Raw genomic sequence first — 55,130 nt, forward strand, 5'->3', positions numbered from 1 at the left:
AAGATGCGGAAGTCGCTTCGGCGGGTGGCGAGCCAGAGCCAGGGACGCAGCCGCATCTTGTAGAAGGACTGTCGCGCGTCTTGCTGCGAAAGGCCGAAGCGCGTGACGATGCCGGCAAGGTGGCGCAGGGCGCCGCTCTCGGTTTCCATCGCGACGGTGGCGGCCTTGCCCAGCAGGGTCTTGGGATCGATGGCGTTGCTGCTGCCCAGCAGATCGATTTCAAAAACGTAAGCCTGGCTGAGTGTCTCTCGACCGACGAGGCGGTGGAATTGCAGTGCCTCGCCCAAGGGCGTCTGGATCGTGACGCGGCGCTTCATGGCTGCCGCAGGCGTGCGAGCACGCCTTCGAAGTTGGACATGGGACTCCCTGAATGCGCCTGCCGCTACGGATGAGGGCTGGCTTTTTCCGGGGATTATGTAAGCCCTTGTACTGGCGCCGTAAGTACACGAAAGTAACAGCGCCCGGAACTAGTGCGCAGTTGATGCTTGGCGCTAAGGGCTTGAAACAAGCGTGATCTCCGCGGCATCGCCAGTTCTACGGCGCGGGTGCGCACCTGCGTCTCGCGGGCGAGTCTGGCAGCTTCTTCAGCCCGCGAACAGCGCCGCCGGCACCCCCGGGCTGCCGATGCGCACCCTGAACAGCCCGCCCGCCAGCGGCTCGGCCGCCTGCTGTTCGGCCGTGAGTCCGTTGCGCGCGGTCGTGATGTAGAGCGTGCACAGGTCGGCGTCGCCGAAGGCGCAGTCGGTGACGTGGCTCGCGGGCAGCGGGATGCGGCACAGCTCGGCCGCGCTCACCGGGTCATGGCAGGTCACGCAGGCGCCGCCCCAGTGCGCGATCCAGAGACGGCCGGCCGCGTCGGTGGTCATGCCGTCGGGCAGGCCATCGGGCTTCGGGAAGCGGTGCCACAGGCGCCGGTTCGACACCGTGCCCGCCTCCACGTCGAAGTCGTAGGCGTAGAGGTTGTTGCGCGCCGTGTTGTTGAAGTACATCGTGCGCCCGTCGGCCGACCATGTCGGGCCGTTGGTCACCTCGAAGCCGTCGTCGTGCCTGGTGCAGCGGCCGTCGGCGTCGTAGCGGTAGAGCGCGCCGGTCGGTGCCTGGCAGTCGAAGTCCATGCTGCCGCCCCAGAAGCGGCCTCGGCTGTCGCACTTGCCGTCGTTGAAGCGGTTGCCGGTGCGCTCGGGCTCGGGCTGGTGCAGGTAGCGCGGCTTCGCGTCGTCGCCGGGCGCGGTGGTGTCGAACAGCGCGAAGCCGCGGCGCAGCGTGACGATGAGGCCCGGCGCCGAGGCGCGCTCGGCGATGGCGGTGATCTCCTCGTCGAAGGTCCAGGTTCGCTGCGCGCCGCTGGCGGGGTCGTAGCGGAACAGGCGCGGCGTGAGGATGTCGATCCAGTAGAGCGCCTGCTCGCGCTGCGACCACATCGTGCCCTCGCCAAGGTTGGCGCCGGCGGCCCAGATGCATGCGAGCTCGCCTGCGGCCGACGGCACGGATGCAGATGCGGATGAAGGGGGGAGGACGCCTGTCTCTTGCTTGTTCATTTGTTTTTTCCTCGTCATGTCTTCTTGACTCGGCGGATCGTATCAAGGCATATTGATAACGGAAATTTAAAATTTAGGCATTGATGAATATGCTTTTTGCAATGTCAGTTGCCGAGCACCCTGGAGACTTTTCTTGAATTCCCCCCCACATTCCATTTATCCCAGCCTGAAAGACCGTGCCGTTTTCGTCACCGGTGGCGGCAGCGGCATTGGCGCTGCCATCGTCGCAGCGTTCGCAGCCCAGGGCACGCGCGTCGCCTTCATCGATATTGCCGAGGGTTCCAGCGCGGCGCTCGCACGGCAGATCGAGGAGGCCGGCCACGCGGCGCCGTGGTGGCGCGCCTGCGACGTGCGCGACATCGCCGCGCTGCAGAAGGCCATTTCCGACGCGGCCACCGAACTCGGCGACTTCGCGGTGCTGGTCAACAACGTGGCAAGCGATGACCGCCACACGCTCGAATCGGTCACGCCCGACTACTACGACAACCGCATGGCCATCAACGAGCGGCCGGCGCTGTTCGCGATCCAGTCGGTGGTGCCGGGCATGAAGCGCCTGGGCTTCGGCTCGGTGGTCAACCTGGGCTCCACGGGCTGGCAGACGAAGGGCTCGGGCTACCCCTGCTACGCGATCGCCAAGTCGTCGGTGAACGGCCTCACGCGCGGGCTCGCGGTGGACCTGGGCCGCGACCGCATCCGCATCAACACTGTGTCGCCCGGCTGGGTGATGACGGAGCGCCAGGTGAAGCTGTGGCTCGACGACGAAGGCGAACAGTCGCTCAAGCGCAACCAGTGCCTGCCCGACAAGCTGATGCCGGAAGACATCGCGCGCATGGTGCTGTTCCTGGCATCGGACGACGCGAAGATGTGCACGGCCCAGGAGTTCACCGTGGACGCCGGCTGGACCTGAACGGAATTGCTGTGCGCGGAATGCCGCGGAACCGGCTTTGCCGGGCCGCTGGCGTTGCCCCCTGCAAGGGGGTTGGCGAAGCGACACGAAGTGCGCGAAGACTGGGGGTTAGTCCAGTTCCAGCTTCCGCCCGTACACGCTCACAGCCGCCGTCTTCAGCGCCTTCATCATCACCTTCGCCGCCGGCGACGGCAGCCGGTCGGTGCGCGTGATGATGCCGAAGGCGTCCATGTGGCAGGGCATGTCCAGCGGCAGCAGCGACACGATGCCGTGCGCGGCGTAGTAGCGCGCCACGTCGGTCGCCAGCACCGCCACCATGTCGCTCTGCTGCAGCATGCGCGTGATGAAGAGCAGCGCCGGGCTCTCGATGGTGTTGGTCGGCGGCGCCAGGCCTTCTTCCTGGAACATCAGCTCGAAGCGATGCCGCAGCACGCTGCCCGCGGGCGGCACGATCCAGCCTGCGCTCACCACGTCGCGCAGCGTGAGCCCGCTCACGCCCAGCAGTGGATGGCCCGGCCGCACCAGCGCGCACACCGGCTCTTCGCTCAGTGCTTCGTAGCGCAGCTGCGACTTGTCGTGCTCGGCGAAGAGGCGCGCCACCAGGATGTCGAGCTTGCCCTGCTCGAGCCGCTCGATGAGCACCGGGCTGGTCTCGATCTCCAGCGACACGCGCAGGTCGGGCTGCTCGCGCTTGACCATGGCCACGGCCGGTGGCAGCAGCGTGAGCCCGGGCGCGGTGATGGCGCCCACGCTCACCTGGCCGAAGCGCCCGGCCTTGAGCGCGGTGAGCTCGTCGTGCGCCTGGTTCAGGCTCGCGAGCGCCACACGGGCGTGGCGGATCATGGTCTCGCCGTACCAGGTGGGGCGCATGCCGCGCGGCAGGCGGTCGAACAGCGGCACCTCCAGCACGTCTTCCAGGTCCTTCAGCAGCTTGGAGGCGGCGGGCTGCGTCATGTTGAGCACCTGCGCCGCGCGGTGGATGTTGCCTTCCTCGGCCAGGGCCACGAGCAGCAAGAGCTGCCGGGTCTTGAGGCGGGCGCGGATGAACCAGTGGTTGTAGTTGGTCATGTCTCTTTGACTTGAAACGAAGGACTGATCGGGTTTTCCAGAATCCAATGATCGATATCCATTTTGCTTAAAAAACAATTGGATTGATATCATTTTTGTTTCTAGACTCGCCGCACATCCAGAACTACAGAGACAAGGCCCCCGCCCGGTGATTCACGGCGAGCTCCATCAGAACGTGCGGCAGTACATCAATGGCCGCTGGGAAACCAGCGCGACCACGGGTGTGAGCGCCAATCCCTCGGACACCAGCGAAGTGGTGGCCGAGTACGCACGCGCCGATCGCCGCCAGGCCGAGGCCGCCATCCGCGCGGCCACCGAGGCCTTTCCCCATTGGAGCCACAGCACGCCGCAGCGGCGCGCCGACGTGCTCGACCGCATCGGCGCAGAACTGCTCGCACGCAAGGACGACCTGGGCCTGCTGCTGGCGCGCGAGGTGGGCAAGACCCTGCCCGAGGCGGTGGCCGAAGTGGCGCGGGCGGGCCAGATCTTCAAGTTCTTCGCGGGCGAGGCCCTGCGTGGCGGCGGCGGCGAGAACGTCGCCTCGGTACGCGCGGGCGTGCAGGTCGACGTCACGCGCGAGCCGGTCGGCGTGGTCGGGCTCATCACGCCGTGGAACTCGCCGTTCGTCATCCCGGCATGGAAGATCGCGCCCGCGCTGGCCCACGGCAACAGCGTGGTGTTCAAGCCGGCCGAACTGGTGCCGGCCTGCGGCTGGGCGCTGGCCGAGATCATCAGCCGCGCCGCCTTGCCGGCCGGCGCCTTCAACCTCGTGATGGGCAGCGGCCGCGAAGTGGGGCAGGCGCTGGTCGACAGCGCGCTGGTCGATGCGCTGAGCTTCACAGGCTCGATGGCCAACGGCGAGCGCATCCTGCAGGCGGCAGCTTCGCGCCGAGCCAAGGTGCAGCTCGAGACCGGCGGCAAGAACGCGCTGGTGGTGCTGGCCGATGCCGACCTCGACCGCGCCGTCGACTGCGCGGTGCAGGGCGCCTATTTTTCCGCCGGCCAGCGCTGCACCGCGTCGAGCCGGCTCATCGTCGAGGCAGCGGTGCACGACGCCTTCGTGGCCAGGCTGCGCCAGCGGCTCAAGACGCTGAAGATCGGCCATGCGCTGGAGCGCGGCGTCGACATCGGCCCGGTGGCCGACGAGGAGCGCCTCGCGCAGAACCTCGCCTGGGTCGAGGTGGCGCGCGAAGAGGGCGCCGAGCACGTGTGGGGTGGCGAAGCGCTCGAACGCGCCACCGCCGGCCACTACATGAGCCCCGCGCTGTTCCTGGCCAAGCCGGCGCACCGCATCGCGCGCGAGGAAATCTTCGGCCCGCTGGCCTGCGTGCTGCGCGCCGACAACTACGATGAAGCACTCGCGCTGTGCAACGACACGCCCTTCGGCCTGTGCGCGGGCATCTGCACCAATTCGCTGAAGCACGCGATGCATTTCAGGCGCCATGCCGTGGTCGGCATGACGATGGTCAATCTGCCGACCGCAGGGGTGGATTTCCACGTGCCCTTCGGCGGCCGCAAGGGGTCGGGCTACGGGCCGCGCGAACAAGGGCGCCACGCCGCGGAGTTCTACACGACGGTGAAGACCGGCTACATGCTGGCCTGAGCCACAAAAAACCGTTCTCAACAAGCAAGTCAACAGAAGGAGACATCCCATGACGATGAATCGCCGCACGCTCAACACTGCACTGGCCGCCGCCGCCCTCGGCGGGCTGCTGCCCGTTTCTGCGCTCGCGCAGAAAAAACTCGTGCTCGGCTTCGCGCAGGTGGGCGCCGAGAGCGAATGGCGCACTGCCAACACCGAGTCGATCAAGTCGTCCGCGAAGGACGCCGGCATCGAGCTCAAGTTCTCCGATGCGCAGCAGAAGCAGGAAAATCAGATCAAGGCCATCCGCTCGTACATCGCGCAGAAGGTCGACGTGATCGCGTTCTCGCCCGTGGTCGAGTCGGGCTGGGAAACCGTGCTGCGCGAAGCCAAGGCCGCCAAGATCCCGGTGGTGCTGACCGACCGCTCCGTCAACACCAAGGACGACTCGCTCTACGTGACCTTCATGGGCTCGGACTTCACCGAAGAAGGCCGCAAGGCCGGCCGCTGGCTGGTCGAGAAGATGAAGGACCAGAAGGGCGACGTGAACATCGTCGAGCTGCAGGGCACCGTGGGTTCGGCGCCGGCCATCGACCGCAAGAAGGGCTTCGAGGAAATCATCAAGGCCGACCCGAAGTTCAAGATCATCCGCTCGCAGACCGGCGACTTCACGCGCGCCAAGGGCAAGGAGGTGATGGAAGCTTTCCTGAAGGCCGAGGGCAAGAAGATCAACGTGCTCTTCGCGCACAACGACGACATGGCCATCGGTGCGATCCAGGCCATCGAAGAGGCCGGCCTGAAGCCCGCGAAGGACATCACCATCATCTCCATCGACGGCGTGAAGGGGGCGTTCGAAGCGATGATCGCGGGCAAGCTCAATGTGTCGGTCGAATGCAGCCCGCTGCTCGGCCCGCAACTGATGAGCGCCGTGAAAGACATCAAGGCAGGCAAGACGCTGCCCAAGCGCATCGTGACCGAAGAAAGCATCTTCCCGATGGAAGTCGCTGCCAAAGAGTTTCCCAATCGCAAGTACTGAGAGCCCACAGCCATGAAACGCAAATTCCTCAAAGCATCGCTCGCGGGCATCGCATTCGCCATCGTCGGCTTCACGCCGCTGGCCAATGCGCAGGACAAGGGCCTGATCGCGATCTCGATGCCCACCAAGTCGTCGGCCCGCTGGATCGCCGATGGCGCCAACATGGTCAAGTACTTCAAGGACAAGGGCTACAAGACCGACCTGCAGTACGCCGACGACGACATCCCCAACCAGCTCGCGCAGATCGAGAACATGGTGACCAAGGGCTCGAAGGTGCTGGTCATCGCGGCCATCGACGGCACCACGCTGTCCGACGTGCTGCAAAAGGCGGCCGACAAGGGCGTGAAGGTCATCGCGTACGACCGGCTCATCAAGGGCTCGAAGAACGTCGACTATTACGCCACCTTCGACAACTTCCAGGTTGGCGTGCTGCAGGCGCAGTCGATCGAGAAGGCGCTCGACCTGAAAAGCGGCAAGGGCCCGTTCAACATCGAGCTGTTCGGCGGCTCGCCGGACGATAACAACGCCTTCTTCTTCTACAACGGCGCGATGTCGGTGCTCGACCCGTACATCAAGAGCGGCAAGCTCGTGGTGCGCAGCAAGCAGATGGGCATGGACAAGGTCGGCACGCTGCGCTGGGACGGCGCGGTGGCGCAGGCGCGCATGGACAACCTGCTGTCGGCCTTCTACACCAAGGACCGCGTCGACGCGGTGCTGTCGCCGTACGACGGCCTGTCCATCGGCATCCTCTCGTCGCTCAAGGGCGTGGGCTACGGCTCGGGCTCGCAGCCGATGCCGGTGGTGTCGGGGCAGGACGCCGAGGTGCCTTCGATCAAGTCGATCCTGCGCAAGGAGCAGACCTCGACCGTGTTCAAGGACACGCGCGAGCTGGCCAAGGTGACGGTGGCCATGGCGGACGCCATGCTCTCTGGCAAGCAGCCCGAGGTGAACGACACCAAGACCTACAACAACGGCATCAAGGTCGTGCCCTCGTACCTGCTGAAGCCGGTGAGCGTGGACGCGTCGAACTGGAAGCAGGTGCTGGTCGACAGCGGCTACTACAAGGAAAGCCAAGTCAAGTGAGTCAAGGCGAACGCACGATCCTCGAAATGCGCGGGATCACCAAGACGTTTCCGGGGGTGAAAGCCCTCAGCAACGTCAACCTCGCCGTGCGCGCGGGGGAGATCCACGCGGTGGTCGGCGAGAACGGCGCGGGCAAGTCGACGCTCATGAAAGTGCTGAGCGGCGTCTACCCGTGCGACTCGTACACCGGCGAGATCCATTTCGAGGGCGAGCTTCGCCGCTTCAAGGGCATCGCCGACAGCGAGAAGCTCGGGATCATCATCATCCACCAGGAGCTCGCGCTGGTGCCGCTGCTCTCGATTGCCGAGAACATCTTCCTCGGCAACGAGATTGCGAACGGCGGCGTGATCGACTGGTTCGCCGCCTATGCGAAGACGCGAGAGCTGCTTGCCAAGGTGGGCCTCAAGGAGTTGCCCACCACGCTCGTGACCGACCTCGGTGTCGGCAAGCAGCAGCTGGTGGAAATCGCCAAGGCGCTGGCCAAGGAGGTCAAGCTCCTGATCCTCGACGAGCCGACCGCGAGCCTGAACGAGAACGACAGCGATGCGTTGCTGATGCTGCTGCTGGAGCTCAAGCGCCAGGGCATCGCGTCGATCCTCATCTCGCACAAGCTCAACGAGATTTCCAAGGTGGCCGATTCGGTCACCGTGCTGCGCGACGGCGCGACGGTCGAGACCATGGACTGCCGCGGCCAGCCGATCAGCGAGGACCGCATCATCCGCGGCATGGTGGGGCGCGACATGGCGCACCGCTATCCGCAGCGCCATCCGAAGATCGGCGAGACCGTGTTCGAGGTGCGCGACTGGCGCGTGCACCATGCGCTGCACGCCGACCGCGAACAGATCAAGGGCGTGAACCTGAACGTGCGCAAGGGCGAGATCGTCGGCATCGCGGGCCTCATGGGCGCGGGGCGCACCGAGCTCGCCATGAGCGTCTTCGGCAAGTCCTACGGCCAGCGCATCAGCGGCTCCGTGCTCATGCACGGCAAGCCCGTGGACGTGGGCACGGTGCGCAAGGCCATCGACCACGGCATCGCCTACGTCACCGAGGACCGCAAGGGCCTGGGGCTGGTGCTGGAGGAAGACATCCGCAAGAACATCAGCCTGGCCAACCTCGATGCGATCGCCGATTCGTCGGTCATCGACAACGGGCGCGAATTCAAGGTGGCCAACGAATACCGCAAGGCACTCAACATCCGCTGCTCGGGCATCGAGCAGCTGGTGGTCAATCTGTCGGGAGGCAACCAGCAGAAGGTGGTGTTGAGCAAGTGGCTCTTCACCAAGCCGGAACTGCTGATCCTCGACGAGCCCACGCGCGGTATCGACGTGGGCGCCAAGTACGAGATCTACACCATCATCGACCAGCTTGCGAGCGAGGGCAAAGGCATTCTCATGATTTCTTCGGAACTGCCGGAACTGCTCGGCATGTGCGACCGCATCTACGTAATGAACGAGGGGCGCTTCGTCGCCGAATTTCCAGTGGCCGAGGCCTCGCAGGAACGCATCATGCATGCCATCGTGAGCTCGGGGAGTTCGATCCATGTCGCAGCCTGAAGTCAACGCGGTGAAGGCCGCCGTTCCCGCCTCCGAGGCGCCGAAGCTGCATGTCGGCTTCCTGAAGAACAACCTGCGCGAATACGGCATGCTGATCTCGCTGGTCGCGATCATGGTGCTGTTCCAGGTGCTGACCGACGGCACGCTGCTGCGGCCGCTGAACCTCACCAACCTGCTGCTGCAGAACAGCTACGTGGTCATCATGGCGCTGGGCATGCTGCTGGTGATCGTGGCGGGGCACATCGACCTGTCGGTGGGCTCGGTCTGCGGCTTCATCGGGGCGCTTGCAGCGGTGCTGATGGTCGAGTACGAATGGCACTTCGTGCCGACGGCGATCGTGAGCATCCTCGCGGGCGCCGTCATCGGCGCCGCGCAGGGCTGGTTCGTCGCGTTCCGCAAGATCCCGTCGTTCATCGTCACGCTCGCGGGCATGCTGGTGTTCAAGGGGCTCACGCTGGCGCTGCTGGCGGGGCAATCGGTGGGCCCGTTCCCGGTGGAATTCCAGCGGCTCAGCTCGGGCTTCATTCCCGATCCGCTGGGCGGCGACGCATTGCGCACCACCTCGCTGGTCGTGGGCGCGCTGGCCGCCGCGGCGCTGGTGTTCTTCAAGCTGCGCGGGCGCGCCAAGCTGGCGGCGCACGGCATGGAGCAGGAGCCCTACGCCTTCTTCCTCGTGAAGAACCTGTTCTTCGCGGCCATCATCCTGTTCTTCAGCTACCTGCTGTCGACCTACAAGGGCCTGCCCAACGTGCTGATCGTGATGGCGGTGCTGATCGTGGTGTACGACTTCGTCACCAACCGCACCACCGTCGGCCGGCGAATCTATGCGCTGGGCGGCAACGAGAAGGCGGCGCGGCTGTCGGGCGTGAAGACGCAGCGGCTCGCCTTCCTCACCTTCGTGAACATGGGCGCGCTGGCGGCGCTGGCCGGGCTGGTGTTCGCGGCGCGGCTCAATACCGCGACGCCGAAGGCCGGCCTGGGCTTCGAGCTCGACGTGATCGCGGCCTGCTTCATCGGCGGCGCCTCTGCCTCGGGCGGCGTGGGCCGCGTGATGGGCGCGGTGATCGGCGCCTTCATCATGGGCGTGATGAACAACGGCATGTCGATCCTGGGCATCGGCATCGACTACCAGCAGGTCATCAAGGGCCTGGTGCTGCTGGCCGCGGTGTTCATCGACGTCTACAACAAGAACAAGTAGCCGCGCATGACAGACGGCAGCCTCAGCCCCGTGCTCGAGCTTCGGGGCATCCACAAGCAGTTCGGCAGCATCCAGGTACTGCGCGACGTACGGCTCAACCTGTACTCGGGCGAGATCCATGCGCTGATGGGTCAGAACGGCGCGGGCAAGTCGACGCTGATCAAGGTGCTGACGGGCGTGCTGCCGTCGAGCGGCGGCGAGATGTTCCTCGACGGCCAGCCGATCCAGCCGCACTCGCCGCTCGACGCGCAGAAGCTGGGCATCAGCACGGTCTACCAGGAGGTGAACCTGTGCCCGAACCTGTCGGTGGCGGAGAACGTGTTCGCGGGGCGCTATCCGCGTTGCGGCGCGGCGCAGGGCTTTCGCATCGACTGGGCCGCGGTGAACCGCCGCGCCGAAGAGCTGCTGGGGCGCATCGGGCTCGACATCGACGTGACGCGGCTGCTGTCGGGCTACTCGGTTGCGGTGCAGCAGATGGTGGCGATTGCGCGTGCGCTGGGCGTGTCGTCGAAGGTGCTGATCCTCGACGAGCCGACGTCGAGCCTGGACGACGACGAGGTGGAAAAGCTGTTCGAGGTGCTGCGGCGCCTGCGCGGCGAAGGGCTGGCCATCGTCTTCGTGACGCACTTTTTCAACCAGATGTATGCGGTGTCGGACCGCATCACGGTGCTGCGCAACGGCAGCTGGATCGGCGAGTGGCGTGCCGCAGACCTGGGGCCGCAGGCGTTGATCGCAGCGATGCTCGGGCGTGAGCTGGCGGCGCAGTCGGCGCGTCCCGCTGCCTTGCCTTCGTTCGATGAGGCCGCACCCGCATTGCTGCAAGCCGAAGGATTGGGGCAGGCGGGCCAGCTGCAGGCGACGGATTTGCGTGTGCGTGCCGGCGAAGTCGTCGGCATCGCGGGCCTGCTGGGCGCGGGCCGCACGGAACTCGCACGGCTGCTGTTCGGGCTGGAGTTGCCGGACCGCGGCGTGCTCAAGGTCGATGGCCGCACCATGAGCTTCTCGAACCCGGCCGATGCCATTCGCGAAGGTCTTGCGCTGTGTCCCGAAGAACGCAAGACCGATGGCATCGTTGCCGAGCTGTCGGTGCGCGAGAACATCGCGCTGGCGCTGCAGGCGCGCCTGGGCACTCGGCGCTTCCTGTCGCATGCCGAGCAGACCGAGATGGCCGAGCGCTTCGTGAAGTCGCTCGGCATCAAGGCCGCGAGCGTCGAAACGCCCATCGGGCTGCTGTCGGGCGGCAACCAGCAGAAGGCCATGATCGCGCGCTGGCTCGCGACCGAGCCGCGCCTGCTGATCCTCGACGAGCCCACGCGCGGCATCGACGTGGCGGCCAAGCAGGAGATCATGGAAGAGATCCTGCGGCTCGCGAAGGCGGGCATGGCGGTGATCTTCATCTCCTCGGAAATGAGCGAGGTGGTGCGCGTGGCGCACCGCATCGTGGTGCTGCGGGATCGGCAGAAGGTGGGCGAGCTGCCCGGTGGCTCGAGCGAGGACGAAGTCTACGAAATGATTGCAGCGACAACATGACTCTCCCCCAGTCTTCGCGCACTTCGTGTCGCTTCGCCAACCCCCTTCCGGGGGCGACACCAGCGGCCCGGCAAAGCCGGTTCCGCGGTATCTCCCGCATCAAAGAAGCGCTTTGACATGAACCGCCTTTCATCCTTCATGAGCCACCGCCTCGCCTGGCCTCTCGTCACATTGTTCCTGCTGCTCGCGGTGAACATCGCCTTCAACACCAGCTTCCTGCATCTCGAATGGCGCGAAGGCCATCTCTACGGCAGCCTGATCGACATCCTGAACCGCGCGGCGCCTCTGGTGCTCGTGTCGCTGGGCATGACGCTCGTGATCGCGACGCGCGGCATCGACATCTCGGTGGGCGCGGTGGTGGCCATCGCGGCGGCGCTCGCGGCCTGGATGATCGGTGGCTCGGTGGCCAATGACGTGAGCCGCTTCCCGATGCCGCTCGCCATCCTCGCGGCCATCGGCATCGCATTGCTGTGCGGGCTGTGGAACGGGCTGCTGGTCGCCAAGGTCGGCATGCAGCCGATCATCGCGACGCTGATCCTCATGGTGGCGGGGCGAGGCATCGCGCAGCTCATTGCCGACGGGCAGATCATCACGATCTACTACAAGCCCTTCTTCTTCCTCGGCAGCGGCTACCTTCTCGGGCTGCCGTTCTCGCTGTTCATCGTGGCGGCGGTGTTCGTGCTGCTGTACCTGGCGATCACGCGCACGGCGCTGGGCCTGTTCATCCAGGCAGTGGGGATCAACCCGACGGCGGCGCGCGTGGCGGGCGTGCAGGCGCGGCGGCTGATCGTCGGTGCGTATGCGTTCTGCGGTGCCTGCGCGGGTGTGGCGGGCTTGCTCATCAGCTCCAACGTGAAGAGCGCGGACGGCAACAACGCGGGGCAGCTCATCGAGCTCGACGCGATCCTGGCGGTGACGCTGGGTGGCACGGCGCTGACCGGCGGGCGCTTCAGCCTCGTGGGCAGCGTGATCGGAGCGCTGATCATCCAGACGCTGACCTATGCGATCTATTCGCTGGGGGTGCCGCCGGAGATCAACCTTGTCGTGAAGGCGGGCGTGGTGTTTGCCGTGATGCTGCTGCAGTCGCCGGAGTTCAGGTCGCAAGTGCGGGCGCTGGCGCAGCGGCCGGTGCATGAAGAGGGGCGGGCATGAGCGCGGTGATCGATACGGGACCCTCACCCCAGCCCTCTCCCGCAAGCGGGAGAGGCGGCAAGAGGGGAGGGCTCAATCCAAAGTACCTGCCGTTGGCGGCGACGATTTCGCTGTTCGTGCTGGTGGCTACGCTGGGTTCTGTTTTCTACGATGGCTTCTTCTCGGCGCAGGTGTTCCTCAACCTGCTGATCGACAACGCCTTCCTGATCGTCGTGGCCGTGGGCATGACCTTCGTGATCCTTTCGGGCGGCATCGATCTGTCGGTGGGCTCGGTGATCGCGCTGACCACCATGGTCTCGGCCTCGCTGGTCGAGAAGCACGGCTGGAGCCCCGGCATCGTGATTCCGCTGGTATTGGCGATGGGCACGGCTTTCGGTGCGTTCATGGGGCTGCTCATCGAGCGCTTCCGGCTGCAGCCTTTCATCGTCACGCTGGCCGGCATGTTCCTGGCGCGGGGGCTGTGCTACCTGATCAGCATCGACTCGATCAGCATCACCAACGAGTTCTACTCGGAGGTCTCGCAGATCCGCATTCCGATCTGGGGCGAGGCTTCGGTGTCGATCAGCGCGGTGATCGCCGTCGTGGTGCTGCTGGCGGCGATCTTCATCGCGCATTGCACGCCCTTCGGCCGCGCGGTGTACGCCATCGGCGGCAGCGAGAACTCGGCGATGCTGATGGGCCTGCCGGTACGCCGCACGCTGGTCGGCGTGTACACGCTCTCGGGCTTCTGCTCGGCACTGGCGGGCGTGATCTTCACCTTCTACATGCTCTCGGGCTACGGGCTGCATGCCATCGGGCTGGAGCTGGACGCCATCGCGGCGGTGGTGATCGGCGGCACGCTGCTCACGGGCGGCGTGGGCTATGTGGCGGGCACGCTGTTCGGCGTGCTGATGCTCGGGATCATCCAGACCCTCATTTCATTCGACGGCACGCTGAGCTCGTGGTGGACCCGCATCGTGGTCGGCGCGCTGCTGTTCGTTTTCTGTTTGTTGCAACGCTTTTTCACCTCGCGCACTCCGCGCCGCTGACTCAATGACAAAAAAACTGCGCTCGACCGAATGGTTCGGCTCCGCCGACAAGAACGGCTTCATGTACCGCAGCTGGATGAAGAACCAAGGCATCCCGGACCATGAGTTCGATGGCCGCCCGATCATCGGCATCTGCAACACCTGGTCGGAACTCACGCCGTGCAACGCGCACTTCCGCAAGATCGCCGAGCACGTGAAGCGCGGCATCTCGGAGGCGGGCGGCTTTCCGGTGGAATTCCCTGTTTTCTCCAACGGCGAGTCGAACCTGCGGCCCACCGCGATGCTCACGCGCAACCTCGCGAGCATGGACGTCGAAGAAGCCATCCGTGGCAACCCCGTCGACGCGGTGGTGCTGCTCACGGGCTGCGACAAGACCACGCCCGCGCTGCTGATGGGTGCGGCGAGCTGCGACATCCCTGCCATCGTGGTCACGGGCGGGCCGATGCTCAACGGCAAGCTCGAGGGCAAGAACATCGGTTCGGGCACGGCCGTGTGGCAGCTGCACGAGTCGCTGAAGGCGGGCGAGATCAACCTGCACCAGTTCCTCTCGGCCGAGGGCGGCATGTCGCGCTCGGCGGGCACCTGCAACACGATGGGCACGGCCTCGACGATGGCCTGCATGGCCGAGGCGCTCGGTACCTCGCTGCCGCACAACGCGGCGATTCCGGCGGTCGATGCGCGGCGCTACGTGCTCGCGCAGATGTCGGGCATGCGCGCGGTGGAGATGGCGAAGGAGGGGCTCACGCTGTCGAAGATCCTCACGCGCGAGGCCTTCGAGAACGCCATTCGCGTGAACGCGGCCATCGGCGGATCGACCAATGCAGTGATCCACCTGAAGGCGATCGCGGGGCGCATCGGCGTCGAGCTGGAGCTGGAGGACTGGACGCGCATCGGCAGCAATACGCCGACCATCGTCGACCTGATGCCTTCGGGGCGCTTCCTGATGGAAGAGTTCTACTACGCCGGCGGCCTGCCCGCCGTGCTGCGCCGGCTCGGCGAGAACGGTCTGTTGCCGCACCCCGCTGCGCTCACCGTCAACGGCCAGTCGATCTGGGACAACGTGCGCGATGCGCCCAGCCTCGACGACGAGGTGATCCGCCCGCTCGACAAGCCGCTGATCGCCGATGGCGGCATCCGCATCCTGCGCGGCAACCTGTCGCCGCGCGGCGCGGTGCTCAAGCCCTCTGCCGCATCGCCGGAGCTGCTGAAGCACCGTGGGCGCGCGGTGGTGTTCGAGAACCTGGAGCACTACAAGGCACGCATCGTCGATGAAGACCTCGACATCGACGCAAGCTGCGTGATGGTGCTGAAGAACTGCGGTCCCAAGGGCTACCCCGGCATGGCCGAGGTCGGCAACATGGGGTTGCCGCCCAAGCTGCTGCGCCAGGGCGTGAAGGACATGGTGCGCATCTCCGATGCGCGCATGAGCGGCACGGCCTACGGCACGGTGGTGCTGCACGTCGCGCCCGAGGCGGCCGACGGCGGGCCGCTGGCGGCGGTGCGCGACGGCGACTGGATCGAGCTCGACTGCGATGCGGGGCGATTGCACCTCGACATCAGCGATGAGGAACTGGCGGCGCGCCTCGCTTCGCTGTCTTCTTCGGATGCACAACCGATGAGCACGCGCGGCGGCGGCTACCAGAAGCTCTACGTCAACCACGTGCTGCAGGCCGACGAAGGCTGCGACTTCGACTTTCTCGTCGGCTGCCGCGGCTCGGCCGTGCCGCGCCATTCGCATTGAACCCACGCAAGCAACGAAACATCATGACCCCCAGATACCGCGGCATCTTCCCGGTGGTGCCTACCACCTTCACCGAACAGGGCGAACTCGACCTGGAGAGCCAGAAGCGCTGCGTCGATTTCATGATCGACGCGGGCTCGGACGGCCTGTGCATCCTTGCCAATTTCTCGGAGCAGTTCGTGCTGTCCGACGAGGAGCGCGAGGTGCTCACGCGCACCATGCTCGAACACGTGAAGGGCCGCGTGCCGGTCATCGTGACCACCACGCACTACAGCACCAAGGTGTGCGCCGAGCGCAGCCGCCGCGCGCAGGACATGGGCGCGGCCATGCTGATGGTGATGCCGCCCTACCACGGCGCGACCTTCCGCGTGCCCGAGCCGCAGATCTTCGAGTTCTACGCACGCCTGTCCGATGCGGTGGACATCCCGATCATGATCCAGGATGCGCCGGCCAGCGGCACAGTGCTGTCGGCGCCGTTCCTCGCGCGCATGGCGAAGGAGATCGAGCAGGTCGCGTATTTCAAGATCGAGACGGCCGGTGCGGCCGCCAAGCTGCGCGAGCTGATCCGCCTGGGCGGCGAGGCCATCGAAGGCCCGTGGGACGGCGAAGAGGCCATCACGCTGATGCCCGACCTCGATGCCGGCGCGACCGGCTCCATGACCGGCGGCGGCTATCCGGACGGCATTCGCCCGATCATCGAGGCGCACCGTTCGGGCGACCGCGACAAGGCCTTCGCGCTGTACCAGCAGTGGCTGCCGCTCATCAACTACGAGAACCGGCAGGCGGGCCTCCTGGCCTGCAAGTCGCTCATGAAGGAGGGCGGCGTGATCGCTTGCGAGGCGCCGCGGCATCCGCTGCCCGCGATGCACCCCGCGACGCGCGCCGGCCTGATCGAGACGGCGAAGCGGCTCGATCCGCTGGTGCTGCGCTGGGGGAGATAGCCGGTTCGCCGTCCCGGGCGAAGTAGGGCGCGAGGATCTCGGTCATCGCGCGGGCGGTGAACGCCGGCATCACCTGCACGAGCGAGCCGGCCGCAAAGCACGGCAGGAGGCCGCCGATCGGCGCCTGGATCAGCCCGAGGCCCGCGACCGCCGCGGCGTTGTAGGCGTCGGTGCCGTTCACCGTGACGATGGAGCGCATCGGCTGCATCCGGTAGCGGCCCTGGTCGGCGTCGAAGTCTTCCCGACCCGCGTCGTTCGGCGAGAGGGTCTGTGCGAAGTGCACGATGCGGTGCTGCGCGCGTAGGCTTGCACACGAACTTCGACGCGATGGTCGCGGGCTTGCTCGGGGAGGGGAGTCGCTGGGTGAATGCCCAGCGCATCGAGGTGTCGGGCGGGATGCTGGTCTGAACATGCGGGGGTGCCCCCGCGGACTTCAGCTTTTCTCGAGTTCGGTGACTTGCAGCGACAGGTCGAACAGCTTGGACTTGCTGGCGTAGTAGCGGTCGAGCCGCCATTCCTTCAGGATGTCCATCGCGAGCTCGAAGCTCTTGTAGTCGAGGTTGTAGAGCGTGACCAACTCGAAGCTGCGTTCGGACTCGAGAGCCAACACGAGCTGGGCCAGGATCTTGGCCGATTCGTTGGCCGGGTCCGTTTCGATGAATCGGCGAGCGACCTTGATGGCATTCATGGGAAAGGATTCCTCGGTAGGCAGGGACCGAGAACTATAGCTAGCAGGCCTGCGCCTTTTATGACAGTACTGTGACAGTAAGGGCATCGCCAGCCGCCGGCAGCGCCTGGCGATGCTTCTTCAGCGAAGACGCTCAGCGCAGGGGCGCGGGCATCGGCCGGGGCATGGGCATCGGCTCGGGCATCGGGGCCGGCATCGGCGTCGGTTCCGGCGCCATCGCCGGTGCGGGCATCACGATGGTGGTGACCGATTCGCGGATCACGCCCCCACCCATCACGCTGCCGTCGACGCTGGCCGTGCTGTTGCCGCTGCTGCCGAGCACGCGGGCCTCGCAGGCGGCGCGGTCGTCTGGCTGCTGCTGCAGGCCGCAGCGGGCGAGCGCATTGGCGCGGTAGTCGGGTGCGCTGGTCAGGCCCCCGCGCGCGGCTTCCAGGCGCGCTGCGCCGGCTTCGCGGATGCAGGCGGCGCGGTCCTGCTCGTTGTGGCCGCAGACAGCCAGTTCCTGCTGGTAGGTGCCCGAGGCTGCTGCGCCGCGCGGCGACGCTGCCGAGGCGATGCTGCCGGCTGCAAGCCCGCCGGCGGCGAGCATGGTGAAGATGATTGAGCGAGTGGTGCTTTTCATGGATGGCTCCTTGAAGCGAGCTTGAAAACCTGGGAAATATTGGAAGCGCCCGAGGAGGGCGGGTTCCTTCAGCGTGCCGGCATGGTCTGTGGCGCCAGCGGCGTCACGGTTTCGCGGATCACGCCGCCGCCCATCACGCTGCCGTCGGTGGTGGTGCGTGCGCCGCCCTCGATGCGGGCTTCGCAGTCGGGCCGCTCGGCGGCCGGCAGTTCGCCGCAGCGGGCGAGGGCGTTGACCTGCTCCCGGGCCGGGCTCGGACTGGTGAGGCCGCCGCGGCTCGCTTCCTGGCGGGCCGCGCCGGCTTCGCGCAGGCAGGCGGCGCGGTCCTGCTGTACACCGTCGCAGGTGGCGCGTTCCTTCTGCATGCGGGCGTCAGACCCCGGCGCCTGCGCGCCGGCGGTCTGTGCGCCGAAGGCCATGAAGCCGCTGGCGGCGAGGCATGCCGCTGCGGACAGGATGGAACGAACTGTTGTTGTCATGCGGGCTCCTTGGTGAAAGCACGCCCTCCCTGTAATGAGGTGCGTGACAGGAGCCTTAGTCTGGCGTGGCCGGGGGCTGCGGGTCTGTGGGACAGCCGCGCCCGCCGACCGGGCCGGACGCGCCCCTGCATGTGGGACGTGTCCGGCAAGCGGGGCTTCAGCCCGCTGCGATGCGCTGTGCCAGGTGAGCGAGCGCTTCCTCGACCTGGTCCACGAGGATCAGGGACAGGTCGCCCGGCTGCAGGCGGGCCAGCGCGGCGTCGATCGCGACGAACTCGCCGCGGATCTCGTCGATCTGGCGGGTGCGGGCCGCACCCTGCAGGCCCTGGCGCAGCAGTGCCATCACTTCGCCGTCGGCGCGGCCGCGCTGTGCAGCATCCTGATAAAGGATCACGTCGTCGAAGGCTTCGCCGAGGATGGCCGTCTGGTCGCGGATGTCCGAGTCGCGCCGGTCGCCCGCGCCGCTGATCACCACCGAGCGCTTCTTCGCCGGCATCGTGTCCACCGCCGACACCAGTGCGCGCATGGCGTCGGTGTTGTGGCCGTAGTCGGCGATCACGGTGGCGCCGCGGTAGTCCATGACGTTGAAGCGCCCCGGCACGCCGGCCGCGTCGTTCATGAAGCTCGCGAGGCCGCTGCGGATGGTGTCCCAGTCGAGGCCCACGGCCCAGGCCGCGGCCACGGCGGCCATCACGTTGTCGACCTGGAAGCCGATGGTGCCGCCGCGCGTGATGGGCACGTCGCGCAGCGCAATGCGCTCGCGCCACGAGCCTTCGGCCGCGACCAGCGTGTCCTGGTCGACGTACACGGTGCGCTTGCCCTGCGCGCGGTGCGTGGCCATCACCGGGTGCATGCGGTCGGCGGTGAAGAAGATCACGTGGCCGGGGCAGCCGGCCGCCATGGCGGCGACGTTCACGTCGGCCGCGTTGAGCACCGCGTAGCCGTCGGCGGCCACATTGCGCACGATCACGCGCTTCAACACCGCGAGGTCTTCGACGGTGGTGATGTAGTTCAGGCCCAGATGGTCGCCGCTGCCGATGTTGGTGACCACTGCCACCTGGCAGCGGTCGAAGCCGAGGCCTTCGCGCAGCACGCCGCCGCGCGCCACTTCGAACACGGCCGCGTCGACATCGGGGTGCATCAGCACGTTGCGCGCGCTCTTCGGGCCGCTGCAGTCGCCACTGTCGGTCTGGCGGCCGTCGACGTACACGCCGTCGGTGTTGGTCATGCCGGTGCGCAGGCCGCTCGATGCGAGCAGGTGGTTGATGAGGCGCGCCGTGGTGGTCTTGCCGTTGGTGCCGGTGACGGCGACCACGGGAATGCGGCCGTCGTCGCCGTGGGCGTACAGGGTGTCCATCACCGCTTCGCCGACCGCGCGGCCGCGGCCGAACGAGGGCGAGATGTGCATGCGCAGGCCGGGCGCGGCATTCACCTCGACCACGCCGCCGTGCTGTTCCTCGAGCGGGCGCAGCACGTTCTCGCAGACCATGTCGACGCCGCAGATGTGCAGGCCGACCATCTGCGCCGCATCGACGGCGCGCGCCGCGACTTCGGGGTGCACCGTGTCGGTCACGTCGGTGGCGGTGCCGCCGGTCGACAGGTTCGCGTTGTTGCGCAGCACCACGCGCTGGCCGCGCGCGGGCACGCTGTCGGGCGTGAGGCCCTGGGCCTCGAGCCGGCCGATGGCGATGTCGTCGAGGCGAATCTTCGTGAGCGAAGTGGCGTGGCCCTCGCCGCGGCGCGGGTCGAGGTTCACGGTGTCGACCAGCTGGCGCACCGTGGCGCTGCCGTCGCCGATCACCTGTGGCGGATCGCGCCGCGCGGCGGCCACGAGGCGGTCGCCCACCACCAGCAGGCGGAAGTCGAAGCCGGGCAGGAATTTCTCGACCATCACCTCGCCGTAGACGGCGGCCGAGTCGTAGGCCGCGAACAGTTCTTCGCGCGAGTTGATGTTGACGGTGACGCCCTTGCCCTGGTTGCCGTCCTGCGGCTTCACCACGACCGGCAGGCCGATCTCGTTGGCAGCAGCCCAGCCGTCTTCGGCGCTGGCCACGGGGCGGCCCAGCGGCACCGGCACGCCGGCGGCGTTGAGCAGCTGCTTGGTCAGTTCCTTGTCCTGCGCGATCGATTCGGCCACGCCGCTGGTGCTGTCGACTTCAGCGGCTTGAATGCGGCGCTGCTTGGAGCCCCAGCCGAACTGCACCAGGCTGCCGCTGGTCAGCCGGCGATACGGAATGCCGCGCGCCACGGCGGCATCGACGATGGAGCCGGTGCTCGGGCCCAGGCGCTCGGATTCGTCGAGGTCGCGCAGCTCGGTGATGGCGGCGTTGGCGTCGAAGGCAGTGTCGGCCAGGGCGGCCTCGATCAGCTGCTCGGCCAACTCGATCGCACGGCGGCCGACGGCTTCTTCGCTGTACTGGAACACGACCTGGTAGACGCCTTCTTCCACGGTGGGCGAGGTGTGGCCGAAGTTGACGGCGCAGCCGGCCTGCGCCTGCAGCGCCACGGCGGCGTTCTCAAGCACATGGGCCAGCGCCAGCGGTTGACCCAGCACCATCGGGTGCAGTTCGCCGATGGTCGGGAAGCGCGCGCGCAGGCGGGCTTCGAAGCCGGCCAGCTTGCTGATGGCGTTCTCGTCGCCTTGGCAGGCAACCACCGCTTCGATGGCAGTGTGGCGGCTCCAGAGATTGGGGCCGCGAAGGGCTCGGATGCGGGTGACTCTCATGCGAATTGCTGTTGGGGGTGTTGCGACGAGAGCGGCTGGGTCTGCGACAGCTGCAGCGAGGCGAGCGCCGCCTGCAGGTCGGCCTCGAAGGCCTCCACGCCGGCGCCGATCAGGTTCAGCGGAATGCCCATTGCCCAGGCGGCGGCCACGGCGGCCAGCAGGCTTTCGAGGCTCACGCCGGCATGGGTGGCGCGCCACACGGTCAGCCGGCCGAGGCCGGGCAGGAACGATTCGCTGTTGCCGTTGGCCAGCACCACACGGTCCTGCCGCACCAGCACGGCCTTGCCGCCGGCGCGCTGATGCGCCGTGAGTTCGGCGGCCTGCGGGTCGGCCGAATAGAGGATGACGGCGCCGTCGCACAGCGGCGCGAGGCCGGCCACGCGCGGGTCGCCCGCATTCAGCACGGCCGTGCCTTCGGACAGCACCACGTCGACCTGCGTGCGCAGCACCTTCACCATCTGGTCGCTCTCGGTGATGTCGTAGTCGGCCAGGGCTTCGAAGCCGTCGAGATCGGTGACGATGCCGACTTCGCAGCGGTCGTAGGGGAGACCGTCGCGCAGGATGGTTTCGGCGCCGTTCTCGATCACCACGGCCTGCACGGCGCGGTTCACGAGCAGGCGGTGGCCGGCGTCCCAGTTTGCGCTGTCGCGCGCATCGACGCGGCGGCGTTCGAGGAACAGGCCGTCGCGGCAGGCGAGGCCGGTCTGGCGCCCGCCCAGGCCGATCAGCCAGGCCACGAGGCGCGCCAGCACGGCGGTGTCGCGCGAGCCGGCCACGCCGACCACGGGAATGCGCCCGGGCGCGTCGTTGGGGAACAGGTGGTCGCAGATGGCGCGGCCCACCGGGCGCGGCGAACCGACGGCCGGCTTCAGGTGCATCAGCAGGCCGGGTCCGGCATTGACTTCGACGATCGCACCGCGTTGCGGGCCCAGCGGCTTGGAAATGTCCTGCGCCACGAGATCGATGCCCGCGATGTCAAGGCCCACCACGCGCGCGGCGAGCACGGCGGCGTGCGCGACTTCGGGGTGGACCTGGTCGGTGCAGTCGTTGGCCATGTTGCCGTTGCGCTGGATCGTGACCACGCGGCCGGCGGCCGGCACGGCGTTGGCGTCCAGCTCCTGGCGCTTGAGTTCGAGCTGCAGCTTGGCGTCGCTGTCGATCACGATCACGTCGAGCGGAAACTCTTCCTCGGCGCCGCGGCGCGGGTCGCTGTTGAGCTGCTTGTCGATCAGGTCGCGCACGCTGCTCTGGCCGTCGCCGGTCACGGTGATGATCTCGCCGCGCGCGGCCGCCACCACTTCGCCGCCCACCACCAGCAGACGGTGCTCGTGGCCGCGGATGAAGCGTTCGACCATCACGTCGCTGCCCTCGGGCTCGGCGACCGCAAAGGCGGCCATGACTTCTTCACGCGTTGTCAGTTCGAGCGACACGCCGCGGCCGTGGTTGGCGTCGGAAGGTTTCACGGCCACCGGCAGGCCGATGTCCTCGGCGGCTTCCCAGGCTTCTTCGGCGTTGGCGACCACCTGGCCTTCGGGCACCGGCACGCCGCAGCTCGCGAGCAGGGACTTGGTCAGCTCCTTGTCGCTGGCGATCGATTCGCCGATGGCGCTGGTGTAGTCGGTCTCGGCGGTCCAGATGCGCTGCTGGTTGGCGCCGTAGCCCAGCTGCACGAGGTTGCCGCTGTTCAGGCGCATGTGCGGAATGCCGCGGTCGGTGGCGGCGGCCACGATGGCCGCGGTGCTCGGACCGAGGTAGCAGTCTTCCACCTTGGCCTTGACCGCGTCGACGGCCTTCTGTACGTCGGCGGCGCTGAACGGGTCGTTGTTGATGGCCGCCATCAGCAGGCGGTGGCCCTCGGCCAGCGCCACGCGGGCGACCTGCTCGTCACGGGCGCGGAACACCATGCGGTAGACGCCGTGCTCGGAGGTGCTGCGGGTCTGGCCGAAACCGGTCGGCATGCCGGCGAGGTTCAGCAGTTCGATGACCACGTGCTCCAGCACGTGGCCGGACCACGTGCCCTCGGTCAGGCGCTGGATGAAGCCGCCGCGCTCGCCGACGCCGCAGTGGTGCTCGATGAGCGCCGGCAGCAGGCCGGTCAGGCGGTCGGTGAAGCCGTCGATCTTGTTGGAGGGGAAGTCTTCCAGCTGGCCCAGGTCGAGCCAGACTTCGAGTACCGGACGGTAGGTCCAGAGGTTCGGACCGCGCAAATAGTTGATGCGCAGCAGGCGGATGTCGTCGAAACGGGTCATGCAAACGTTCGAAGTGCTTTGGCCGAGCACCACGGCGCCTTCAGGCGCGCCCATGGCAATCGGTCAGAATCGGCGCCCGACCAAGGGCGCCATGACGCGGTCCATGCGGCCCGCGACGGGCAAGAGTCAGAGAAACACAATGCAACATCACGATCCAGTCGGCACCCGGGAGGGCGAAACAGAGGCGGCTTCAGACGCGCTGAAAAACCGGCTCGCAGTCGCGGAAAACGTTCTGGTAATACTGTCGGTTGACCTCGACGACCAACTTCGCTTCGCTTGCGGCCTAGTCGCGCTGACTGACCAGAGGCTGATCGCGCTCGAACCGGGCGGCGAATGGCGTGAGTGGCCGCTAACCGATGCAGCCCTGGAACTGCGCCTGTCCGACCACTCGGGGGTGGGAACCCTCGATTTGACGGGGCCTTCGGGCCGTTTGGCCCGCTGGCGCTACACCCTGGCCGGACAGGTCGCGGCGCTGCGCCTGCTCAAGTTGTTCGGCCAGCGAACGGTCGGTGTCGCCAAGGAGACAGCGGGGGCCGTCGAGGTTGCCGACGGCGAAGAGGGCACCCCCGACGCCGAACTCCAGACCCCGCCATCGACCTGGGTGCTGCTGCGCCTGGGCCGTTTCGCCGGCCCGTACCGCAAGCAGCTGATCCTGGGATTCGTACTCACCCTGATCTCCACCGCCGCCACGCTGGTGCCGCCGTACCTGACCATCCCGCTGATGGACGACATCCTGATCCCGTTCCAGAACGGGCAGAAGATCGACACCATGCGCGTGGGCCTGTACCTCGGCGGCCTGCTGATCGCGGCGCTGGTCGGCTGGGCGCTGGGCTGGGCGCGCACCTACCTGCTGGCGCTGGTGTCCGAGCGCATCGGCGCCGACCTGCGCACCACCACCTACGAGCACCTGCTGACCCTGCCGCTCGACTATTTCGGCGGCAAGCGCACCGGCGACCTGATGGCGCGCATCGGCTCCGAAACCGACCGCATCAACGTCTTCCTGTCGCTGCACGCGCTCGATTTCGCCAACGACGTGCTGATGATCGTCATGACGGCGGCCATCCTGATCTCCATCAATCCGCTGCTGGCCGTGGTCACGCTGGTGCCGCTGCCCTTCATCGCCTGGATGATCCACGTCGTGCGCGACCGCCTGCGCACTGGCTTCGAGAAGATCGACCGCGTCTGGTCCGAGGTGACCAACGTGCTGGCCGACACCATTCCCGGCATCCGCGTGGTCAAGGCCTTCGCGCAGGAGCGCCGCGAGGCCGAGCGCTTCCGCGTCGCCAACACCTACAACCTGCAGGTCAACGACAAGCTCAACCGCACGTGGTCGCTGTTCACGCCGACCGTGTCGCTGCTCACCGAAATCGGCCTGCTCGTGGTGTGGGCCTTCGGCATCTGGCAGGTGGCGCGCGGCAGCATCACGGTGGGTGTTCTCACGGCCTTCATCGCCTACATCGGCCGCTTCTACACGCGGCTCGACTCGATGAGCCGCATCGTCTCGGTCACGCAGAAGGCCGCCGCGGGCGCCAAGCGCATCTTCGACATCCTCGACCACGTGAGCAATGTGCCCGAACCGGCAAAGCCGGTTCCTGTCGGCCTTCCGGCCAAGCCGGGGGAGGTACCGCGCGTGCAGGGCCGCATCGAGATGAGCGGGCTGGGCTTTCGCTATGGCTCGCGCGCCGTGATCCACGACCTCGACCTGACCATCGAGCCCGGCGAGATGATCGGCCTCGTGGGCCACAGCGGCTCAGGCAAGAGCACGCTGGTCAACCTCATCTGCCGCTTCTACGACGTGACCGACGGCGCCATCAAGGTCGACGGCACCGACATCCGCCGCTTCGCCGTGGCCGACTACCGGCGCCACGTAGGGCTGGTGCTGCAGGAACCCTTCCTGTTCTTTGGCACCATCGCGCAGAACATCGCCTACGGCAAGCCCGACGCCACGCGCGAAGAGGTGGTTGCCGCGGCCCGCGCGGCCCATGCGCACGACTTCATCCTGCGGCTGACGCACGGCTACGACTCGCTCGTGGGCGAGCGCGGGCAGGGCCTGTCGGGCGGCGAGCGCCAGCGCATCAGCATTGCGCGCGCGCTGCTGATCGATCCGCGCATCCTGATCCTCGACGAGGCCACCTCGGCCGTGGACACCGAGACCGAGAAGGAAATCCAGAAGGCCTTGGACAACCTCGTGCAGGGCCGCACCACCATCGCCATCGCGCACCGGCTGTCGACATTGCGCAAGGCCGACCGGCTGGTGGTCATGGACCGCGGCGAAGTGGTCGAGGTCGGGCCGCACGATACCTTGATGGCGAAGCAGGGCGCCTACTGGCGGCTCTACCAGGCGCAACTGCGCCAGGGCGACGACGATGCGAGCGAAGGCGCCGCCAATGAGCGCGCCAGTGCGCAAGCCCCCCTGGCCATCAGCCACGCAGCACATCCGGCGGGCGACGCATGACCGAACTCAATACCCCATCTTTCGAACTCGAACGCGACGCCTTCGGCCGCCTCGTGCTGACCGACGCGCAGGGCGAGCGCCATGTGGGCGTCACGCCCGTGCGGGCCTTTCCGCTGAGCGCGCCGGGCCATGGCGTGTCGCTGGTCGGCAGCGAAGGCCGCGAGCTGGTCTGGATCGACAGCGTCGACCAACTGCCGGAGCAGGCCAGGGTGCTGCTCGCAGAAGAACTCGCGGTACGCGATTTCGCGCCCACGCTGCTGCGCCTGCACGGCGTGTCGAGCTTCGGCGTGCCCAGCACCTGGACCATCAGCACCGACCGCGGCGACACCAGCTTCGTGCTCAAGGCCGAGGAAGACATCCGCCGGCTCGAAGGCGGCGCGCTGCTCATTGCGAGCGCGCACGGCGTGCAGTTCCGCATTCCCGACGTGAAGACGCTCGACCGCGCGTCGCGCAAGCTGCTCGAGCGTTTTCTCTAGCGCTCAGTCCAGCAAGTCGGAATACTCGCCGCGCTCGTAGGCGTCGGCGGTCTTCCACGGCAGTGTCTTCGGCGCCGCGATGGCCGAGGCGGTCATCACGTTGAGCGAGGTGCCGTGCGCATTGCGTTGCTCGATCTTGCGCGCATAGCGGCCGACCGTGTCCCACTCGATGCGCAGCGTGCTCTCGCCCTGCTGCACTTCGTAGCGCTGCACGCCCCTGCCAGCCGCGCCGAGCGGCTTCATGCGCGGCAGGCTCGCCGGATCGACCAGCCAGTAGGCATTCGCCCACGAGCCGCCATAGCCGACGTTGCCGTAGTCGGCGGCGTCGACCTCGATCACCTTGCGCTGCTCGCGCAGCACCATGCCCACCTGCACCTTGCCGGCCGCATCGCGGCGCAGCCACAGCGGCGCGGCCGTGTTGTCGGCGTGCGAGTGGCCGATGTGCACCTTGCCTTCGCGGGCCTCGTGGTCATGGTCGGCGCGCAGCACGGGCGGCAGCTCGCGCTCGACCCACACGGTGCCGGCGCGGCGGAACATCAGGTCGGCATAGCGGCTGTCGCGCTGCACGCCGTCCTTGCCAATCGACATCACGTGGTGCTGGATGCGCAGGTTCTGGTCGGGCGCCTCGGCATCGCCGGCGGCGCTGGCCGCCAGCGGAAGGCTCAGAGCGGCCATCAGCACCATGCCAGGGATACCGCGGAACCGGCTTCGCCGGGCCGCAGGTATCGCCCTCTGCAAGAGGGTTGCCGAAGCGACACGAAGTGCGCGAAGGCTGGGGGTGTGCTTGATCACAGTCCGGCCGCTTCCTTGACCTTGTTGAACACCTTGATGTTCTCCATGGTGCCCTTGAAGCTCTTCGAGCCCGCGCCGCCGGCGAACAGCATCACGTCGCCGCCGCCGTGCGTTTCCGCGCCGGGCGTGCCGAGGTTGATGCCGACTTCCTGCAGGAAGTTGTCGTCCGTGGTGTCCATCGCGGTCTGGTCGTCGCGATCCGTGTCGCGTTTGGGTGCGATCCACGGCCTGTTGCCGTCCTCGGGGTTGGTCTGGCTGGCGAGCGTTGCATTGGGGCGGCCGCCGTTGCCGAACACCAGCGTGGTGTAGGGCTTGCCATCGGCCGCCTTCAAGGGCTTGCCGTCGGCGTAGCCGTTGACGAGGCCGAGGATCGGGTTGCCGATTTTCGGGTAGCCGTTGAAGGCGATCGCATGGTCATGGTCAGCCGTGACCACTACCAGCGTGTTCTGCAGGCCCGGGTCCTTCTTGTTCATGTAGTCGAGCGCGGTCTGGATGGCCGCGTCGAAGGCCAGCGTGTCTTCCAGCGCGCGCTTGGCATTGGTGCCGTGCAGCGCGTGGTCGATGCGCCCGCCTTCGACCATCAGGAAGAAGCCCTTGTCGTTCTTGCTGAGCACGCCGAGCGCTTTCTCGGTCATGTCGGACAGGCTCGGCTGGTCGAGGCTCTGCTTGACGCGGTCCAGCTCGTAGGCCATTTCGCTCTGCGAGAACAGGCCCAGCAGCTTGCCCGTGGCGGCCGTGTCGACGGCCTTGAGCTTGGTGCCGGTGTCGACGTAGGTGTAGCCCTTGGCCGTCATCGCGGCCACCAGGTCCACGTTGTCGGTGCGCTTGCTTTGCGCATTGGTCGACTTCGGCAGGTAGTTGCGCTGGCCGCCGCCGAGCAGCACGTCGACGCCGTCGAGCAGCTTGGGGTTGTAGTTCGGGTGGCCCGGAACGCTCTGCTCTGCGATGGTGTTGTAGCCGTTGCGGTTGCAGATGTGCGCGTAGGTGGTGGCCGGCGTGGCATGGCCGACGCGCGTGGTCGACACGGCGCCGACCGCGCGGCCCTTGGCCTTGGCGAGCTCGAGCAGCGTGTCGGCCGCCTTGCCGTTGGTCGACGGGCAGGTGGTGTCTTCGCCGTTGATGTATTGCTTGCCGGTGCTGTCGACGGCGGTGGTGTCACTCGACATCGAGATCACCTCGTTGCGCATCTTCACACCGGTCATGTAGGCCGCCATCGAGGGCGCGCTGTCGGTGGTCTGACCGTCGAGCGAGAAGGTCTTCACGCGCGCCGCGTAGGGCAGCGACTGCATGACGAGGTTGGCGCGCTCGGGGCTCACGAGCGAACCGGGCTTGGCGGCCAGTTGCTTCTCGCCCTTGTAGATGCGCGCGGCGGTCACGGTGACGGGGCCCATGCCGTCGCCGAGGAAGAAGATGACGTTCTTGGCTTCGCCGGCGGCGTGGGCGCTGCCGGCCAGGGTGCCGGCGGCGGCGCAGACGAGGGCGGCGGCCAGGCGGGTGTTGCGGGTGATGCGGTTCATGGTCGTGTGCATGGTTGTGTTCATCGGTGCGTGCGGGGTGCCCCTCACAGGCCGACCGCCTTCTTGATCAGGCCGAACACGTCGGTGTTGGTGATGACGCCGGAGAAGTTGTCGGCGCCCAGGCCCTGAGCGCCGAGGAACACGTCGGCGCCGCCATGGGTTTCGGAGTCGCTGGCCGCATCCATCGGCACGACGGCTTCCTGCTTGTAGTCCTTGCTTTCCAGTTCGGCGTCGCTGATCGGGCCGCGCGTGGCGAGACGGCGCGGGCCATTGCCGAAGCCGATGATGGTGTAGGGGTTGCCGCCCACGTCCTTGCTGGTCTTGCTGGTGTCTACATAGTCCTTCACCAGGCCGAGCACGCCCGGCTTGCCGGCCTCGGTCTTGCCGGTGCGCGCGGCATAGCCGTTGAGCTGCAGCGTGTGGTCGTGGTCGGCCGTGACCACCACCAGCGTGTTCTTCAGGCCCGGATCGATCGCCTGCATCTTGTCGAGCGCGAGCTTGATGGCGTCGTCGAAGGCGCCGGTGTCCTGCAGCGCACGGCGCGCGTTGGTGGCGTGCAGCGCGTGGTCGATGCGGCCGCCCTCGACCATCAGGAAGAAGCCCTTCTTGCGCGCCGCCAGTGCATCGATGGCCTTGCCGGTCATCTCTGCCAGGCTCGGTTCCTTGGTGGCGTCACGGTCCAGGTCGTAGGCCATGTGGCTCTTGGTGAACAGGCCGGCGATCTTGGTGGCGCCGTCTGCAGGCAGCTTGTCGAACTCGCTCTTGCTGCCGGCATAGCTGTACTTGGCAGCCTTCAGCTCGGCGATCAGGTTGCGCTTGTCGTTGCGCTTGCCGCCGTCTTCCTTGGCGGTGAAGTAGTCGGTGCCTCCGCCGAAGAACACGTCGACGCCGTCACCGAGCTTGCCGTTGTAGCCCGCGCCGCCCGGCACCAGCGCCGCGGCGATGGTGTTCTCGGCGTCGCGGTGGCACACATGCGAGTAGGTGGCGGCGGGCGTGGCGTGCGTGATGCGGGTGGTGGTCACCACGCCGGTCGCATAGCCCTTGGCCTTGCTCTGCTCGAGCAGCGTCTCGACGGCCTGGCCGTTGCCCGGGGGGCAGGTGCTGTCGAAGCTGACGTGGTAGGCCTTGCCCGAGGCGTCGGTGGCCTTGGTCTCGGGGCTCATCGAGATGACTTCGTTGTTCATCTTGACGCCGGTCATGTAGGCCGACATCGAGGGGGCGCTGTCGGTCACCTGGGCGTCGTTCGAATAGGTGTGGACGAAGGCCGTCTCGGGCAGCGTGTCCATCGTCAGGTCGCCGTCCTCGCCGACCTTGTAGATGCGCGCGGCGGTCATCGTGGTGATGCCCATGCCGTCGCCCAGGAAGAACAGCACGTTCTTCTGGGGTTGCGCGGCGGGCGGTTGCGCGGCCGGCGGCGCAGTGGTCGGCGGCGGGATCAGCGGCAGCAAGGAAAAGCCGTTGCTGTTGCCGCTGCCACCGCAGGCGGTCAGCAGCAGCGAGAAACCCAGCAGTGCTGGGGCAATGAAGCGTTGGGTCATGCGACTCCCTTCGATGGTTGTTCGACCGGTGCGCATGACGCGCACCGTTTCTGGGAGTGAAATCTAAAGACGTCAGATGACTCGGCGGTGACGATGCACATCCGCCGAGAAAGTTCAGCCCATTTCAAAAAAGAAAGGCGGCGGAATTCGCCGGCGTGTCATGCCCGGCTGCCAGCGGGCGCGGCCTGCGAAAATCGCGTCTTTGGACTACAGCGGCCTCGCCGTTGACGGATATGCCCCTGCACACCACCGCCCTCGTTCTGTTCTCCGGCGGCCAGGACTCGGCCACCTGCCTCGCCGATGCGCTCTCGAAGTACCAGCGCGTCGAAACCCTGGGCTTCGACTACGGGCAGCGCCACCGCGTCGAGCTCGACGTGCGCGGCACCGTCCTCGCGAAGATGCGCGAGCGTTTCCCCGGCTGGGCGCCCCGCCTCGGCGAAGACCACGTACTCACGCTCGCGGCGCTGGCGCAGCTCGGCGGCTCCTCGCTGACCGAAGAGGTCGCCTTCGCCATGCAGGCCGACGGCCTGCCCAACACCTTCGTGCCCGGGCGCAACCTGCTGTTCCTCACGCTGGCCGGCGCGCTGGCGTACCGGCGCGGGCTGCAGGTGATCGTCACCGGCGTCTGCGAGACCGACTTCTCGGGGTACCCCGACTGCCGCGACGACACCATGAAGGCGATGCAGCTCGCGCTCTCGCTCGGGCTGGAGCGCCGCCTCGTCATCGAGACGCCGCTCATGTGGATCGACAAGGCCGAGACCTGGGCCATGGCCCACCGCCTGGGCGGCGAGCCGCTGGTGGAGCTGATCGTGGAAGAGACGCACACCTGCTACCTGGGCGATCGCGTGCACCGCCAGGCCTGGGGCTACGGGTGTGGCGAATGCCCCGCCTGCGAGCTGCGCAAGAAGGGCTGGGAGCGCTACGCCGCGGCGGGTTGAGCCGCCGAGATGTTCAGCCGGTAGCGCGCGCCGCCCGCCGTTGCTTCTTCCTGCGGCACCAGCGTCCAGCGCTGGTTGTGGAAGTCTCCGACGGCTGCGCGGTGCGCGATCGACACCATCGCGCCGCCCGCTGCATGGACCATGTCCGACAACCGCTTGTAGAGCACACCCTCGGCCTGCGCATCGAGTGCGCTGGTGACCTCGTCGGCGAAGAGCCATGCCGGTTTCTTCAGCAGCACGCGTGCGATGGCCAGGCGCTGCTGCTCGCCGCCGGAGAGTTTCTGGCTCCATGAATCGCTGTCGTCCAGGCGGCTGGCCAGGTCGGGAAGGAGGGCGTCGGTCAGGGCCTTGCGAAGCTGCTCGTCGGTGAAATCGGCGGCGGGGTTCGGGTAGGTCAGCGCGTCGCGCAGCTTGCCGTCGGGCACGTAGGGGCGCTGCGGCATGAACACCGCGCCGTCTGGCATCTTCACGTGCCCGCTCGCGAACGGCCAGATGCCGGCGAAGGAGCGGAACAAGGTCGACTTGCCGCTGCCCGAGGAGCCCTGCAGCAGCACGCTGTCGCCGGGCTTCACGGCCAGCGCGGCGCCGCTCAGCAGCGAAGTGCCGTTTGGCAGCGCCACAGAGAGGTCGTCGCTGCGCAAATCGGCCGCCTCCCCGCGTTGCAGCGGCATGGCCTGCGCCGCGTGGGCGCGCATCGCGTCGTCGAAGCTGGTCAGGCGGTCGGTGGTGGCACGCCAGACCGCGACCTTGTCGTAGTTGTCGACGAACCAGCTCAGCGAGTCCTGCACCTTGCCGAATGCAGACGAAATCTGCATCAGCTGGCCCAACTGGATCGCGCCGCTGAAGAAGCGGGGCGCGGCCACCACGAACGGGAAGATCACCGCAGCCTGCCCGAAGAACGAGGTGAAGGTGATCAGGTTCTTCTGCTGCTTGATGAGCAGCAGGTAGTTGCGCAGCACGCTGCCAAAGCGCATGTCGAGCTGGCCGTGCTCGACCTTCTCGCCCCTGTCCAGCGCGATCGCCTCGCTGTATTCGCGCACCCGCACCAGGTGATGCCGGAAGTCGGCCTCGAAGCGCTGCTGGCGGAAGTTGGTGCCGATCAGCGGGCGGCCGATGAAATGCGTGATGACGGTCCCGACCACGCAGTACGCGATCGCCAGCCACACCATGGCGCCCACGATCTGGTAGGTGGTGCCGCCCATCGAGAATTCGACGCTGCCCGACAGCCCCCAGAGGATGCCGACGAAGCTCACCAGCGTGACCACCGCATTCAGCAGGCCCATCGACAGCGTCATCGTGTAGTCGGTGAAAAGCTGCATGTCTTCCTGGATACGCTGGTCGGGGTTGTCCGGCGTCTGGCCGTCCTTGTTCGCGTAGCGCGCGAGTTCGAGGTGATAGAAGGTGCGGTTGGCCATCCAGCGCGTCATGTAGTCGCGCGTCATCCAGCTGCGCCAGCGCAGCTGCAGCAATTGCGTCACATAGAACTTGAGCACCTGCAGCGCGATGTTGAAAAAGGCCAGCACGACGAACACGCGGATCTCGCGCCAGAAGACCGCCGCATCCTTGTTCTGCAGCCCGTCGTAGAAGCGCCCGTACCACTGGTTGAAGAGCACCAGCGCGTAGACGTAGGCCAGGTTGAGCGCGACGATCGCCGCGAACATGGTCCTCGCGCGCCATTTCTCCTCGGACCTGAAATAAGGCGCCGCAAGCGCAAAGACGCGCCTCAGAACCTGGGTGAACGTGGCGGCTCGCGCCGTGACGGATGAAGACATGCAGGTTTCCTCGCAGGCGCAGGTGCGCCGGACATCATGAGGAAACCATAGTAGACAAATGTTTCTTAAATGGACCTGAAACCCGGCCGCCGGGCAAAAAAAGTACCTTCAGCGCAGAAGGACCCGCGCAGCCGTCGAAAGGAAATACGCCAGCGGCGGTGTCTTCAACCCCTCGACCTTCGCCTCTTCGTCCCAAAGCCTCAGCCGCACCGCATCGTCGGCCCAGCGATGCTCGGCAAAACGGGCCGCCGCTGCCGCATCCATCACGCCGCCCTGCAGTGCAAGGCTGCGCACGGAATCCGGCGAGAGCTTCGAGAAATAGTCCGGCCGCATCGCGCACAGATAGCGCTTGGCATCCACGTGCAGCCGTATCGGCTCGCGCACTTCCACGTCGAAGGCGCCGCGCAGCAGCGGCAGCGCGATGTATTGATGGCGATCGTCGATGCCCAGCTCGGTGGGCGATTGCGCGAGCGTCTGGTGCTCGGCGATCAGCAGGTGTCCAAGGTCGTGCAGCAGTGCGGCCGTGACCAGCGCGTCGCTCGCACCCGCCTGCTCGGCGAGCCATGCGCACTGCAGCGCGTGTTCGAGCTGCGAGACCGGCTCGCCCGCGTAGGCTACCCCGCCGCGTTCGGCGAACAGGCGTGCGATCTCGGCGAGGTCGAGTGTCATGGAGTTGAAACGAAGCAAACGCCAAGCGCGTGCGGCAGCCTGTGAAGCGTCGTCCCGCGCCATGACATCCGTGTGACGCATCTGACAAACCCCTGTCACACGGCACTGCGAGCATCGCCGCGTCCACGGCCGAGCCGTGCGTACTTTCGTCCGCGTACTTTCACTCCTTCCCGAGGGATCTCCCATCATGTCGTTCCGCTTCATCCGCCGCGTTGCCGTGCCCGCCGCGTTGTTCTCGCTGGCCTTCGCAGCCTCCGCGCAAGGCCGCACCGAGCTGCTGGTCTACACCGCGCTCGAAGCCGACCAGGTGCAGGCCTACAAGGCCGCGTTCGAAAAGGAAAACCCGGCCGTCGAACTGAAATTCGTGCGCGACTCCACCGGCATCGTCACCGCCAAGCTGCTGGCCGAAAAGGCCAACCCGCAGGCCGACGTGGTGTGGGGCCTGGCCGCCACTTCGCTGATGCTGCTCGACAAGGAAGGCATGCTCCAGCCCTATGCGCCCAAGGGCCTGGACGCCGTGAAGGCCACCATGCGCGATCCGGCCAACCCGCCCAAGTGGGTCGGCATGGACGTGTGGTCGTCGGCCATCTGCTTCAACACCGCCGAAGCCACGAAGAAGAACCTGCCCAAGCCCACCAGCTGGGCGGATCTCACCAACCCGGTCTACAAGGGCCAGATCACCATGCCCAACCCCGCGGCATCGGGCACCGGCTACCTCATGGTGTCGGGCTGGATCCAGATGATGGGCGAGGAAAAAGCGTGGAAGTACATGGACGCGCTGCACCAGAACATCGGTATCTACAGCCAGTCGGGCAGCAAGCCCTGCCGCCAGGCCGGCGCCGGCGAATTCGCGCTCGGCATGTCCTTCGAATACCGCGCCAACAAGACCAAGCGCGACGGCGCCCCCATCGACATCGTGCTGCCCAAGGAGGGCCTCGGCTGGGACATGGAAGCCACCGGCATCATCAAGACCAGCAAGAAGCAGGACGCCGCCAAGGCGCTGGCCGACTGGGCCGTCACCAAGCAGGCCAACGAGCTCTACGCGAAGAACTTCGCCGTGCTCGCGCTGCCGGGCATCCAGGAGAAGCTCGAATTCGTGCCGGGCGACGTCGAGAAGCTGCTCGCCAAGAACGACTTCACCTGGGCCGCCGCGAACCGCGACCGCATCCTCACCGAATGGTCCAAGCGCTACGAATCGAAATCCGAAAAGAAGCCGATGTGATGAGCTCGCCCCCAGTCTTCGCGCACTTCGTGTCGCTTCGCCAACCCCCTGCCGGGGGCAACACCTGCGGCCCGGCGAAGCCGGTTCCGAGGTGTTCCTTGACTGACGGGCTTCGACCATGACCAGCTTTCTTTCTCTCCGCGGCATCGGCAAGTCCTTTGGCGCCACCCGCGTGCTCGACGGCATCGACCTGGACATCGAGCCCGGCGAATTCGTGTGCCTGCTCGGTCCCTCGGGTTGCGGCAAGACCACGCTGCTGCGCATCGTGTGCGGCATCGAGCGCGCCGACAGCGGGCAGATCCTGCTCGGCGGCCAGGACATCGCGGGCCTGCCGCCGGCGGCGCGCGGCTTCGGCGTGGTGTTCCAGTCGTATGCGCTGTTCCCCAACCTCACGGCGGCGCAGAACATCGCCTACGGCCTGCATCCCACCGGCGCACTGGCGCGCGAGATGGCCAAGCGCTCGCGCGAGATGCTCGACCTCGTCGGCCTCACGGCGCACGCCGACAAATACCCGGTGCAGCTCTCGGGCGGCCAGCAGCAGCGCATCGCACTGGCGCGTGCCCTCGCGCCGAACCCGCGCCTGCTGCTGCTCGACGAGCCGCTCTCCGCGCTCGACGCGCAGGTGCGCGCGAGCCTTCGCAGCGAGATCCGCTCGCTGCAAAAGCGCCTGGGCATCGTCACCATCATGGTCACGCACGACCAGGAAGAAGCCCTCTCGATGGCCGACCGCGTGGTGCTGATGCACAACGGCCGCATCGAGCAGGCCGGCACGCCCGACGAGCTGTACCGCCAGCCGCGCACCCGTTTCGCGGCGGGCTTCGTCGGCCGCATGAACATGCTGCCCGCGACCGTGCTGGCCGAGGGCAAGGTGCGCGTGCGCGACAGCGAACTGTTCTGCACGCCGAGCAACCTCGGCACCCTGAGCGTGGGTTCGCAGGCCACCGTGGGCATCCGCCCCGAGCACGTGGTGGTCAAGCGCTTCGGCACCGAACTGGGCGCCAACAGTTTCGCGGCGCGCCTGCTCGACACGGAGTTCTTCGGCAACCGCACCTCGGCGCGCCTGGCCTGCGAGCCACTGGGCATCGAGATCGAGGCCGAGCTGCCGGCCGACGCGCGCTACGGCGGCGAGGAGCCGCTGGTGCCCAGCAGCATGGTGCACATCCAACTGCCCCTGAATGCGCTGTCCATCCTGGCGCACTGAGCCATGAGCAGTTCTCCCGATGCCATCGCCGTGCGGCCGATGGTGCTGCCGCGTGGCAGCGCGTTCGACCGCGAGCGCTGGCTGACCGGTGCGGCCGTCGCGTTGCTCGTGCTGCTGCTGGCCGTGATCGTCGCGCTGCCCGTCGGCGCGCTCGTGGGCCAGAGCTTTTTCGACCGCGCGGGCGCGTTCGTCGGCCCGGCGAATTTCGCGCGCTACCTCGACAGCCCGGCGCTCGTGCAATCGGCCTTCAACAGCCTGTGGCTCGCGGCGATCAGCGCGGTGGTCTGCACGGCGATCGCCTATGTGTACGCCTATGCGCTGACGCTCTCCTGCATGCCGGCCAAGGGCGCGCTGCGCGCGGTGGCGCTCATTCCGCTGCTCGCGCCCTCGCTGCTGCCGGCCATCAGCCTGGTCTACCTGTTCGGCAACCAGGGCCTCTTCAAGGGGCTGATGGGCGAGGCCTCGATCTACGGGCCGCTGGGCATCGTGCTCGGCTCGGTGTTCTGGACGCTGCCGCATGCGCTCCTGATCCTCACGACCGCCATGGCCACGTCCGATGGTCGGCTCTATGAAGCGGCGCAGACGCTCGGTGCCTCGCGCTGGCGCATCTTCCGCACCGTGACGCTGCCGGCCTCGCGCTACGGCCTCATCGTGGCCACGATGGTGGTGTTCGTGCTGGTCATCACCGACTTCGGCGTGCCCAAGGTGGTCGGCGGCCAGACCGGCGTGCTCGCGACCGACATCTACAAGCAGGTGGTCGGGCAGCAGAACTTCCAGATGGGCGCGGTGGTGGGGCTCGTGCTGCTGATTCCGGCGGTGCTCTCCTTTCTCGTCGAGCGGCGCGTGCGCAGCAGGCAGGCGGCGGCGCTTTCGGCGCGCGCCACGCCCTACCAGCCGGAGCCCGTGAAGACGCGCGACCGCGCGCTGCTCGTGTTCTGCGCCCTCACGGCCTGCGCCATCCTCGTGATGATCGGCATGGCGGTGTTCGCATCGCTCGCCACCTACTGGCCGTACAAGCTCGCACCATCGCTGAAGAACTACGACTTCAGCAACATGGACGGCGGCGGATGGGGCAGTTACTTCAACTCGCTGCGCCTCGCAATGTGCGCGGCGGTGGCGGGCGCGCTCGTCACTTTTATCTCTGCCTACCTGGTGGAGAAGCCGCGCCATTTCGGCCTCTTGCGCGAGCTGCTCAACCTGCTGGCGAACCTGCCGCTCGCCGTGCCCGGGCTCGTGCTAGGCGTGGGGTACATCTTCTTCTTCAACTCGCCGTCGAATCCGCTGAACGGCCTGTACGGCGGCATGGCGATCCTCGTCATCTGCACGGTGGCGCACTTCTTCTCGGTGGCGCACCTCACCTCGCTCACCGCGCTGCGCCAGCTCGACCGCGAGTACGAGCTGGTGTCCGAGTCGATGGGCGTGCCGTTCTGGCGCACGCTCTGGCGCGTGCACCTGCCGGTGGCGCTGCCGACCGTGCTCAACGTGGGCGGCTACTTCTTCGTCAATGCGATGACCACCGTGTCGGCCGTCGTGTTCCTCTACTCGCCGCAGACCACGTTGGCCGCCATCGCCGTGCTCAACATGGACGACGCCGGCGACGTGGCCCCCGCCGCTGCCATGGCCTCGCTGATCATGCTCACGGCTGCCGTCGGCCGCGGCGTGTTCGCACTGGCCGGGCACTGGGCGCTCGCGCGCACCCAAACCTGGAGAAACCGGTAATGCCCGGCACCCCCCAAGACAATTTCGACCTCATCGTCGTCGGCGCCGGCATCGTCGGCCTGGCCCACGCCTACACCGCCGCGCAGCGCGGGCTCAAGGTCTGCGTGGTCGAGCGCGATGCGGCCGCCATCGGCGCATCGATCCGCAACTTCGGCTTCATCACCATCACCGGCCAGGCGCCGGGCGACACCTGGCGCCGCGCGATGCATGCGCGCGAGGTCTGGCAGGCCGTCGCGCCGAAAGCCGGCATCGACATCGTGCACCGCAACCTCTGGCTCGCGGCCTACCGGCCCGAGGCGCACTCGGTGCTCGAGGCCTTCATGCGCACGCCGATGGGCGAGGCCTGCGAGCTGCTCGACGCGGCCGACGCGCAGGCCAAGGCGCCCGCACTGAGCCTGGCCGACGCGCGCTCGGTGCTGTTCAGCCCGCACGAACTGCGCGTCGAGTCGCGCACCGCCATCGGCCTGCTCGCGAAATGGCTGGCCGAGGCGCATGGCGTCGTGTTCCGCTTCGGCGAGACCGTGCACGAGGTGGAAACGCCGCGCGTTCGCACCTCGCGCGGCGTTCTTCGCGGCGAGCGCGTGGTGGTCTGCACCAACACCGAGCTGCACGGCCTCTTCGCCGACCGCATCGCCGCGCACGCGCTCACGCTGTGCCGCCTGCAGATGCTGCGCGTGAAGCCCGAGGCGGGCTTTCGCCTACCGGGCTCGGTGATGATGGACCTGAGCCTCGTGCGCTACGAGGGCTACAGCACGCTGCCCGAAGCCGCCGCACTGCGCGCGCGGCTGCAGCAGGAAGAGGCTGCGTCGCTCGAACACGGCATCCATCTCATCGTGGTGCAGAGCGCCGACGGCTCGCTCGTGGTCGGCGACTCGCACCACTACGGCGATGCGCCCGAACCCTTCGCGATGGAAGAGGTCGACCAGCTCATCCTGCGCCACCTGCGCAGCACGCTCAACCTCGAAACCGCGCAGATCACCGAGCGCTGGACCGGCGTCTACCCCTCGTCCAGGACCACGCCCTGCGTGATCGACGCGCCCGACGACGCCACCCGCGTGGTGCTGGTCACCAGCGGCAGCGGCGCGAGCACCGGCTTCGGTATCGCGCATGACGTCTTCGACGCATGGTGACGCGCGCGCCGCGCCTTGTCTTGCACCCGATTCTTTCCATCCTCTCGCCATGAACGCCCACAACCGCTCCAAGCTCCAGGCCGTCGTCTTCGACTGGGCCGGCACCATCCTCGATTTCGGCTCCTGCGCACCCATGGGCGCCTTCGTGAAGCTGTTCGAGCAGTTCGGCGTGGACATCGCCATCGCCGAGGCGCGCGGCCCGATGGGCATGGCCAAGTGGGACCACATCAAGGCGCTCGGCACGTTGCCGCGCATCGCCTCGCAATGGGAGGCCAGGCACGGCCGAGCCTTCGACGACGCGGACGTCGATCGCCTCTACGAAGTCTTCACGCCCATGAACGCAGCGAGCGCGCGCGACCACGCCGACTTCATTCCCGGCGCGATCGATGCGGTGAATGCGGCCCGTGAACGGGGCCTGAAGATCGGCTCGACCACCGGCTACAACCGCCCGATCATGGAAGTGGTCGTGCCCATCGCCGCGGCCGGCGGCTATGTGCCGGACAACCTCGTGTGTGCCGGCGACCTCGCCGCGGGCCGGCCGTCGCCGCTCATGATGTACCGCTGCTTCGCCGACCTGGGCGTGTGGCCGCCGCACACCGTGGTGAAGGTCGACGACACCGGCGTGGGCCTGCAGGAAGGCCTCAACGCGGGCACCTGGGCCGTGGGCCTCGCGGTCACCGGCAACGCGGTGGGGCTGACGCTCGCCGAGTGGACGGCGCTCGACGAGGCGCAGCAGCAGGCCTTGCGGAAGATCGCGACCACGCAGCTGAAGGCTGCGGGCGCGCACTACGTGATCGACAGCGTGGCGGATCTGCCGAACGTGCTCGAGGACATCGAACGCCGGCTGAAAGGCGGCGAGCGTCCGGTCGTTTCGGTGAGCTGATCCGCGCCTTGCACGCGAAGGCGGCACCGTGCCGCCGGGGTTGCATGATCGGACGTGATCGGGCGTGCCAGCATCTTCCCGCCGCGGGGTATCCTCGGCGAGGAGAAAAGCAATGAAGACATCCGAGACAACCGTCCACGCGGCGGATTCGCGCTACGCCATGTTCCGCCTCGGCCTCACGCTGCTGGTCATGACGGTCGGCAGCAGCGGCATGTACGTGGTCTCGGTGATGCTGCCCGCGGTGCAGGCCGAGTTCGGCATCGACCGTGCCGATGCCTCGCTGCCCTACACGCTGCTGATGCTCGGGTTCGGCTTCGGCGGCGTCGTCATGGGCAAGCTCGCCGACCGCTTCGGTGTGATGTGGCCGCTCCTGATGGGCTCGGTGTTCCTCGGCGCGGGCTACATCGCCACCGGCATGTCGGGCGGCATCGTTTCATTCACCGTCGCGCAGGCGCTGCTGGTCGGCCTGCTCGGCAGCTCGGTGGCCTTCGCGCCGATGGTGGCCGACACCTCGCTGTGGTTCGTCAAGCGGCGCGGCATCGCGGTGGCGGTGTGCGCCAGCGGCAACTATCTTGCGGGCGCGGTGTGGCCGCCCGTCGCGCAGCACTTCGTCGAAACCGTGGGCTGGCGCCAGACCTACATCGGCATCGGCGTCTTCTGCGGGCTGGCGATGGCGCTGCTCGCGCTGTTCTTCCGCGCGCGCCCGCCTGCGCTCGTCCATGTGCCGCCTGTGAATGCATCGAGCGCGGCGGTCGTGCGCGACATGACGCGGCCCTTCGGCCTGAGCATGGGCGCGGCCCAAGGCCTGCTGTGCGTGGCCAGCGTGGCTTGCTGCGTGGCCATGGCGATGCCGCAGGTGCACATCGTGGCCTACTGCGGCGACCTGGGTTACGGGCCGGCGCAGGGCGCGATGATGCTGTCGCTGATGCTGGGCTTCGGCATCGTGAGCCGGCTGGTGTCGGGCGCCATCTGCGACCGTATCGGCGGGCTGCGCACGCTGCTGCTGGGCGGCGTGCTGCAGTGCGTGGCGCTGCTGCTGTTCCTGCCGTTCGACGGGCTGGTGCCGCTGTACGTGATCTCGGCGCTGTTCGGGCTGTTCCAGGGTGGCCTCGTGCCGTCCTACGCGATCATCGTGCGCGAGCACTTTCCGCCGAAGGAGGCGGGCGCGCGCGTGGGCACGGTGCTGATGTTCTCGCTGTTCGGCATGGCGCTGGGCGGGTGGATGTCGGGCAAGGTGTTCGACCTCACGGGCAGCTACCACGCGGCCTTCCTGAACGGCATCGGATGGAACCTGGTGAACGTGAGCATCACGGCGTTTCTGTTGTTCAGGACGCTTCGGCGGCCAGCCGGCCGAGTGTCCGCATCGCCTGCTCGCTGAGCCCGTTCCATGGGTGGCCGTAGTTCAGCCGCAGGCAGTTGGTGAAGGCGCGCGTGGCCGAGAAGATCGGTCCCGGCGCGACGCTGATGCCGAGTTCCAGCGCCTTGCGATGGATGTCGAGCGCGTTCACGCGTGGTGGCAACTCGACCCACAGGAAGTACCCGCCCAGCGGCCGCGTGGCGCGCGTGCCCGGCGGAAAGTGGTGGCCCACGGCCTGCGTGAAGGTGGCCTGCTGCATTGACAGCGTCTGCCGCAGCTTGCGCAGGTGCTTGTCGAAGGCACCCTTTTCGAGATAGCCCGCGAGCGCCAGCTGCGCGGGCGCCGAGGTGCTGAGCGTGGTCGTGAGCTTCTGTCGCGCCACCTTGCGCGCGAAGCGCCCGGCCGAGGTCCAGCCGATGCGATAGCCCGGCGCGAGGCATTTCGAGAACGACGAGCAGTGCAGCACCAGCCCCTGCGTGTCGAAGGCCTTGGCCGGTGCAGGCCGCCGCTCGCCGAAGTACAGCTCGGCGTACACGTCGTCCTCGATCAGCGGCAGTTCGTGCCGCGCGAGCAGGGCGACCAGTGCCTTCTTCTTCGCGTCCGGCATCAGGCTGCCGAGCGGATTCTGGAACGTGGTCATGAGCCAGCATGCCGCGGGCTTGTGTGCCGCGACGGCCAGCTCCAGCGCTGCGAGATCGATGCCTTCGCCCGGATGCGTCGGCACCTCGATGGCCCGCAGGCCCATGCGCTCCAGCGCCTGCAGCGCGGCATAGAAGGTGGGCGATTCGACGATCACGGCGTCGCCCGGCCGAGTCACGGCCGCGAGGCAGAGATTGAGCGCTTCGAGCGCGCCGTTGGTGATGACGATCTCGTCGGCCGGCACCGGCATGCCGTCGGCGAGGTAGCGCAGCGCGATCTGCCGGCGCAGCGCAGCGCTGCCGGGCGTGAGGTCGTCCACCGTGCTCCATGGGTCGAGCGACTTGGCGCTGGCGGCCATGAATTGCCCGAGCCGCGCCAGCGGAAACAGCAGCGGGCTCGGAAAGGCCGAGCCGAAGGGCACGACCTTGCGCGACATGCTGGCTTCGAGGATGTCGAACACCTGGTCGCTCACGTCGAGCGACTTCGGCCCGTCCACGGGACGCGAGGTCAGCGTGGATTCGGGGGGCGCATCACGCAGGCCGCCGCCCGCCACGTAGTAGCCCGAACGGTCCCGTGCACGCACGAGTCCGCGCGCTTCCAGCAGGTAGTACGCCTGGAACACGGTGGACGCGCTCACGCCCCGGCTCTGGCCCGTGTGGCGCACCGAGGGCAGGCGGTCGCCGGTCTTCAGGGTGCCGTTGCGGATCGAGGCCTCGATGTCGGCGGCCAGGGTTTCGTATCGCTTCATTGCGGCTTGCTCTTCATTCGGTCGCACTTTATCTGCACCGGTCGAATGGAGCCGATCTGCATCTGTTTTTTTGAGCCCGACTGGGCCACACTCGGCCTCATGACGAATCTCATGCGCGCGGTGCGCGCCGTTCTGTGGAGTTTCATCGGGCTGGGTGGCCGCCGCGCCGATGCCGACAAGCGGACGGCACAGGTCGGCATCCTGCCGCTGATCGGCGTGGCGCTGGTGATGGTGCTGCTGCTGATCGCGGGGTTGCTCGCGTTGGCGCACTACGCTGCCGGCACATGAAGCTGCGCATTCGCTTCGCCGCCATCGGGCTGATGTTGTTCGCCACGCAGGGCATGGCGGGTGCCGCAACGCCCGCCACGGTGCCCGACACCATCGAGCAGCGCGCAGCCGCCTGCATCGCCTGCCACGGCCGCGAAGGCGCGACCACCAACGCCGGCTACTTTCCGCGCCTTGCCGGCAAGCCGGCCGGCTACCTGTTCAACCAGCTCGTGAGCTTTCGCGACGGGCGGCGCTTCAACAGCGACATGGCGTACATGGTGCAGCACCTGTCGGATGCGTACCTGCGCGAGATGGCCGAGTACTTCTCCGGGCTGCAACTGCCTTACCCGCCCATCGCCACCACCAGCGACGCGACGCCCGAGCAGTTGCAGCGCGGCCGCCAGCTCGTGCACGAAGGCGATGCGGCGCGCGGCGTGCCCGCCTGCGTGCAGTGCCATGGCGCGGCCCTCACCGGCGTGCAGCCGGCCATTCCGGGGCTCCTGGGGCTGCCGCGGCTGTACGTGTCGTCGCAACTCGGCGCATGGCTCACGAGCGAGCGGCATGCGCTGCCACCCGACTGCATGGCCGACATTGGCCGGCGCATGACCACCGCCGACATCAACGCTGTCGCGAGTTGGCTGGCGGTGCAGCCGATGCCGGCCGACACGAAGCCCGCGGCCTCGCTGCCCGCGCCGCTGCCCGTGAACTGCGGCGGCATGCCGAAGTCGAAGTGACGGGGCCGCGATCATGAAACTGCGACGCCTGGGCTGGACGCTGCTGACGCTGATCGTGCTGGGGGCCGCGGCAGCGGGCACCATCGTCGCGATGAACCTGCGCGGCGAAGACCCGCTGCCCACGCAGGCCGAAGCCTTCGCGGCCACGCCGCAGCTGATCGAGCGCGGGCGCTATCTCGCATTGGCCGGCAACTGCGCGGGCTGCCACACCACGCGCGGCGGCCAGCCCTATGCGGGCGGGCTGCCCCTGGAGACACCCTTCGGCACCATCTTTTCGAGCAACCTCACCCCCGACGGCAAGAGCGGCATCGGCAGCTGGAGCAGCGCGCACTTCTGGCGCGCCATGCACAACGGCCGCAGCAAGGACGGGCGGCTGCTGTACCCGGCGTTTCCGTATCCCAACTTCACGCAGGTGACGCGCGAGGACTCGGACGCAATCTACGCCTACCTGCGCAGCCTGCCGCCCGCGCCGGAGCCCAACAGGGCGCACCTGCTGCGCTTCCCCTACGACACGCAGGCGGCGCTGGCCGTGTGGCGTGCGCTGTCGTTCAAGCCCGAGCCCTTCGTGGCCAATGCCGGCAAGCCCGCTGAATGGAACCGGGGCGCGTACCTGGTCAACGGCCTCGGCCATTGCATTGCGTGCCACGGCAGCCGCAACTCGCTTGGCGCGACGGAAACGAGGCTTGGCCTTTCGGGCGGCCTGATCGCCGTGGAGAACTGGTATGCGCCCTCGCTCAACGACCCGCACGAAGCCGGCGTTGCCGGCTGGCCCGCGGCCGACGTGGTGTCGCTGCTCAAGAGCGGCGTCGCGCCGCGCGGCTCGGTCATGGGGCCGATGGCCGACGTGGTGTTCCGCAGCACGCAGTACCTGAGCGACGCCGACCTCACGGCCATGGCGAGCTACCTGAAGGACCTGCCCGATGCACCGAAGCCCGAGGCTGCGGCCATCGCGAAGGTCCCGATCCGCCGCGACGCCGCCACGATGACGCGCGGCGCGAAGATCTACGACCAGCGCTGTGCCTACTGCCATGGCGACCAGGGGCAGGGCGCCGTGGGCGCCTATCCGCCACTCGCCGGCAACCGCGCTGTCAACATGGCGCGGCCCACCAACCTGATCCAGGTGGTCGCGCACGGCGGCTTCCTGCCCTCGACGCCCGGCAATCCACGGCCCTACGGCATGCCTCCGTTCGGGCAGACGCTGGATGCCGCCGAGGTCGCAGCCGTGCTCACCTATGTGCGCGGCTCCTGGGGCAACGACAGCGCGCCCGTCACGCAGCTCGACACGATGCGGCGCTGAGCGACGCCTGCGCTTGCTTCAGATGTTCGTGCTCGAGGGAATGCGGCTCGGCAGCAGGTGCTCGTAGGGCCGCGTGCGCGTGGTGTTGCGCTGGCGGATGGTGACCTCGATGGCGGCCAGCGCGTTGCGGAAGCGCTCCAGCGGCCCGCCCGGTCCTGCGATGGCCGGGTCGATCAGCACCGGCAGGTGCGGGAATACGTTGTCCTTGTACTCGCCCAGCGGCCGGTAGTACACGCCGCCGAGGATGTGGAACAGCAGGATCTGCTCCTGCGCCGCCAGCCGCGACGGCAGCATCTGCGACCAGCTCGCTTCGCTCTGCCCCGCACTGCCCGTCGGTGCGGGCATGCCGCCCGTGCCCGCGCTGAAGGGCGCATACGTCATCACCGAGTACTGCGGAAAGTTCACTGCCGCGTGCTGCGCGCTGGCGTTGAAGATGATCGCGGTCAGCACGTCGACGAGTTGCGCGCGTGTGGTGATGGGGCGCAAGCCGTGCACCTTGCCGCTGGTCGCGAGCTCGGTGGCCCAGGCCTTGAGCTCGTAGTCGCCGGTCACGTCGCCGTCGCTCAGGTAGTAGGTGGCCACGTAGTCGCCGACCCATTGCGCGATGGCGTTCCACACCAGCAGCCCGTCGTCGCGGTACGGGTAGTCGGGCAGCGCCGCCGTGTCGTCCACGCCGCGCGTGCGCAGATCGTTGGGCAGCATCATGCGGTCCTGGAAGTCGTAGGCCAGCCGGTCGCGACCGCACGCGCTCTGCAGCGTCTCGATGGGCGCGGCGAGGATCACGTCGCCCGTGGTCAGCGGCGCCATGATGATCAGCGTCGCGGCCTCGTTGATGAACATCGCGCCCTCGAGGTGCGGCGACAGCAGCCGGCTCAGCGGATGCGCGGTCGCGAACTGGCGCTGCGTGGCCATCGCGAAGGCCTCCGACATCAGGTGCGTGCGGCCCAGGTGCACGAACATCTCGTGGTAGTTGAAGTCGGCCACCTGCACGGCGGTCTTCGCCGATTGCCAGGCCCACCAGGCTTCGGCGTTGGCGGTGTCGTCCACGCGCAGGAAGATCGGGGCGAGCGTCGGCTCCTGTGCGCACTGGATCGCGACCGGCACCAGCGAGCGGCCGGTCTTCGGCCGTGCGAACAGCGCGATGGGCGCATGGATGTAGCCCGTGCCCGTGAGCGGCTTGGCCTGCGGGCCGGCCGGCGCCATGTCGCCCAGGCCTTCGTAGTCGAGGATGTAGAGACGGCCCGAGGCGGCCGCGTCGGCGAGGCTGTCGCCGGCGCCCATCACCTGGCGGTACTGGGCGTCGCTCAACGGGAACTTGGCCGGCAGCGCTGTCGCCCGCTGGATCAGCGTCGGGTTGGGGCCGGCCACGCGCATGGCCGCGAACAGGTCGTTGTCGTGCAGCAGCTGCGAGATGGCCGGCTTCTCGATGGTGACGAACAGCGCGTCGTACTGCGCCACCGTCTTCGGTCCGTTCAATGCGCCCAGCGGGCCTTGCGAGAGCAGGTCGTGATGGATCTGCCTGAGCTGCGTGCCGATGTCGCCCGCCGTGCTGGTGAGAGTGGCAAGCAGGTTCAACACCGTCGCGGGCAGCGTGAGCAATCCGCCGTTGGCGGCCAGCAGTTGATCGAAGCTGGCCTGCAGCCCCGCGAGGCGCGTGCGCAGGTTGTCGAGCGACTGCAGGCTGCCCGAGGCCAGCGCGCTGGTGGCGAACGAGGCCGCGAAATTGGTGACGGCTTCGACCGCCTTCGAGAGGGTCGCGAGCTGGTGTTCGAGCGCCGGCAGTTCGCCCGGCGGCACCACCGCACCCATCGGTACGCCAGCCAGGTTGATGTGCGATTCGGTCCAGAGGTAGGTCGACTGCCGCCCCACCAGTTCGAGGCGCCGCAGCGTGGCGCTGATCGGGTCGATCTTCTGCGGCAGCGTGGGCTTGGGCACCGGCAGGGCCGCCGAGGCGGTGGAAGGCCTGCCGGCCAGCAGGCCCAGGCCACCCGCCGAGGCCGACCATTTGAGGATGTCTCTGCGTTTCATCGGGAGCGTTCCCTGTTGTAGTGAGTCTGGGGGAAGGCCGACGAGGGGTTCGGCCACAAAATAGAACGCTCGTTCTATTTGGTGGGCGGATTCTGCGGAGGGGCTCTGGCGTTGGCAATGAGGGTTGGTGCCTAGCCTGGAAGCGCGCTCCCGGTGCTAGCGCGAGCGCCGGCGTCAGGCCGTGTGCGGGTGCCGTGCGGCGTCGTAGAGCGTGCGCGCCAGGTCGCGGTGCCTTGCCAGCAGCGGTGCGAGCGCCATGCCGGTGAACTCTCCGTCGCGGATGCGAACCGCCCCATTGATCACGCTCAGCGACACCGCCCCCGGCGTGCAGAACACCAGCGCCGCCACCGGGTCGTGCCCCGCACCCGCATGCGCCACGCCGCGCAGGTCGAAGGCCACGATGTCGGCCGACATGCCCGGCGCGATCGCGCCGATGTCGTCGCGCCCGAGCACGCGCGCACCGCCCAGCGTGGCGATCTCCAGCGCCTCGCGCGCCGTCATCGCCGCCGGGCCGTAGCCCACGCGCTGCAGCAGCAGGGCCTGCCGCGCTTCACCGAGCATGTGCGCGCCGTCGTTCGATGCGCTGCCGTCCACGCCCAGCCCTACGGGAACGCCTGCGCGGCGCATCGCACCGATCGGCGCGATGCCCGAGGCCAGCCGCATGTTGGAGCAGGGGCAGTGCGCTACGCCCGTCCCGGTGCGGCCGAACAGCGCGATGCCGGCCTCGTCGAGCTTCACGCAGTGCGCGTGCCACACGTCGCGGCCGACCCAGCCCAGGTCTTCGGCGTATTCGGCCGGCGTCATGCCGAACTTCTCGCGCGAGTACGCCACGTCGTTGTCGTTCTCGGCCAGGTGCGTATGCAGCGACACGCCGCGCTCGCGCGCCAGCTCGGCCGACAGGCGCATCAGGTCGCGCGACACCGAGAACGGCGAGCAGGGCGCGAGCACGATGCGGCGCATCGAATGGCGGCTGGCATCGTGCCAGCGGCCGATGAGCCGCTCGCTGTCGCGCAGGATGGCTTCCTCGGTTTCCACCACCTCGTCGGGCGGCAGGCCGCCGGTGCTGCGGCCCACGCTCATGCTGCCGCGCGCCGCATGAAAGCGCATGCCCATGGCATCGGCCGCCTCGATCGAATCATCGAGCCGCGAGCCGTTGGGAAACAGGTAGAGATGGTCGCTGGTGGTGGTGCAGCCCGAGAGCATCAGCTCGGCCATCGCAGTCTGCGTCGACACTCGGATCATCTCGGGCGTGAGGCGCGCCCACAGCAGGTACAGGTTGGTGAGCCAGCCGAACAGCTCGGCGTCCTGCGCCTCGGGCACGGCGCGGGTGAGGCTCTGGTACATGTGGTGGTGCGTGTTGACCAGGCCGGGCATCACGACGTGGCCGTGCATGTCGATGGCCTCGGCCTGGCCGTTGCGCAGGGCGTCGAGGTAGACGATGGGCAGCTCGGCGGTGGGGCCCACCCAGGCTATCGCGGGGCCATCGCACACTACGGCGCCGTCGGCGATTTCGCGCCGCGCGGCGTCCATGGTGACCAGAACGTCGGCATGTCGAAGGATCTTCAGCATGCCGGCATTCTTGCCCGCGCTCAGAGGTCGGGCAAGCCCATCGCCGGATCGCTCACCGTGTGCCTGCCGGTTTCCACGCGGCCCGCAAAGCGGCGGTAATAGGCCGGGTCGGCATCGCAGGTGACTGCGAAGTCGTACCACTGACCGCTGCTCGCGAGTTCCCAGTGCTGATCGGTGGTGGCGCCGCCGTTCACTGTCGCGGTCCACGGGCCGTCGTTGCGATAGGCCTTGGCAGTGACGGTGAACCTGCAGGCCGCCTTGCCGTCGTTGCGCATGCTCAGGTAGACATTGCCGTTGGTGATGTCGTAGCAAACGCGAACCTCGGGCGCCGCGGCGTCGCCGGCGCGCAGCGTGCCGAGGTTGCCTTTGAAGTGGCGATGGAAGCCGCTCGGCCCGAGCACCCACAGGTCGTAGCGCCCGCCATCGTCGGCCATCGCGGCCCAGGTGTCGTCGAGCTGCTTTCCTGCTTCCACCATGTAGCGGCGCGGCAGGCGGTCGAGGTGCAGCTTGTCGTACACGTGGAACACCGCCGCGGCCTTGCCGGTGTTGGCGAACAGCAGCTGCAGCTTGCCGTTGACCGCGTCGGCCTTGGCGCTGGTGTGCAGTTCATACGGCAAGGCGCGCGAGGGGCGCGTGCCCGTGGCCTGCTGCGGCAGCGCGGGCGTGAGCGGCAGCGGCACCTGCGCGAGCGCTTGCTGGTCGGCGCGCAATTGGTCGGCCTGGGCCTTGGTGCGGCGCCCGGCGAGCGTGGGCAGCACTTCGTTGTTGGGCGTGGCGAAGTTGAAGGCGCTCGTGAGGTCGCCGCACACCGCGCGCCGGAACGGGCTGATGTTCTTCTCCACGACGCCAAATCGCGCCTCGAGGAAGCGCAGCACCGAGGTGTGATCGAACACCTGCGAGTTGACCCAGCCGCCGCGGCTCCACGGCGAGATGACGTACATCGGCACGCGCGGGCCCGGGCCATAGACGCGGCCGTCCGCAGGCGCGACGGTGGTGCCCACGAGGGGGTATGTATGGCGCTCGAAGGCGATGTCGCTGTCGGACAGCGTGGTCTTGCCCGCGGCGCTCTTCGGGTCGGCGGGGTCGGCCAGCGAAGGCGCCGAGGGCGACGGCACGTGGTCGAAGTAGCCGTCGTTCTCGTCGAAGTTGACGATGAAGACCGTCTTGCTCCACACATCGGGCGATGCAGTGAGCGCGTCCAGCACCTGCTGGATGTACCACGCGCCCTGCACCGGGCTCGAAGGACCGGGGTGCTCGGAGTAGGTGGCGGGCGCCACGATCCACGACACCTGCGCCAGTTTGCCGTTGAGGACGTCCTGCTGGAACGTTCCCAGCAGGCCGCCGTCGGGCATGGTGTTGGCGATGCCCTTGTAGAGCGGATTGCCGGCATCGTCGCTGGCGGGGTCGTAGGCCGGCAGCGTCACGCCGTCGGGCGGGCTGGCGTCGCCGTCGTAGCGCATGTCGTTCTTGCCCGAGGCCTTGTTGGCCGCACGGTACTGCTGGAAGCCTGCCAGCGGGTTGTCGGTGAAGTTGTCGGGCAGGTTCTGGTAGAGCATCCAGCTGACCTTGGCGTCCTGCAGGCGCTCCGGATATGTCTTCCAGTTGCAGCCGTAGGTGGTCGAGTCGACACCTGGGTTTTTTACCGGGTCCCATGGAAACCGGAGGTTCTCCCACGTGTTGTCTATCGACGAGAGGCCCGCGAGGCCGGCGCCCGTTTCGCCCGATGGGCCGTTGGTGCCGCTCCAGTGGAACAGGCGGTTCGAGTTGGTGCCGGTGTGCATGCCGCAGTGGTAGCTGTCGCACACGGTGAAGGCGTTGGCCAGCGCGTACTGGAACTGCACTTCGGCTTCCTGGAAGTAGCCCATCGAAGCGGTGGTCTTGTACCTGGGCCATTGGCTGAGGCGGCCGCCGTCCCAGGCGTTCTGCGCGTCGTTCCACGAGTGCGGCGTGCCGCTCACGCGCTGCGCGTTGCCCTTGGTCTGGTCGAGGTGATAGGGCAGCACCAGCTTGCCGGCGGCATCGCTCTGCTGCCACACGCTGCGCCCGCCGGGCAGCGGAATGGTGAAGCGGTCGCCGAAGCCCCGCACGCCCATGAGTGTGCCGAAGTAATGGTCGAAGGAGCGGTTTTCCTGCATCAGGATCACGACGTGCTCGACGTCCATGATCGTGCCGGTCTTGTTGTTGGCGGGAATGGCGAGCGCGCGGCGGATGCTTGGCGGAAAGGCATTGAGCGCGGCGGCGGCGATGCCGGTGGTGGCGGCGCCCGTGAGGAATTTGCGGCGGGTGGTCATGGTGTTGTTCCTGGCAATGCTCACGGTGCGCAGCGCATCTCGGGCTTCACGGTGTTGTCGGGTGGGGTGGGCGTCGTGGGTGTAGGCGTGGCCGGGGTCGTCGGCGTGCCGCCGAAGAAGCCGCCGCCGCCACCGCCACCGCCGCCCCCGCAGGCCGAGAGCGCGCAGGCCAGCAACAGCACGGGCGCAAGCCGCGTGCCGGGAAAAAGAAGTCGCATGGAATCGGTCCTTTGTTATGTGGTTCTGGAAGGCGCGACGGGAGCGCGCATCCGAGCCCACAAGACTAGGGAGAACCCGTTACCGGGCGGTTAATTTGCTGTGACGCAGCGAAGTCAGGCGCGTGACAACGCACCGCCGGGAGGGCGCTTTCGGCAACGGCGGAACGACGGTGTGGCGCGGCCTGGCGCCGCGTTCGAGCCCGGGCTCAGGGCTCGTTGCTGATACCGCTGGACACATGTCCGGCGGGCACGTGCCGCGAGGCCGCGTCGACGTGGCCGGTCTGGTCGTCGAAGAAGAAATCGGGCTCGAACTCGCGCAGGAATTCGCCCTTGGGCAGGCCGCCGAGGAACATGGCCTCGTCGACGCGGATGTTCCACTTCATCAGCGTGCGAATGGCGCGCTCGTGCGCCGGTGCGCTGCGCGCGGTGACCAGCGCGGTGCGGATGCGCATCTGCGCGTTGCCGGCCATCTGCAGCCGGTGCAGCGCCATCAGCAGCGGCTTGAAGGGACCTTCGGGCAGCGGCAGGTCGGCCTTGCTGAGTTCGTGCGCCTGGAAGGCGTCGAGCCCTTCGGCCTGGAACACGCGCTCGGCCTCGTCGGAGAACAGCACCGCGTCGCCGTCGAAGGCAATGCGCACTTCGTTCGGCCAGGCGTCGCTGGCCTTCACCGATTCGACCAGCACCCGCGCGGCCGGAAAGCCCGCGATGAGCGCCTCGCGCACGTCCTGACCGTTGACCGACAGGAACAGGTGCGCGCGCAGCGGGCGCAGGTAGCCGAAGGGCGGGCGGCCCTGCGTGAACACGCCGCGCTGCAGCTTGATGTCGGCGGCCGCGCTCGACTTGAAGATGCGCATGCCCGAGACCGGATCGTTGCGCGAAAGAATCACCACCTCGACGCGCTGCACGCCGTCTTCGTTGAAGCGCAGCAGCTTCCGGATCAGCGAGTAGGCGATGCCGGGCGCGGCCGGCACGTCGATGCGGTCGAGCTGCAGCTTCATGTAGCCCTCGTTGTCCCCGGCCTCGAAGATCTTGTTTTCTTCTTCGAGGTTGAACAGGGCGCGCGAGGAGATCGCGACCACGAGCTTGTCTTCGAGGGTGACTGGCATGAGCGTGCGGTGGGTTCAGGTCGCCTGGTCAGGCGCGTAGTAGAGCGTATCCGACCAGTAGCCCAGGCCCAACTCGCGCAGCGGCGCCTCGATGCTCTCCTGGGACGGCGTGAAAACGCGCTGCCAGAAATTCTTCTTCTTCGGCGCGAGCTCGGCCACGGCGGCTTCGATCTCGGCGTCGATGTTCTGCACGTCCTTCAGCAGGTCGGCGGCCTGCTCGCCGAGCGGCGCATCGCCCATGTCGAGGATCTCGGCGCACTCCAGCACGAAGTAGCCGCTGCGGTCGGCGTGGTTGCTCAGGAAGTCGAGTGCCTGCTTGCACAACGGCGCAACCGCCGGATGGTCGATGCGCGCGAGAAACTGCTGCAGCCGGTCGATGCCCGCGCCGGCGCGGCCCGCGAGCGCGGTGGGTTCGGGCACGTTCCAGATCATCGAGCGGCACAGCCGCACGTCCGCGGACACCAGCAGCCGGTAGACCAGCGGAATGGCGTAGCTGCGCTCCGAGATGCCCTTGACCTGCCGTGGATCGTCCTTCTCGGGATCGGCTCCCGGCACGAAAGGACTGGCGAACAGGTAGCTTCGATTGGCCATGGCGGCGAGGCTCCCGCTATTTGACGAACTGGTTCAACTGGATGATCGGCAGCATCACGGCCAGCACGATCAGCATCACCACGCCGCCCATTGCCACGATCAGCAGCGGCTCGAGGATGGTGGCCAGGTGCATCGCGCGGCGCTGCACCTCGGCGCCGAGTTGGTTGGCCGCGCGCTGCAGCATCAGCGGCAGCGTGCCGGTCTGCTCGCCCAGGCGCGCGAACATCGACACGAGGCCCGGAAAGCGCTTCTTCTGCGCGAGCGCCGAAGCGAGCGGCGCGCCTTCGCGCACGAGCACCAGCGCGTCGAGCGCGTCGGCGCGCATCGCGCGGTTGCCCAGCGTCTCGGAGGCGGCCTGCAGCGCGCGCAGGATCGGCACGCCGGCGGTGGCCAGCATGGCGAGCGTGCTGGCGAAGCGCGCCGCGTTGTAGCCGCGAGCGAGCTTGCCGACCAGCGGCAGCTTGAGCCAGGCCGCATCGAATTTCAGGCGAAAGGCTTCCTGCGCCAGCGCCAGCCGCGCGCCGACGGCCGCGAGCACCACCGCGCCCAGCATCCACCAGCCGTAGTTGCGGACGCCCGCGCTCAGCGACAGCATCACGGTCGTGAGAAAAGGCAGCGAGCGCTTGGTGCCCGCGAACACCTGCGCCACCTGCGGCACCACGTAGCTCACGAGGAAGATCACGATCACGATCGCCACCAGCGTGACGATGGCCGGGTACAGCGCCGCGCCGATCAGCTTCTGCTGCAGCGCCTGGCGTTCTTCCAGGTCGTCGGCAAGGCGGTCGAGCACGAGTCCGAGGTTGCCGCTTTGTTCACCGGCGCCGATCACGGCGGTGTAGATGGGCGAGAACTCGCGCGCGTGCGCCGACAGCGCGCGCGCAAACGGCGAGCCCGCGTTGACCTCGGCGCGCAGCGAGGCGACGAGGTTGCGCTGCGGCTCCGATTCGGCCTCGTCGGTGAGCGCCGTGAGCGCGCGTTCCAGCGGCAGGCCCGACGAGACGAGCCCTGCGAGCTGCCGCGTCCACACCGCGAGGCCGGTGGAATTGAAGACGCGCTTGCCGCCGCCGAGCCAGCGGCCGAGGCCGCTGCGCTGGCCGGTGCCGTTGACGTGGTCGCTGCCGACCGGCTTGACCGACAGCGGAATGAGCGCCTGCGCCCGCAGCAGGCTGCGCGCGCCGCGGGCAGTGTCGGCCTCCAGCACGCCTTCGCGCGACTGGCCACTGGCGTCGATGGCTTCGAAGGAATAGGCGGGCATGGCGGAACGGGAACCTAGTCCCGTGTGACGCGCAGCAGCTCGGCGCGCGAGGTGATGCCGGCCTGCACCAGCCGCTCGCCGTCCTCGCGCATCAGGCGCAGGCCGCCGCGCGCGCCGGCCTGCAGCAGCTCGCTCTCGGCCGCCTTGCTGTGGATCAGGCCCTGCACGGTCTCGTCGGCCACCAGCAGTTCGAAGATGCCGGTGCGGCCCTGGTAGCCGGTCTGGCCGCACGCCTCGCAGCCTGCCCCGGCACACACCGTGCAGACCTTGCGCACGAGGCGCTGCGCGAGCACGCCGAGCAGCGAGGAGCTCAGCAGGAAGGGCTCCACACCCATGTCGGTCAGGCGTGTGACGGCGCTGACCGAATCGTTGGTGTGCAGCGTGGCCAGCACGAGGTGGCCGGTCAGCGAGGCCTGGATGGCGATCTGCGCGGTCTCGAAGTCGCGGATCTCGCCGATCATGATCACGTCCGGGTCCTGCCGCAGGATGGCGCGCAGGGCCTTGGCGAAGGTGAGCTCGATCTTGGCGTTGATCTGCGTCTGGCCCACGCCCGGCAGCTCGTACTCGATCGGGTCTTCCACCGTCATGATGTTGCTGCGGCTCGCGTCGAGCCGGGCCAGCGCGGCGTACAGCGTGGTGGTCTTGCCCGAGCCCGTGGGCCCGGTCACGAGGATGATGCCGTGCGGCTGCGCAATGAGCTTCTCGAAGCGCGCGAGCGTGTCGCCCTGCATGCCCACCGATTCGAGCGTGAGCTTCGACTCGCTCTTGTCCAGCAGGCGCAGCACTGCGCGCTCGCCGTGCGCACTGGGCAGCGTCGACACCCGCACGTCGACCGCGCGCGTGCCGATGCGCAAGCTGATGCGCCCGTCCTGCGGCAGCCGCTTCTCCGAGATGTCGAGGTCGGCCATGATCTTCAGGCGCGAGATCAGCGCGGCGTGCAGCGCGCGGTTGGGCTGTACCACCTCGCGCAGCGTGCCGTCGATGCGAAAGCGCACGGACGACGTGCGCTCGTAGGGCTCGATGTGGATGTCGCTTGCGCCGTCGCGCGCGGCCTGCGTGAGCAGCGCGTTCAGCATGCGGATGATGGGCGCGTCGCCCGCGCTCTCCAGCAGGTCTTCGACCGCTGGCAGCTCCTGCATCATGCGTGAGAGGTCGGCGTCGCTCTGCACCTCGCTCACCACCGCGGCGGCGCTCGATTCGCCCTGCGCGTAGGCCGCGCTGATGCGCTGTGCCAACGGGCCGTCGGCCAGCACCTCGAAGGCCTGCACGCCGTACTTGCGCGACACCTCGCCGACCGCGCTGCGCGCCGGGTGGCTCGACATCCACAGCGTGTAGCGGCCGTCGTCGGACTCCTCGAGCAGCAGTTGCTGGGTGCGTGCGAACGCGTAGGGAAGCGGGTAGCGCATGGACATCAAGGCAGTTCGCGTGCGCTGACCGGGTCGGCCGTCGGCGGCAGGGCGCCGCGCAGCGGGCTCGGGGCCAGCTTGCGGCTGTCGGAGAGCGGCTGCGGCGGCGGAATGAGCTGCGTGCCTTCCATGCGGGTGCTGCCGCTGCCGCGGTTGTTCGAGCGCTGCAGTGCGGAGTCGGGCAGCACCGGC

46 protein-coding genes are annotated in these 55,130 nt (G+C 67.9%); 23 read left to right on the forward strand and 23 right to left on the reverse strand.

All coding sequences use genetic code 11. The annotated features are described in order from the left end of the window. Both ACCD11_RS21385 and ACCD11_RS21390 read right to left on the reverse strand, forming a co-directional pair. Positions 1-317: contractile injection system protein, VgrG/Pvc8 family (locus ACCD11_RS21385; protein WP_413315382.1), on the reverse strand; the 317-nt coding region annotated here is incomplete at its 3' end. A 267-nt stretch (positions 318-584) separates the two neighbouring features. Then, positions 585-1,538 (reverse strand): SMP-30/gluconolactonase/LRE family protein, encoded by a 954-nt coding sequence (locus tag ACCD11_RS21390; protein ID WP_413315383.1) that lies wholly within the window; start codon positions 1,536-1,538, stop codon positions 585-587. 133 nt (positions 1,539-1,671) lie between these two features. Between ACCD11_RS21390 and ACCD11_RS21395 the strand changes: the two genes are divergently transcribed. Then, entirely contained in the window at positions 1,672-2,445 is a 774-nt protein-coding gene (locus tag ACCD11_RS21395; RefSeq protein WP_413315384.1) for an SDR family NAD(P)-dependent oxidoreductase, read from the forward strand. A gap of 108 nt (positions 2,446-2,553) precedes the next feature. Here the strand turns inward: ACCD11_RS21395 and ACCD11_RS21400 are convergent, their stop codons facing one another. Beyond that, positions 2,554-3,513: a LysR family transcriptional regulator gene (locus tag ACCD11_RS21400; RefSeq protein ID WP_007831791.1), complete on the reverse strand. Its 960-nt coding sequence runs from the start codon at positions 3,511-3,513 to the stop codon at positions 2,554-2,556. Between the two features lie 148 nt (positions 3,514-3,661). Between ACCD11_RS21400 and ACCD11_RS21405 the strand changes: the two genes are divergently transcribed. The 10 genes from ACCD11_RS21405 (at position 3,662) to ACCD11_RS21450 (ending at position 16,357) form a co-directional block, all read left to right on the forward strand. Next, positions 3,662-5,116, forward strand: coding sequence for an aldehyde dehydrogenase family protein (locus ACCD11_RS21405; protein WP_413315385.1), 1,455 nt, complete (start codon positions 3,662-3,664; stop codon positions 5,114-5,116). 49 nt (positions 5,117-5,165) lie between these two features. Further along, a complete protein-coding gene (locus ACCD11_RS21410; protein ID WP_056509196.1) occupies positions 5,166-6,131 on the forward strand; it encodes an ABC transporter substrate-binding protein in 966 nt (321 codons plus the stop codon). A gap of 12 nt (positions 6,132-6,143) precedes the next feature. Beyond that, positions 6,144-7,214 carry a multiple monosaccharide ABC transporter substrate-binding protein gene (gene chvE / locus ACCD11_RS21415; protein WP_056597171.1) on the forward strand — a complete coding sequence of 357 codons (1,071 nt, stop codon included), beginning with the start codon at positions 6,144-6,146 and terminating at the stop codon, positions 7,212-7,214. A 26-nt stretch (positions 7,215-7,240) separates the two neighbouring features. Beyond that, positions 7,241-8,767, forward strand: coding sequence for a multiple monosaccharide ABC transporter ATP-binding protein (gene mmsA / locus ACCD11_RS21420; RefSeq protein ID WP_042673160.1), 1,527 nt, complete (start codon positions 7,241-7,243; stop codon positions 8,765-8,767). Beyond that, complete coding sequence (mmsB, locus tag ACCD11_RS21425; RefSeq protein ID WP_007831782.1) at positions 8,754-9,965, forward strand: multiple monosaccharide ABC transporter permease; 1,212 nt, start codon at positions 8,754-8,756, stop codon at positions 9,963-9,965. Before mmsA ends, mmsB begins: the two co-directional genes overlap by 14 nt. Before the next feature lie 6 nt (positions 9,966-9,971). After that, positions 9,972-11,495, forward strand: a complete 1,524-nt coding sequence (locus tag ACCD11_RS21430) for a sugar ABC transporter ATP-binding protein (protein WP_413315386.1) — start codon at positions 9,972-9,974, stop codon at positions 11,493-11,495. A 117-nt stretch (positions 11,496-11,612) separates the two neighbouring features. Next, on the forward strand, positions 11,613-12,647 hold the full coding sequence (locus ACCD11_RS21435; RefSeq protein ID WP_007831778.1) for an ABC transporter permease: 1,035 nt from the start codon (positions 11,613-11,615) through the stop codon (positions 12,645-12,647). Beyond that, positions 12,644-13,675: a galactofuranose ABC transporter, permease protein YjfF gene (gene yjfF, locus ACCD11_RS21440; RefSeq protein ID WP_413315387.1), complete on the forward strand. Its 1,032-nt coding sequence runs from the start codon at positions 12,644-12,646 to the stop codon at positions 13,673-13,675. The genes ACCD11_RS21435 and yjfF overlap by 4 nt, the downstream gene beginning before the upstream one ends. Before the next feature lie 4 nt (positions 13,676-13,679). After that, positions 13,680-15,416: an IlvD/Edd family dehydratase gene (locus ACCD11_RS21445; protein ID WP_007831767.1), complete on the forward strand. Its 1,737-nt coding sequence runs from the start codon at positions 13,680-13,682 to the stop codon at positions 15,414-15,416. Between the two features lie 23 nt (positions 15,417-15,439). Then, positions 15,440-16,357, forward strand: coding sequence for a dihydrodipicolinate synthase family protein (locus tag ACCD11_RS21450; protein ID WP_007831766.1), 918 nt, complete (start codon positions 15,440-15,442; stop codon positions 16,355-16,357). Positions 16,358-16,790: 433 nt separating this feature from the next. On the opposite strand, the gene ACCD11_RS21455 is transcribed toward ACCD11_RS21450, so the two are convergent. The 5 genes from ACCD11_RS21455 to cphA (ACCD11_RS21475) all read right to left on the reverse strand — a co-directional run bounded on the left by ACCD11_RS21455 (position 16,791) and on the right by cphA (ACCD11_RS21475) (position 23,120). Continuing rightward, positions 16,791-17,045 carry a hypothetical protein gene (locus ACCD11_RS21455; protein ID WP_007831762.1) on the reverse strand — a complete coding sequence of 85 codons (255 nt, stop codon included), beginning with the start codon at positions 17,043-17,045 and terminating at the stop codon, positions 16,791-16,793. Positions 17,046-17,178: 133 nt separating this feature from the next. After that, the gene (locus ACCD11_RS21460) at positions 17,179-17,667 is read right to left on the reverse strand and encodes a hypothetical protein (protein WP_413315388.1); all 489 of its coding nucleotides are present in this window, start codon (positions 17,665-17,667) and stop codon (positions 17,179-17,181) included. Between the two features lie 68 nt (positions 17,668-17,735). Further along, on the reverse strand, positions 17,736-18,146 hold the full coding sequence (locus tag ACCD11_RS21465; RefSeq protein ID WP_413315389.1) for a hypothetical protein: 411 nt from the start codon (positions 18,144-18,146) through the stop codon (positions 17,736-17,738). A gap of 157 nt (positions 18,147-18,303) precedes the next feature. Beyond that, the gene (cphA, locus tag ACCD11_RS21470; RefSeq protein WP_007831759.1) at positions 18,304-20,871 is read right to left on the reverse strand and encodes a cyanophycin synthetase; all 2,568 of its coding nucleotides are present in this window, start codon (positions 20,869-20,871) and stop codon (positions 18,304-18,306) included. Then, the gene (gene cphA, locus ACCD11_RS21475) at positions 20,868-23,120 is read right to left on the reverse strand and encodes a cyanophycin synthetase (RefSeq protein ID WP_237726067.1); all 2,253 of its coding nucleotides are present in this window, start codon (positions 23,118-23,120) and stop codon (positions 20,868-20,870) included. The genes cphA (ACCD11_RS21470) and cphA (ACCD11_RS21475) overlap by 4 nt, the downstream gene beginning before the upstream one ends. A 139-nt stretch (positions 23,121-23,259) precedes the next feature. Here cphA (ACCD11_RS21475) and ACCD11_RS21480 point away from each other — a divergent pair, with 139 nt between their 5' ends. Both ACCD11_RS21480 and ACCD11_RS21485 read left to right on the forward strand, forming a co-directional pair. Beyond that, positions 23,260-25,575, forward strand: a complete 2,316-nt coding sequence (locus tag ACCD11_RS21480) for an ABC transporter ATP-binding protein (RefSeq protein WP_413315390.1) — start codon at positions 23,260-23,262, stop codon at positions 25,573-25,575. Further along, entirely contained in the window at positions 25,572-26,051 is a 480-nt protein-coding gene (locus ACCD11_RS21485; RefSeq protein WP_413315391.1) for a DUF1854 domain-containing protein, read from the forward strand. Before ACCD11_RS21480 ends, ACCD11_RS21485 begins: the two co-directional genes overlap by 4 nt. A gap of 3 nt (positions 26,052-26,054) precedes the next feature. On the opposite strand, the gene ACCD11_RS21490 is transcribed toward ACCD11_RS21485, so the two are convergent. The 3 genes from ACCD11_RS21490 to ACCD11_RS21500 form a co-directional block, all read right to left on the reverse strand. Continuing rightward, the gene (locus tag ACCD11_RS21490) at positions 26,055-26,726 is read right to left on the reverse strand and encodes a hypothetical protein (protein WP_237726066.1); all 672 of its coding nucleotides are present in this window, start codon (positions 26,724-26,726) and stop codon (positions 26,055-26,057) included. 113 nt (positions 26,727-26,839) lie between these two features. Beyond that, on the reverse strand, positions 26,840-28,372 hold the full coding sequence (locus ACCD11_RS21495) for an alkaline phosphatase (RefSeq protein ID WP_413315409.1): 1,533 nt from the start codon (positions 28,370-28,372) through the stop codon (positions 26,840-26,842). 32 nt (positions 28,373-28,404) lie between these two features. Further along, positions 28,405-29,898, reverse strand: coding sequence for an alkaline phosphatase (locus ACCD11_RS21500; protein ID WP_413315392.1), 1,494 nt, complete (start codon positions 29,896-29,898; stop codon positions 28,405-28,407). A gap of 233 nt (positions 29,899-30,131) precedes the next feature. Here ACCD11_RS21500 and queC point away from each other — a divergent pair, with 233 nt between their 5' ends. Beyond that, positions 30,132-30,836 carry a 7-cyano-7-deazaguanine synthase QueC gene (gene queC, locus ACCD11_RS21505; protein ID WP_413315410.1) on the forward strand — a complete coding sequence of 235 codons (705 nt, stop codon included), beginning with the start codon at positions 30,132-30,134 and terminating at the stop codon, positions 30,834-30,836. On the opposite strand, the gene ACCD11_RS21510 is transcribed toward queC, so the two are convergent. Further along, complete coding sequence (locus tag ACCD11_RS21510; protein WP_413315393.1) at positions 30,818-32,608, reverse strand: ABC transporter ATP-binding protein/permease; 1,791 nt, start codon at positions 32,606-32,608, stop codon at positions 30,818-30,820. The genes queC and ACCD11_RS21510 overlap by 19 nt on opposite strands. A gap of 108 nt (positions 32,609-32,716) precedes the next feature. Further along, a complete protein-coding gene (locus ACCD11_RS21515; RefSeq protein ID WP_413315394.1) occupies positions 32,717-33,277 on the reverse strand; it encodes a phosphonate degradation HD-domain oxygenase in 561 nt (186 codons plus the stop codon). 187 nt (positions 33,278-33,464) lie between these two features. Between ACCD11_RS21515 and ACCD11_RS21520 the strand changes: the two genes are divergently transcribed. From ACCD11_RS21520 to ACCD11_RS21545, 6 genes are all read left to right on the forward strand, one after another. Continuing rightward, positions 33,465-34,499, forward strand: a complete 1,035-nt coding sequence (locus tag ACCD11_RS21520; protein WP_007831737.1) for a putative 2-aminoethylphosphonate ABC transporter substrate-binding protein — start codon at positions 33,465-33,467, stop codon at positions 34,497-34,499. Between the two features lie 118 nt (positions 34,500-34,617). Further along, positions 34,618-35,700 carry an ABC transporter ATP-binding protein gene (locus ACCD11_RS21525; RefSeq protein ID WP_413315395.1) on the forward strand — a complete coding sequence of 361 codons (1,083 nt, stop codon included), beginning with the start codon at positions 34,618-34,620 and terminating at the stop codon, positions 35,698-35,700. Positions 35,701-35,703: 3 nt separating this feature from the next. Next, on the forward strand, positions 35,704-37,419 hold the full coding sequence (locus tag ACCD11_RS21530; protein ID WP_413315396.1) for a putative 2-aminoethylphosphonate ABC transporter permease subunit: 1,716 nt from the start codon (positions 35,704-35,706) through the stop codon (positions 37,417-37,419). Beyond that, entirely contained in the window at positions 37,419-38,549 is a 1,131-nt protein-coding gene (locus ACCD11_RS21535; RefSeq protein ID WP_413315397.1) for a TIGR03364 family FAD-dependent oxidoreductase, read from the forward strand. Before ACCD11_RS21530 ends, ACCD11_RS21535 begins: the two co-directional genes overlap by 1 nt. A 49-nt stretch (positions 38,550-38,598) precedes the next feature. After that, positions 38,599-39,432 (forward strand): phosphonoacetaldehyde hydrolase, encoded by an 834-nt coding sequence (gene phnX, locus ACCD11_RS21540; RefSeq protein WP_413315398.1) that lies wholly within the window; start codon positions 38,599-38,601, stop codon positions 39,430-39,432. A 112-nt stretch (positions 39,433-39,544) separates the two neighbouring features. Then, the gene (locus ACCD11_RS21545; protein WP_413315399.1) at positions 39,545-40,810 is read left to right on the forward strand and encodes an MFS transporter; all 1,266 of its coding nucleotides are present in this window, start codon (positions 39,545-39,547) and stop codon (positions 40,808-40,810) included. On the opposite strand, the gene ACCD11_RS21550 is transcribed toward ACCD11_RS21545, so the two are convergent. Next, positions 40,758-42,176: a PLP-dependent aminotransferase family protein gene (locus ACCD11_RS21550; RefSeq protein ID WP_413315400.1), complete on the reverse strand. Its 1,419-nt coding sequence runs from the start codon at positions 42,174-42,176 to the stop codon at positions 40,758-40,760. The two genes, ACCD11_RS21545 and ACCD11_RS21550, sit on opposite strands and share 53 nt — an antisense overlap. 99 nt (positions 42,177-42,275) lie before the next feature. Between ACCD11_RS21550 and ACCD11_RS21555 the strand changes: the two genes are divergently transcribed. From ACCD11_RS21555 to ACCD11_RS21565, 3 genes are read left to right on the forward strand one after another with little or no spacing between them, the layout of a single operon-like run. After that, positions 42,276-42,464, forward strand: a complete 189-nt coding sequence (locus ACCD11_RS21555; protein WP_042673158.1) for a DUF2970 domain-containing protein — start codon at positions 42,276-42,278, stop codon at positions 42,462-42,464. Then, positions 42,461-43,177: a c-type cytochrome gene (locus ACCD11_RS21560; RefSeq protein ID WP_007831721.1), complete on the forward strand. Its 717-nt coding sequence runs from the start codon at positions 42,461-42,463 to the stop codon at positions 43,175-43,177. Before ACCD11_RS21555 ends, ACCD11_RS21560 begins: the two co-directional genes overlap by 4 nt. Positions 43,178-43,190: 13 nt before the next feature. Continuing rightward, positions 43,191-44,474: a c-type cytochrome gene (locus ACCD11_RS21565; protein ID WP_413315401.1), complete on the forward strand. Its 1,284-nt coding sequence runs from the start codon at positions 43,191-43,193 to the stop codon at positions 44,472-44,474. A gap of 18 nt (positions 44,475-44,492) precedes the next feature. Here the strand turns inward: ACCD11_RS21565 and ACCD11_RS21570 are convergent, their stop codons facing one another. The 9 genes from ACCD11_RS21570 to ACCD11_RS21610 all read right to left on the reverse strand — a co-directional run. After that, complete coding sequence (locus ACCD11_RS21570) at positions 44,493-46,502, reverse strand: lipoxygenase family protein (protein ID WP_413315402.1); 2,010 nt, start codon at positions 46,500-46,502, stop codon at positions 44,493-44,495. A 174-nt stretch (positions 46,503-46,676) separates the two neighbouring features. Then, positions 46,677-48,071 carry an 8-oxoguanine deaminase gene (locus ACCD11_RS21575; RefSeq protein WP_413315403.1) on the reverse strand — a complete coding sequence of 465 codons (1,395 nt, stop codon included), beginning with the start codon at positions 48,069-48,071 and terminating at the stop codon, positions 46,677-46,679. Between the two features lie 20 nt (positions 48,072-48,091). Next, positions 48,092-50,362: a phosphocholine-specific phospholipase C gene (locus ACCD11_RS21580; protein ID WP_007831714.1), complete on the reverse strand. Its 2,271-nt coding sequence runs from the start codon at positions 50,360-50,362 to the stop codon at positions 48,092-48,094. A gap of 20 nt (positions 50,363-50,382) precedes the next feature. Beyond that, complete coding sequence (locus tag ACCD11_RS21585; protein WP_413315404.1) at positions 50,383-50,580, reverse strand: hypothetical protein; 198 nt, start codon at positions 50,578-50,580, stop codon at positions 50,383-50,385. 206 nt (positions 50,581-50,786) lie between these two features. Beyond that, entirely contained in the window at positions 50,787-51,686 is a 900-nt protein-coding gene (locus ACCD11_RS21590; protein WP_007831710.1) for a 5'-nucleotidase, read from the reverse strand. A 15-nt stretch (positions 51,687-51,701) separates the two neighbouring features. Beyond that, positions 51,702-52,277, reverse strand: coding sequence for a hypothetical protein (locus ACCD11_RS21595; protein ID WP_413315405.1), 576 nt, complete (start codon positions 52,275-52,277; stop codon positions 51,702-51,704). Between the two features lie 16 nt (positions 52,278-52,293). Then, positions 52,294-53,532: a type II secretion system inner membrane protein GspF gene (gspF, locus tag ACCD11_RS21600; protein ID WP_413315406.1), complete on the reverse strand. Its 1,239-nt coding sequence runs from the start codon at positions 53,530-53,532 to the stop codon at positions 52,294-52,296. A gap of 14 nt (positions 53,533-53,546) precedes the next feature. After that, positions 53,547-54,938, reverse strand: a complete 1,392-nt coding sequence (locus tag ACCD11_RS21605) for a GspE/PulE family protein (protein ID WP_042673156.1) — start codon at positions 54,936-54,938, stop codon at positions 53,547-53,549. A gap of 5 nt (positions 54,939-54,943) precedes the next feature. Continuing rightward, the coding region (locus ACCD11_RS21610; RefSeq protein WP_413315407.1) for a hypothetical protein at positions 54,944-55,130 on the reverse strand (187 nt) is incomplete at its 5' end.

This window comes from Variovorax sp. Varisp36, assembly GCF_047304235.1.
Taxonomy (GTDB): Bacteria; Pseudomonadota; Gammaproteobacteria; order Burkholderiales; family Burkholderiaceae_C; genus Variovorax.

What these genes read in the sequence shown, in the direction of transcription:
- ACCD11_RS21510 (WP_413315393.1), bottom strand. Translation starts at nt 32,608, where the DNA reads ATGTCTTCATCCGTCACGGCGCGAGCCGCCACGTTCACCCAGGTTCTG.
- ACCD11_RS21465 (WP_413315389.1), bottom strand. Translation starts at nt 18,146, where the DNA reads ATGACAACAACAGTTCGTTCCATCCTGTCCGCAGCGGCATGCCTCGCC.
- ACCD11_RS21490 (WP_237726066.1), bottom strand. Translation starts at nt 26,726, where the DNA reads ATGGCCGCTCTGAGCCTTCCGCTGGCGGCCAGCGCCGCCGGCGATGCC.
- ACCD11_RS21400 (WP_007831791.1), bottom strand. Translation starts at nt 3,513, where the DNA reads ATGACCAACTACAACCACTGGTTCATCCGCGCCCGCCTCAAGACCCGG.
- queC (WP_413315410.1), top strand. Translation starts at nt 30,132, where the DNA reads ATGCCCCTGCACACCACCGCCCTCGTTCTGTTCTCCGGCGGCCAGGAC.
- ACCD11_RS21570 (WP_413315402.1), bottom strand. Translation starts at nt 46,502, where the DNA reads ATGAAACGCAGAGACATCCTCAAATGGTCGGCCTCGGCGGGTGGCCTG.
- ACCD11_RS21530 (WP_413315396.1), top strand. Translation starts at nt 35,704, where the DNA reads ATGAGCAGTTCTCCCGATGCCATCGCCGTGCGGCCGATGGTGCTGCCG.
- mmsB (WP_007831782.1), top strand. Translation starts at nt 8,754, where the DNA reads ATGTCGCAGCCTGAAGTCAACGCGGTGAAGGCCGCCGTTCCCGCCTCC.
- ACCD11_RS21575 (WP_413315403.1), bottom strand. Translation starts at nt 48,071, where the DNA reads ATGCTGAAGATCCTTCGACATGCCGACGTTCTGGTCACCATGGACGCC.
- ACCD11_RS21515 (WP_413315394.1), bottom strand. Translation starts at nt 33,277, where the DNA reads ATGACACTCGACCTCGCCGAGATCGCACGCCTGTTCGCCGAACGCGGC.
- ACCD11_RS21555 (WP_042673158.1), top strand. Translation starts at nt 42,276, where the DNA reads ATGACGAATCTCATGCGCGCGGTGCGCGCCGTTCTGTGGAGTTTCATC.
- ACCD11_RS21585 (WP_413315404.1), bottom strand. Translation starts at nt 50,580, where the DNA reads ATGCGACTTCTTTTTCCCGGCACGCGGCTTGCGCCCGTGCTGTTGCTG.
- ACCD11_RS21550 (WP_413315400.1), bottom strand. Translation starts at nt 42,176, where the DNA reads ATGAAGCGATACGAAACCCTGGCCGCCGACATCGAGGCCTCGATCCGC.
- chvE (WP_056597171.1), top strand. Translation starts at nt 6,144, where the DNA reads ATGAAACGCAAATTCCTCAAAGCATCGCTCGCGGGCATCGCATTCGCC.
- yjfF (WP_413315387.1), top strand. Translation starts at nt 12,644, where the DNA reads ATGAGCGCGGTGATCGATACGGGACCCTCACCCCAGCCCTCTCCCGCA.
- ACCD11_RS21590 (WP_007831710.1), bottom strand. Translation starts at nt 51,686, where the DNA reads ATGCCAGTCACCCTCGAAGACAAGCTCGTGGTCGCGATCTCCTCGCGC.
- ACCD11_RS21565 (WP_413315401.1), top strand. Translation starts at nt 43,191, where the DNA reads ATGAAACTGCGACGCCTGGGCTGGACGCTGCTGACGCTGATCGTGCTG.
- ACCD11_RS21535 (WP_413315397.1), top strand. Translation starts at nt 37,419, where the DNA reads ATGCCCGGCACCCCCCAAGACAATTTCGACCTCATCGTCGTCGGCGCC.
- ACCD11_RS21595 (WP_413315405.1), bottom strand. Translation starts at nt 52,277, where the DNA reads ATGGCCAATCGAAGCTACCTGTTCGCCAGTCCTTTCGTGCCGGGAGCC.
- ACCD11_RS21390 (WP_413315383.1), bottom strand. Translation starts at nt 1,538, where the DNA reads ATGAACAAGCAAGAGACAGGCGTCCTCCCCCCTTCATCCGCATCTGCA.
- ACCD11_RS21445 (WP_007831767.1), top strand. Translation starts at nt 13,680, where the DNA reads ATGACAAAAAAACTGCGCTCGACCGAATGGTTCGGCTCCGCCGACAAG.
- ACCD11_RS21430 (WP_413315386.1), top strand. Translation starts at nt 9,972, where the DNA reads ATGACAGACGGCAGCCTCAGCCCCGTGCTCGAGCTTCGGGGCATCCAC.
- ACCD11_RS21500 (WP_413315392.1), bottom strand. Translation starts at nt 29,898, where the DNA reads ATGACCCAACGCTTCATTGCCCCAGCACTGCTGGGTTTCTCGCTGCTG.
- ACCD11_RS21545 (WP_413315399.1), top strand. Translation starts at nt 39,545, where the DNA reads ATGAAGACATCCGAGACAACCGTCCACGCGGCGGATTCGCGCTACGCC.
- ACCD11_RS21450 (WP_007831766.1), top strand. Translation starts at nt 15,440, where the DNA reads ATGACCCCCAGATACCGCGGCATCTTCCCGGTGGTGCCTACCACCTTC.
- ACCD11_RS21460 (WP_413315388.1), bottom strand. Translation starts at nt 17,667, where the DNA reads ATGAAAAGCACCACTCGCTCAATCATCTTCACCATGCTCGCCGCCGGC.
- cphA (WP_237726067.1), bottom strand. Translation starts at nt 23,120, where the DNA reads ATGACCCGTTTCGACGACATCCGCCTGCTGCGCATCAACTATTTGCGC.
- ACCD11_RS21495 (WP_413315409.1), bottom strand. Translation starts at nt 28,372, where the DNA reads ATGCACACGACCATGAACCGCATCACCCGCAACACCCGCCTGGCCGCC.
- ACCD11_RS21435 (WP_007831778.1), top strand. Translation starts at nt 11,613, where the DNA reads ATGAACCGCCTTTCATCCTTCATGAGCCACCGCCTCGCCTGGCCTCTC.
- ACCD11_RS21520 (WP_007831737.1), top strand. Translation starts at nt 33,465, where the DNA reads ATGTCGTTCCGCTTCATCCGCCGCGTTGCCGTGCCCGCCGCGTTGTTC.
- cphA (WP_007831759.1), bottom strand. Translation starts at nt 20,871, where the DNA reads ATGAGAGTCACCCGCATCCGAGCCCTTCGCGGCCCCAATCTCTGGAGC.
- gspF (WP_413315406.1), bottom strand. Translation starts at nt 53,532, where the DNA reads ATGCCCGCCTATTCCTTCGAAGCCATCGACGCCAGTGGCCAGTCGCGC.
- ACCD11_RS21580 (WP_007831714.1), bottom strand. Translation starts at nt 50,362, where the DNA reads ATGACCACCCGCCGCAAATTCCTCACGGGCGCCGCCACCACCGGCATC.
- ACCD11_RS21455 (WP_007831762.1), bottom strand. Translation starts at nt 17,045, where the DNA reads ATGAATGCCATCAAGGTCGCTCGCCGATTCATCGAAACGGACCCGGCC.
- ACCD11_RS21485 (WP_413315391.1), top strand. Translation starts at nt 25,572, where the DNA reads ATGACCGAACTCAATACCCCATCTTTCGAACTCGAACGCGACGCCTTC.
- ACCD11_RS21410 (WP_056509196.1), top strand. Translation starts at nt 5,166, where the DNA reads ATGACGATGAATCGCCGCACGCTCAACACTGCACTGGCCGCCGCCGCC.
- mmsA (WP_042673160.1), top strand. Translation starts at nt 7,241, where the DNA reads ATGCGCGGGATCACCAAGACGTTTCCGGGGGTGAAAGCCCTCAGCAAC.
- ACCD11_RS21480 (WP_413315390.1), top strand. Translation starts at nt 23,260, where the DNA reads ATGCAACATCACGATCCAGTCGGCACCCGGGAGGGCGAAACAGAGGCG.
- ACCD11_RS21560 (WP_007831721.1), top strand. Translation starts at nt 42,461, where the DNA reads ATGAAGCTGCGCATTCGCTTCGCCGCCATCGGGCTGATGTTGTTCGCC.
- ACCD11_RS21605 (WP_042673156.1), bottom strand. Translation starts at nt 54,938, where the DNA reads ATGCGCTACCCGCTTCCCTACGCGTTCGCACGCACCCAGCAACTGCTG.
- phnX (WP_413315398.1), top strand. Translation starts at nt 38,599, where the DNA reads ATGAACGCCCACAACCGCTCCAAGCTCCAGGCCGTCGTCTTCGACTGG.
- ACCD11_RS21525 (WP_413315395.1), top strand. Translation starts at nt 34,618, where the DNA reads ATGACCAGCTTTCTTTCTCTCCGCGGCATCGGCAAGTCCTTTGGCGCC.